Below are 57,671 nucleotides of genomic sequence, written 5' to 3'. Positions count from 1 at the left end.
CTGCTGACCCTGCAAGACAACCCCCTGCCCGCCTTGGAGCTCCCGGGAGTCGAGGTCGACGGTCGTTCCCCGGCCAGTACCACCTCGCGCTTCGACTTGACCTTCAACATCGGTGACGGCCCGACCGGTAGCTGGGAGGGCTACATCGAGTACGCCACCGACCTGTTCGACCGGTCCACGATCGAGGCCACCGCGGCGCGGTTGGTGCGGACACTCCGGCAGGTCGTGGCGGCTCCGGACAGCCTGGTGGGAGCAATCGATGTTCTCGGCGGTGACGAACGAGAACTGGTGCTGCACAGGTGGAATGACACCGCTGTGCCGGTCGACCGGCACAGCACGGTGGTCGAGCTGTTCCGAGAACGAGTCGTCGCGTCCCCGGACGCCGTGGCCGTCGTGGCCGCCGACGGCGAGTTGTCGTATCGGGAACTCGATGGTCGCGCCGATCGGCTCGCGCAGATATTGATCTCGCGCGGGGTGAGTTCCGATGTCATCGTCGCGGTCGCCCTGCCCCGATCAGTGGATCTGATCGTGGCGTTGCTCGCGGTACTGAAAGCTGGTGGCGGGTACCTGCCGATCGACCCGGCCTATCCCTCGGATCGGCTGGCGTTCATCCTCGGTGATGCCGCGCCTGCCGTCGTCCTGACCGACCACGACACGGCACGGGTATTGCCGCACGCCACTACGCCACACCTCTATCTCGATACCCTCGACTTCAGTGGCGCGGACATCGGCAACCGGGCCGTGCCGGTGCGGCCGGAGGCTTTGGCGTATCTGATCTACACCTCGGGTTCCACCGGTGTGCCCAAAGGTGTTGCTGTCAGCCACCGTAACGTGCTGAATCTGGCTTCCCAGACGTGGTCGACCGGCCCGGGGGAGCGGGTGCTGGTCCACTCCTCGGTTGCCTTCGATGCTTCTACCTATGAGATCTGGCCCGCGCTGATCAGTGGCGGCGCCGTGGTGCTGGCCGGTGCGCAGCGTTCGGACCCGGCCGAGATCACCGGGTTGATCGCAGACGGGTCGGTGACCAAGATGTTCGCGACCCCGGCGTTGCTGTCGGCGGTACTCGATCACGCGGAACCCTTGCCGGACAACCCCTTCCGCAGTCTGTCGCAGGTAATCGCCGGTGGCGCCGAGCTTCCTTCCGGATTGGTCGGTCGGTTGAAAGACCGCATCGGCGATGTTCAGGTCACCAATGGTTATGGGCCGACCGAGACCACGGTGTTCGCGACGGTGTTCGACACGGATGCGGTTTCGAACGACGTCTCGGTGCCGATCGGGTCCGCGTTGGCCAATGTGCGTGTGTACGTGCTGGATTCGTGCCTGTCACCGGCGCCTGTCGGTGTCGCGGGTGAGCTGTATGTGGCTGGTGCGCAGTTGGCGCGCGGCTACCACGGCAAGGCTGGTTTGACTGCCGCCCGGTTCGTCGCCGATCCGTTCGATGCGGCTGGTGGCCGGTTGTATCGCACCGGTGACGTCGTGCGCTGGACCTCGGCAGGGGTACTGGAGTTCGCGGGCCGCATCGATGACCAGGTGAAGATCCGGGGCTTCCGTGTCGAACCCGGCGAGGTCGAAACCGTTCTCGCGCAACATCCTGCGGTATCGCAAGCGGTGGTGGTAGCCCGCGATCTCGGCACCGGCGGCAAGCAATTGATCGGATACGTCGTCGCTGACCAAACCGGGGAGGACGTGCGCCGATTCGCCGCTGAGCGGTTGCCGGACTTCATGGTGCCCGCGGCGGTCATGGTCCTCGACGCGATGCCGATGACCGCGAACGGGAAACTGGATCGCGCGGCGTTGCCGGAACCGGAATTGGTGTCGTCGGCAGGGTACCGGGCGCCGGAGGGCGAGCAGGAGCGGGTCCTGACCGAGTTGTTCGCCGAGGTCCTCAAACGGGACCGAGTCGGCGCGGACGACAACTTCTTCGAGCTGGGCGGTCATTCGCTGCTGGCCACCCGCCTGGCCAGCCGGATCCGGTCGGTTCTGGGCGTCGAGGTGCCGATCCGGACGGTGTTCGACGCGCCGACCGTGGCGCAGCTGGCCGCCCGGCTCGACGCGGGTCTGCGGGTGCGCCCGAGCCTGTCGGCCGGGGAGCGTCCGGATATCGTGCCGTTGTCGTACGCGCAGCGGCGGCTGTGGTTCATCCACCGGCTCGAAGGCCCTTCCGCCACTTACAACATGGCGTTGGCGGTGCGGCTGCGCGGCGCGGATGTCTCGGCGTTGCGCGCCGCGATCGACGATGTGGTCGTCCGGCACGAGAGCCTGCGCACGATCTTCGTCGACGCGGAGGGCGTGCCGTCGCAGCGGGTGCTGGATGCCGGCAGCGTCGAGGTGCCGTTCACCGAGACCGCGGCCGACGCCCTGTCGACGGCCGAGCTGGACACGATGGTGACCGCGGCAGCGCAATACGGATTCGATCTGTCCTCGGAGATTCCGATCCGCGCCGACGTCTTCCGGTGCGACGTCGACGACGTGGTGCTGGTCTTGCTGATGCATCACATTGCCGGTGACGGCTGGTCGTTGACACCGTTGCTCCGGGATCTGTCGGCGGCATACTCCGCGCGCCTGGAGCATCGGGCGCCGGAGTGGCAGCCGTTGCCCGTGCAATACGTGGATTACACACTGTGGCAGCGCGAGTTGCTGGGTTCGGCGGCCGATCCGCACAGCGTGCTGGCGCAACAGTTCGAGTACTGGCGGGTTGAGCTCGACGGTCTGCCCGAGCAGCTGCGGTTGCCGATGGATCGCCCGCGCCCGCGCGTGGCGAGTTACCGCGGCGACATGGCGCTGTTCGACATCGATCCCGAGATTCGGGCCGCCGTCGAGCGCCTGGCGGCTCGTGAAGGCGCGACGGTGTCGATGGTGCTGCAGTCGGCGCTGGCCGTGCTGCTGTCCAAACTCGGTGCGGGGGAAGATATTCCGATCGGCGCCCCGATCGCCGGGCGTACCGATGACGCCCTCACCGATCTGGTCGGCTTCTTCGTCAACACCTGGGTGCTGCGCGCGACCGTGGATCCGGGAGCCTCCTTCACCGAGATCCTGAGCCAGGTACGGGTGAAAGCCCTGGCCGGATACGAGAACCAGGACATTCCGTTCGAGTTGCTCGTCGAACTGCTCAACCCGGCCCGCTCGGCCGCACATCATCCGCTGTTCCAGGTGACGCTGGCATTCCAGAACAACACGCTGCCGGACCTCCAGCTTTCGGGGGTGGGCATCGAGCGCCGCCCCGCGCCGACCGCGACCTCGCGCTTCGACCTGTTCTTCAACGTCTCCGATGCGCCCGCGGGCGCCGGGTGGGAAGGGTTCGTCGAGTACGCGACGGAATTGTTCGATCGGTCCACGGTCGAGACGATGGCGGCGCGCTGGGTGCGGTTGCTGCATCAGCTGGTCTCGGACCCGGGTGTCCCGGTCGGGTCGGTCGAGGTGCTGGCGGGCGCGGAACGCGCACTGGTGCTGGATCGCTGGAACGACACCGCTCTCACGGTCCCCGACACCACGCTGGTCGAGCTGTTCCAGGCGCAGGTCCGTCGAACGCCGGATGCCGTCGCGGTGGTCTGCGCGGACACCCAGCTGACCTATCGGGAACTGGATACCCGCGCCGGGCAGCTGGCGCGAGCGCTGGCTGCGCGGGGAGTAAGGCCCGACACCCTCGTCGCGGTGGCTTTGCCGCGCTCCGCCGATCTCATAGTGGCGATGCTGGGTGTGTTGCGGGCGGGCGGCGGGTACCTGCCGATCGATCCGGCCTACCCCTCGGATCGGCTGGCGTTCGTGCTGGCCGACGCCGATCCGGTTGTCGTCGTGACCGATCGGGGGACAGCGAAAGAGTTGCCGCCCAGCGCGATACCGCACCTGTGCCTGGACGACCTCGACACCGTCGACGTGGCCGACTGGACCCCGGATGTCGTGGTGTCCCCGCAGAATTTGGCGTACGTCATCTACACGTCCGGTTCCACGGGTGTGCCGAAGGGCGTGGGGATCACCCACCGCAACGTGGTGAACCTGGTTGCTCAGGCGTGGCCCGTGGTGTCCGAGGATCGGGTGCTGGTGCATTCGTCGATCGCGTTCGACGCCTCGACCTATGAGATCTGGCCTGCCCTGTGCGGTGGCGCCGCACTGGTGGTCGCGGGCGAGCAGCGTTCGGATCCGGGGGAGATCACACGCCTGGTCGAAACCTGGTCGGTAACGAAGATGTTCGCGACGCCGCCGTTGTTGTCGGCGCTGGTCGAACACGCGGAATCGTTGCCCGGCAACGTATTCCAGAGTTTGCGGCAGGTGCACACCGGAGCTGACACGCTCACCACGGCACTGGTGCACGCGATGGAATCCCGGTTCGGCGGTGTCCGGATCGAGAACCTGTACGGTCCGACCGAGGCCACCGTCGATGTGACGGCCTTCGCCGTGCCCGATGCGTCGCGCGACGTGCTGGGTGCGGTGGTGCCGATCGGCGCGCCGGTCGCCAATGCGCGTGTGTACGTGCTGGATTCGTGGTTGGCGCCGGTTCCTGTCGGCGTAGCGGGCGAACTGTATGTGGCCGGTGCGCAGTTGGCGCGCGGGTACCACGGTCGTGCGGGTTTGACTGCCGCGCGGTTCGTTGCCGACCCGTTCGACCCGACGGGCGGCCGGTTGTATCGGACCGGTGATGTGGTGCGCTGGAATGCCAGCGGGCAGCTGGAGTTCGCGGGCCGCAGCGATGATCAGGTAAAGATCCGCGGCTTCCGCGTCGAACCGGGCGAAGTTGAAACCGTTCTGGCGCAACATCCTTCGATCTCGCAGGCCGTGGTGGTCGCGCGCGGCGACTCCGAGGGTAAGCAGCTGGTCGGATATGTGGTGGCCGACCGGTCGGGCCCCGCCGTTGGTCAAGACGAACTGGTCGGTCAGTGGCGTCGGGTGTACGACGAGCTGTATTCGGCCGCCGACACCGGGAGCGACAGCGCCCAGCCCGATTTGGAGCCTGTGACCGAGCTCGGCGCCGGTTTCGGTGGCTGGAACAGCAGCTACACCGGCGAGCCGATTCCCTTGGAGCAGATGCGGGAATGGCGGTCGGCCACTGTCGACCGCATCCGGGAATTGCAGCCACAGCGGGTGCTCGAAATCGGCGTGGGTTCAGGTCTGTTGATGTCGCAGCTCGCACCCGACTGCGCCGAATACTGGGCGACAGATTTCTCGGCCGCGACGATCGGCACGCTGCAACGACAGGTGAACGAACTCGGCGCGGAATTCGCTGACCGTGTCGTACTGCGGGCGCAACCGGCCGACGATATCGACGGTCTGCCCGAAAGTTATTTCGACACTGTGGTGGTGAACTCCGTCATCCAGTATTTCCCCAGTCAGGCCTATCTGCGGACGGTGCTCGAGCGGGTTGCGGGGTTGCTGGCGCCCGGTGGTGCGGTGTTCGTGGGTGACGTGCGCAATTTCGCGTTGCTCGAGGAGTTCGCGACCGCGGTGCAGATCAGCCGCAATGGCGGTGACGACCCGGCGGCGGTGGTTGATCGGGTTCGCCGGGACATCGCGGCCGAGCAGGAGCTGTTGCTGGCGCCGGAGTACTTCTCGGTGTTGTGCGGTGCGACAGCCGGTTTCGATGCTGTCGATATCCGGCTCAAGCGCGGTTACTCGGTCGATGAGTTGACGCGGTACCGCTACGACGTCGTCCTGCACAAGGCCCCGGCGGCGCCATTCTCGGTCGCCCATACTCCGAAAGCCGTTTTCCGCGACCACGAGTGGTTGCGCTCGCTGTTGCAGACCCGGCATCCCGACGGCATCCGCGTGACCGGCATCCCGCACCTCGGACTGACCAGCGAGATCGAGGTGACGCAGCGAATCCGCGCCGGACTCCCCGGCACCGGCACTCGCGGCGTCGGTTTCGAAGGAACGCTCGACGCCATGGCTGACCGGGCGGGTGCGGGTCTCCTGCCCGAGGACCTCCATGTGCTGGGGCAAGAACTCGGATACACGACGGCGGTCACGTGGTCGGTGGAGCCGGGGCAGATGGAGGCGGTTTTCCTGGAACCCGCTGCGGTTCAGGGCCGTCCGCTGACCGATGTGTATCCCGCACCGGCTTCGGCGAGCGTTCTCAGCGCGTTCGCGAACAATCCGCAGGCCGGTTTGCTGGCCGCCGACGTGCGTCGCTGGGCGGCTGATCGGTTGCCGGACTTCATGGTTCCCGCGACGGTGCTGGTGCTCGACGCGATGCCGTTGACCGCCGGCGGCAAGCTCGATCGGAAGGCGCTGCCCGATCCGGAGTTCGCCGCCGCCCGGGAGTACCGGGCGCCGGGCAGCGAGCGGGAACGAATCCTGGCCGACTTGTTCGCCGAAATCCTCGGCCTCGACCGGGTCGGCATGGACGACGACTTCTTCGCTCTGGGCGGTCACTCCCTGCTGGCCACTCGCCTCACCAGCCGCATTCGCGTGGTGCTGGGTGTCGAGGTGTCGATCCGCACGGTGTTCGACGCTCCGACGGTGGCCCAGCTGGCGACCCGGCTCGACGCCGAAGTGCAACTGCGCCCGGCATTGTCGGCTCGGCCCCGCCCGGAGGTCGTCCCGTTGTCGTTCGCGCAGCGGCGGTTGTGGTTCATCCACCGCCTCGAAGGGCTCTCGGCCACCTACAACATGCCGTTGGCGGTCCGGTTGACGGGCGCGTTCGATGCGGCGGCGTTCAGCGCGGCGGTCGGTGACGTGATCGCCCGGCACGAGAGCTTGCGAACGGTATTCGCCGAAGCCGACGGTGTCCCGTCCCAGCGGGTCCTCGACGCGGCGGGTATCGAAGCGCCGGTCACGGTGATCGACACCCATGGCGTGCCGGTCGAGCACGCCGAGTTGACCACGGCCATGCGGTACGGGTTCGACCTGACCTCGGAAATTCCGATCCGCGCCACCGTGTTCCGATGCGGCGCCGACGAGTGTGTGCTCGTGCTGCTGATCCACCACATCGCCGGTGACGGCTGGTCGATGGCGCCGCTGCTGCGCGATCTGGCAACGGCATACGCGGCGCGACTGGAGCACAAGGCGCCGGAGTGGCGGCCGTTGCCGGTGCAGTACGTGGATTACACGCTGTGGCAGCAGGAGCTGCTGGGGTCGCCGAAAGATCCGCACAGTGTGCTGTCCCGCCAATTCGATTACTGGCGTAGTGAACTCGACGGTTTGCCCGACCAGTTGCGACTGCCTACCGACCGCCCGCGCCCGCGGGTGGCGAGCTACCGCGGTGACATGGTGCTGTTCGACATCGAGCCCGAGATCCGTACGGCGGTCGAGCGATTGGCCGCCGCCGAAGGCGCGACGGTGTCGATGGTGTTGCAGTCGGCGCTGGCGGTTCTGTTGTTCAAACTCGGTGCGGGAGAAGATATTCCGATCGGCGCCCCGATCGCCGGGCGTACCGATGACGCGTTGAGCGATCTCGTCGGGTTCTTCGTCAACACGTGGGTGCTGCGGGCGGCGGTGGCGCCGGGTGCATCGTTCGCCGAGGTCCTCGCCCAGGTCCGGGCGAAAGCCTTGGCCGGATACGAAAACCAAGACGTCCCGTTCGAGCTGCTGGTCGAACTGCTCAACCCCGTTCGCTCGGCAGCCCATCATCCGCTGTTCCAGGTGTCGCTGGCGTTCCAGAACAACGCGCTGCCCACCCTCGAACTGCCGGGACTGCGCTTCGAGTCCTACAACGCCTCCATCGCCGCCGCACGATTCGACTTGTTCTTCAACGTCGCCGACGCACCGGCGGGTGCCGGGTGGGGCGGGTTCGTCGAGTACGCGACGGAGTTGTTCGACGAGTCCACGGTGGAGACGATGGCCGCCCGGTTCGTGCAGATATTGCGCCAAGTGGTGGCCGAGCCGGGTACGCCGGTCGGGTCGATCGATGTGCTCGATGCCGGCGAACGCGACCGTGTGCTGTATCGCTGGAACGAGACCACCGTCGACGTCCGTGAATCCACTGTCGTCGGGTTGGTCCAGGCACAGGTCGAACGGACACCGGATGCGGTCGCGGTGGTCTGCGGTGACACCGAACTGACTTACCGGGAACTCGACAGTCAGGCCGATCGTCTCGCGCAGACCTTGGTCGCGCGCGGGGTGGGCGCCGACAGTATCGTCGCGGTCGCCTTGCCCCGGACCGCGGAGCTGATCGTGGCCCTGCTGGGCGTGCTGAAGGCCGGTGGCGGGTATCTGCCGATCGATCCGGCCTATCCCTCGGAACGGCTGGCGTTCGTGCTCACCGATGCTGATCCGGTCGTCGTGGTCACCGATTCGGCGACCGCGCACCTGTTGCCCTGCCCGCCGGAGCGACTCCTCTGCATCGATACCCGTCAGGTCGGCGCGGACGGCGTCGTGCCCGGTCTGCCGCAGCCGGCGCAGTTGGCGTATGTGATCTATACCTCCGGTTCCACCGGTGTGCCGAAAGGTGTTGCGGTGACGCACCGCAACGTGGTGAACCTGGTCGCACAGGCGTGGACGACCAGCGCCGCCGATCGGGTGCTCGTGCACACCTCGATCGCCTTCGACGCTTCCACCTATGAGATCTGGCCGGCGTTGGCCGGCGGCGCGACGGTGGTGCTGGCCACGGAGCAGCGCTCGGATCTGGTCGAGATCACCCGCCTGATCGAGACCCGGGGTGTGACGAAGATGTTCGCCACACCGCCGATGCTGTCCGCGTTGCTCGATCACGACGAATCCCTGCCGGGCGACCCCCTGCGGAGTTTGCGCGGGATCATCGCCGGTGGCGCCGAGCTGACAGCCGGCGTCGTGCACCGGTTGCATGCGAAGTACCCCGACGCGCGCGTGGTCAACGGTTACGGTCCCACCGAGACGACCGCGTGCGTGACCCATTACGACGCGGTGACCACGGACGACGGCCCGGTGCCGATCGGGGTGCCGCGAACGAATACCCGGGTGTTCGTGCTGGATTCGTGGTTGGCCCCCGTGCCGGTCGGCGTCGCGGGCGAACTGTATGTGGCCGGTGCGCAGTTGGCGCGCGGCTACCTCGGGCGCGCGGGACTGACCGCGGCCCGGTTCGTGGCCGACCCGTTCGACCCGGACGGCGCCGGCCGGTTGTATCGCACCGGTGACGTCGTGCGCTGGAACGCCGACGGGCAGTTGGAGTTCGCGGGCCGGGTCGACGACCAGGTCAAGATCCGCGGCTTCCGCGTCGAACCGGGTGAGGTGGAAAGCGTTCTGGCGCAACATCCCGCCGTGTCTCAAGCCGTGGTCGTGGCGCACGACGGCGATGTCGGCGGCACCCAGCTGGTCGGGTATGTGGTCGCCGACCGGACCGGGCCGGTCCTCGGGGAAGACGAGATGGTGGGGCAGTGGCGCCGGGTGTACGACGACCTGTACTCCGCGGCGGGCGGCAGTGCTGAGGACGCGAACAGTGTCAGCAACGCCCAGCAGGACTACGACCCGCAGCTGGCCGGCACGAACGGGTTCGGCACTGATTTCGGTGGCTGGAACAGCAGTTACACGGGGCAGCCGATCCCCTTGGCGCAGATGCGGGAGTGGCGGTCGGCCACGGTCGACAGCATTCGGGAACTGCGGCCCCAGCGGGTGCTCGAGATCGGTGTGGGTTCGGGCCTGGTGCTGTCCCAGGTGGCGCCGGAGTGTGCCGAATACTGGGCGACGGACTTTTCGGTCGCGACAATCAAGACGCTGCAGCGCCAGGTGAACGAACTCGACGCGGCATTCGCCGATCGTGTGGTCTTGCGCGCTCAGCCGGCCGACGACGTCACCGGACTGCCCGAAAACTATTTCGACACCGTGATTCTGAACTCCGTGGTCCAGTACTTCCCCGGCGAACGCTACCTCCGTCGCGTCATCGAGCAGATCCTCCGGCTGCTGGCTCCCGGCGGATCGATCTTCCTCGGCGACGTCCGCAATCTGGCCCTGCTGGAGCAGTTCGCCACCGCCGTGCAGGTCAGCCGTTACGGCGGCGACGACCCCGTGGTGGTCGAGGAACGCGTCCGCCGGGATATCGCGGCGGAAAAGGAACTGCTGCTGGCGCCGGAGTATTTCCTCGCGCTGGGTCGTGGCCTCGATATCGGCGCGATCGATATCGAACTCAAACGCGGCTGCTCGATCAACGAGCTGACCCGGTACCGATACGACGTGGTTTTGCGGAAGACCAGCACGCAAGCGCTGTCGGCCGCCGAGACCCCGGAAGTGGTGTTCTGCGACCATGAGTCGCTCGACGCGCTGCTGCGTGCCGAACATCCCGACGGTGTTCGCGTCACGGGTATCCCGCACGCCGGGCTGGCCGGTCAGATCGCGGTCACGGACCGGATCCGGGCGGGACTGCCGGTCGCGGCCGGTGATCGAACCGGCCTGCTCGCAGCGGATTTCGAAGGCACCCTCGACGCCATCACCGACCGGGCCGAAGCGGGTCTGCTGCCCGAGGACCTGCACGCGCTGGGCCGGAAACTCGGATACACGACGGCCGTGACCTGGTCTGCGGAACCGGGCCGGATGGACGCGGTCTTCTTCGAAGACGCGACGGCGCAGGGGCGGCCACTGACCGATGTGTACGCGCCTCCGGCCGAGCTGGGTGACCCATCCGCGTATGCCAACAACCCACAGGACACCCTGCTGCCCACCAGTGTTCGCGGGTTCGTGGCCGAGCGGTTGCCCGACTTCATGGTGCCGACGGTGGTGATGGTGATCGACGCGGTGCCGTTGACCGCCAACGGCAAGCTCGATCGCGCGGCGCTGCCGGCCCCGGAATGGGTGTCCGCGAGCAACTATCGCGCGCCGCGCACCGAGCGGGAACAGACCTTGGCGGAATTGTTCGCCGAAATCCTGGGCATCGGCCGCGTCGGTATCGACGACAGCTTCTTCGCGCTCGGCGGTCACTCCCTGCTGGCGACTCGTCTGACCAGCCGGATCCGGGCAGTGCTCGGCGTCGAAGTCCCGATCCGCGTGATGTTCGAGGCGGCCACCGTCGCCGAACTCGCCGCCAGGTGGCCGCAGCTCGCGCCATCACGCCGGCCGGCTCTGCGCAGGATGAATCGAGAGGTGAGCTAGATGATTCCACTGTCATTCGCCCAGCGCCGGTTGTGGTTCATCCACCAGCTCGAAGGACCGTCGGCGACCTACAACATGCCGGTGACGGTCCGGTTGGCCGGCGTATTCGACGCCTCGGCCTTCGCGGCCGCGGTCGGCGATGTCGTTGCCCGCCACGAGAGTCTGCGCACGATCTTCGTCGAATCCGACGGCGTTCCCGCCCAGCGCGTCCTCGACATCGGCGAGGTCGAGGTACCGGTGACGGTCACCGATGTCGCGCCCGCCGAGCTGGCCGGGGCGGTGACCGCGGCGACCCGCTACGCGTTCGACCTGTCCTCGGAAATTCCGATACGCACCAGCGTCTTCCGGTGTGCCGCCGACGAGTGTGTGCTCGTGCTGCTGATCCATCACATCGCCGGTGACGGCTGGTCGATGGCGCCGTTGTTGCGGGATCTCTCGGAGGCCTACGCGGCGCGGCGGCAGGGGCGGCAGCCCGAGTGGCAGCCCCTGCCTGTGCAGTATGCGGATTACACGCTGTGGCAGCAGGAGCTGCTGGGTTCGCCGGATGATCCGGACAGCGTGCGGTCCCGCCAATTCGATTACTGGCGTGCCGAACTCGACGGCCTGCCGGAGCAGTTGCGGCTGCCGGTGGATCGGCCGCGGCCGCGGGTGGCGAGTTACGCAGGCGATCTGATGGTGTTCGGTATCGACGGCCGGACCAGGGTCGGGCTGGAACGATTGGCGGGCCGGGACGGCGCGACCGCCTCGATGGTGTTGCAGTCGGCACTGGCGGTCCTGATGTTCAAACTCGGTGCCGGGGAAGACATTCCGCTCGGCTCGCCGATCGCGGGCCGCACCGACGACGCCCTGAACGACCTGGTCGGCTTCTTCATCAACACGTGGGTGCTGCGGACCCAGGTGTCGCCGGACGCTACGTTCACCGACATTCTCGGCCAGGTCAGAACGAAAGCCCTGGCCGCCTACGAGAATCAGGATCTCCCGTTCGAACTGCTGGTGGAGCTGCTCAACCCGGTCCGCTCGGCAGCACACCATCCCTTGTTCCAGGTGCTGCTGAGCATGCAGAACAACGCCGCGCCGACGCTGGAGCTGGCGGGGGTCGGGTTCGAACCGTATGCCCTGGACGCGAAGACCTCCCGCTTCGATCTGGCCTTCAACGTCGGCGAACCGGCTGACGGTGCCCGCGGCAATGGCGACGGACCCGGCTGGGACATGCACGTCGAATACTCGACGGACCTGTTCGACCGGTCCACGATCGAGGCGATCGCGGCGCGGTTCACCCGGATATTGCGCGCGATCGCGGCCAACCCGGACGTGCCGGTGGGGTCGATCGATGTACTCGACGCGGAGGAACGCGAGCGGGTGCTGGAGCGGTGGAACGAGACCACCGCCGACGTTCCCGAACTGAGCCTCATCGAGCTGTTCCAGACGCAGGTCGATCGGTCACCGGATGCGGTCGCGGTGCTCTGCGGTGACACCGAGCTGACCTACGGGGACCTGGACTCCCGGGCCGATCAGCTCGCGCATTTCCTGGTGACGCTCGGGGTGGGTCCCGACAGTATCGTCGCGGTCGCGTTGCCCCGCTCGGCGGAGTTGATCGTGGCGTTGCTGGCGGTGCTGAAGGCGGGTGGCGGGTATCTGCCGATCGATCCAGCCTATCCCTCGGATCGGCTGGCGTTCGTCCTCGCCGATGCCGCGCCGGTCGCGCTCGTCACCGATCACGCGACCGCGGAACTCTTGCCGCACACCGCGATACCGCAGCTGCATGTCGATGACCTCGATGCCGCCGAGCAACCGGTATCCGCCGTGGACGACGCCGTCGCCCGTCGACTGCCGGGCACACAGAACTTGGCGTATGTGATCTATACGTCCGGTTCTACGGGTGTGCCGAAAGGTGTTGCGATCACTCATCGCAACGTGGCGCACCTGGTGGCTCAGGCGTGGACGGCCGGGCCCGCGGATCGGGTGCTGGTGCATTCGTCGGTCGCGTTCGATGCCTCCACCTACGAGATCTGGCCTGCCCTGTGTGGTGGCGCGGCACTGGTGATCGCCAGTGAGCAGCGCTCGGATCCGGCGGAGATCGCGCGGCTGGCCGAAACCCGGTCGGTGACGAAGATGTTCGCGACACCGCCGCTGTTGACGGCGCTGGTCGAACACTCGGAATCGTTGCCGGGCAATCCGTTCGAGAGTTTGCGGCAGGTAAATACCGGTGCGGACACACTCACCGCGGCATTGGTGCGCGCGGTGCAGTCCGCGTTCGGTGGTGTCTGGATCGATAACCTGTACGGCCCGACGGAGGGGACGGTCGACGTGACCGCCTATCGGGTGCCCGACAGTGGATCGGACGCGGTGGTGCCGATCGGCGGTCCGGTGGCCAATATGCGGGCCTACGTGCTGGATTCGTGGTTGTCGCCGGTTCCTGTCGGGGTCGCTGGTGAGTTGTATGTGGCCGGTGCGCAGTTGGCGCGCGGATATCACGGTAAGGCCGGTCTGACGGCGGCGCGGTTTGTCGCAGACCCGTTCGATGCGAGCGGCGGTCGGCTCTACCGCACCGGTGATGTGGTGCGCTGGAACGCCGACGGGCAGTTGGAGTTCGCGGGGCGGGTCGACGATCAGGTCAAGATCCGCGGGTTTCGGGTCGAGCCGGCCGAGGTGGAAACCGTTCTGGCACAACATCCTTCGGTGTCGCAAGCCGTGGTGGTCGCGCGGGAAACCGACACCGGCGGCAAGCAGTTGGTCGGATACGTGGTCGCCGATCGAACCACGTCCGCCGAGAGCGGCATCCGTACCAACGGGAACGCGGACACCCCGGAACTCGATGGTGCCGAGGTGCGCCGATTCGCGGCCGAGCGGTTGCCGGACTTCATGGTGCCGACGGTGGTGCTGGTGATCGACTCGGTGCCGTTGACCGCGAGCGGCAAGGTGGATCGTGCGACACTGCCGATCCCGGATCTCCGGTCGGCGCTGCGATATCGGGCGCCGAGCACCGACGAGGAACACCGCTTGGCAGCGTTGTTCGCCGACATTCTCGGACTCGAACAGGTCGGCATCGATGACAACTTCTTCGCGCTGGGCGGCCATTCACTGCTGGCGACGCGCCTGGCCAGCCGGATTCGGGTAGCCCTGGGCGCCGAGGTCGCGATCCGGACGATATTCGACGCGCCGACGGTGGCGCAGTTGGCGACCCGGCTCGATACCGGGGTTCAGACCCGTCCGGCGGTGTCGGCAGTGCCTCGGCCGCAAGCGATCCCGTTGTCGTTCGGGCAGCGGCGACTATGGTTCATCCACCGGTTGGAGGGTCCCTCCGCCACCTTCAACATTCCCCTCGCAGTGCGGTTGCGCGGGCTGGATGTGCCGGCGTTGCGCGCCGCGATCGGCGATGTCGTCGCCCGCCACGAAAGTTTGCGCACCATCTTCGCCGACGCCGACGGGGTGCCCGTCCAGCAGGTGCTCGCGATCGGCGACATCGACATTCCGTTCACGGAGACCGAGCTCGATCCCACCGAGGTCGATGCGGCGGTGACCGCCGCGGCGCGGTACGCGTTCGATCTGACGTCGGAGATTCCGATCCGCGCCGGCGTGTTCCGGTACAGCGCCGACGAGTGTGTGCTCGTCGTGCTGATTCACCACATCGCTGGTGACGGCTGGTCGATGGGACCGCTGCTGCGGGACCTGTCCGTAGCCTATTCGGCTCGCCTGACGGACCGGCAGCCGCAGTGGGAGCCGTTGCCGGTCCAGTACGTGGACTACACGCTGTGGCAGCAGGAACTGCTGGGGTCGCCCGACGACACCGACAGCTGGGTGTCGCGGCAATTCGACTACTGGCGTGACGAACTCGGCGGATTGCCCGAACAGCTGCGGCTGCCCACCGATCGGCCGCGGCCCCGGGTGGCCAGCTATCGCGGCGACGTGGTGCCGTTCGAGATCGATCCCGAGATCCGCACCGCCGTCGAACGATTGGCCGGTCGTGAGGGCGCGACGGTGTCGATGGTGCTGCAGTCGGCGCTGGCAGTGCTACTGCTCAAACTCGGTGCTGGAGAGGATATTCCGCTCGGCACCCCGATCGCCGGACGTACCGACGACAACCTCGCCGACCTGGTCGGCTTCTTCGCCAACACCTGGGTACTGCGCGCGAACGTCGCGCCCGCCATGTCGTTCACCGAGGTTCTCGGTCAGGTCCGGGCGAAAGCCCTGTCCGCCTACGAGAACCAGGATGTGCCGTTCGAGTTGCTCGTCGAGTTGCTGAACCCGGCCCGGTCGGCGGCCCATCATCCGTTGTTCCAGGTGTCGCTGGCCTTCCAGAACAACGCCCTGCCCGCCCTGGAACTGCCGGGTGCGGGATTCGAGCCGTACAGCGTTTCCGTTGCGGCGTCGCGGTTCGACCTGTTCTTCAATATCGCCGACGCGGCCGCCGGTGCGCAGTGGAGCGGTCTGGTCGAATACGCGACCGAGCTGTTCGATCGGGCCACGGTCGAGGCGATGGTGTCGCGGCTGGTGCGATTGCTGCGACAGGTCGGGTCGGAGCCGGACGTCCCGGTGGGTTCGATCGACGTTCTCGATGCCGAGGAACGCGCTTCGGTGCTGCGAAAGTGGAACGGCAGCATCGGCGCACCCTGCGACACCACGCTGGTCGAGCTGTTCCGGGCGCAGGCCGCTCGGACTCCCGACGCGCTCGCGGTCGTCTGCGGTGACACGGAGCTGACGTACCGGGATCTGGATCTGCGGGCGGCGCGGCTGGCGCGGGTATTGGTCTCGCGCGGTGCCGGCCCGGATCGTCTTGTCGCGGTGGCGTTGCCGCGGTCCGCGGGCCTGATCGTGGCGCTGCTGGCGGTGCTGCAGGCCGGGGGTGGATATCTGCCGATCGATCCCAGCTATCCCACGGACCGGTTGTCGTTCATCCTGACCGACGCCGCTCCGGTCGCTGTGCTGACCGAGTCGGTCACCGCGCAGCTGCTGCCGCCCACGGCTGCGCCGCGCATCTGTCTCGACTCGCCTGATTTCCGCGAGGAACTCGACAGCGCCGATGCGGGGGACCAGTCTGTCTTGGAGCGCGTCGGCGCGGTGGACCCGCGGAATCTGGCGTATGTGATCTACACGTCCGGTTCCACCGGTGTGCCGAAAGGCGTTGGGATCACCCACCGCAACGTGGCGAATCTCGTCGCCCAGGCGTGGTCGGGCGGTGCCGGGGAGCGGGTGCTGGCGCATTCGTCGGTGGCTTTCGATGCCTCGACCTTCGAGATCTGGCCCGCGCTCTGTGGTGGCGCCGCGCTGGTGGTCGCGAGTGAGCAGCGTTCGGATCCGGCCGAGATCGCCGAGCTGGTCGAGGACCACGCGGTGACGAAGATGTTCGCGACACCGGCGCTGTTGTCGGCGTTGCTCGATCACGTCGAAGCCGTGCCGGGCAGCCCGTTGCGCAGCCTGCGCCGGGTCGTCGCCGGTGGCGCCCAGCTGACCACGGCCGTGGCTCGCCGGTTGGATGCACAGTGTGCCGATGTGCAGTTGCTGAATGGTTATGGGCCCACCGAGACGACAGCCTGCGTGACCGACTATGCCGCGGGCATCGAGTTGGGCGCTGCCGTCCCGATCGGGCGTCCCACGGGGAATGTGCGGGTGTTCGTGCTGGATTCGTGGTTGGCGCCCGTACCGGTAGGGGTGCCCGGCGAGTTGTATGTGGCGGGCGAGCAAGTGGCGCGCGGCTATCAGGGGCGGACGAGTACGACCGCGGCCCGCTTCGTGGCCGACCCGTTCGACCCGGCCGGTGGCCGGATGTATCGCACCGGCGACATCGTGCGCTGGACGGCGAGCGGGCAGTTGGAGTTCGAGGGGCGGGCCGACGATCAGGTCAAGATCCGCGGATACCGGGTGGAGCCCGGTGAGGTCGAAACCGTCCTGGCGCAGCACCCTTCGGTATCCCAAGCTGTGATTGTCGTCGGCGAACAGGCCACCGGTGGCAATCAGCTGATCGGTTACGTGGTGGCCGACGCGGCCGGGCTCGAGGGCGCACAGGTGCGCGCGTTCGCCGCCGAGCGGTTGCCCGAGTTCATGGTTCCGGCGGTGGTGATGGTGATCGAGTCGATCCCGTTGACCGTGAACGGAAAGCTCGACCGCGCCGCGTTGCCGGAGCCCGAATTCGCCGCTTCGGCGAGCTACCGCGCACCGCGCACCGACCAGGAGCGCGTGCTGGCCACCGTTTTCGCCGAGGTCCTGGGTCTGGACCGGGTGGGCGTCGACGACAGCTTCTTCGAGCTGGGCGGCGACAGCATCCGGTCGATTCAGGTGGTGTCGCGGGCTCGGACGCTCGGCGTGGAGATCAGTCCGCGGGAAATGTTCGAGCATCGGACAGCAGCGGGATTGGCGGCTGCCGCGCGCTGCGGCGGCGTCGCGGATCCGGTGTTGGCGGAGCTGGCCGGTGGCGGTACCGGATGGATGCCGTTGTTGCCGGTGGCGCGGTTCGTACGAGGGCTGGGCGCGGGATTCGATCGCTTCACGCAGTCGATGCTGCTGGATCTGCCGGTCGGTATCGATCGGGCGGGGCTGGTGGCGACGTTGTCGGCGGTGCTCGATCGCCACGATGTGCTGCGGGCGCGGTTGATCGACGACGAGCGAGGTCCGGGGCTCGATGTGGCTCCCGCCGGCGCGATCGACGTGGAGCAACTTCTGTACCGCGTCGAGACAGCATCTTCCGATGACCCGAACGCGGAGGTGGCGGCTGCTGCGGGCCGGTTGGCTCCCGCGGCGGGTGTGATGGTGCAGTTCGTGTGGTTCGATGCCGGGCCGACGCGTGCGGGCCGGTTGTCGATCGTGGCGCATCATCTGGTGATCGACGGGGTGTCGTGGCGGATCCTGTTGCCGGACTTGGCGTTGGCGTGGCAGGCCGTCTCGGCTGGATCGGCTCCGGTGTTGGCGGAGTCGGGGACTTCGGTGCGGCGGTGGGCGCACGGGCTGGTCGAGCGAGCGTCCGCGCCGCCGGTAGTGGAGCAGTTGCCCTGGTGGCGTGCGGTTCTCGATGCCCCCGACCCGATCGTGGGTGCTCGGCCGCTGGATCCGGCCGTCGATCTGATGGGAACCGTGCATCGCGTCGGCGTCCAGATCCCGGCAGGGGAGACCGAGGCCTTGCTGACCATGCTGCCCGGGCTGTTCCACGGTGGTGTCGAGGACGGCCTGCTCGCGGCTCTGACTGCGGCCGTTGCCCGCTGGCGTGACGGACAGGGCGTGCACGAGGACTCGGTGCTGGTTCGGCTCGAGGGTCACGGGCGTGAGGAAAGCGCTGTAGCCGGTGCTGATCTGTCGAGCACTCTCGGGTGGTTCACCAGTGTGTACCCGGTCCGTCTGAGTGCGGAGGGAACGGAGTGGGATCAGCTCTGTGCCGGTGGTCCGGCTGCGGGTGTGTTGTTCAAGTCGGTGAAGGAGCAGTTGCGTGCGGTGCCGGACAAGGGCTTCGGCTTCGGCTTGTTGCGGTATCTGAATCCGGACACTGCTGGTGAGCTGCAACCGTTTTCGACGGGGCAGATCGGGTTCAACTACCTGGGCCGGTTCACCTCCACAGACCTCTTGCCGCAACGGCTCCAAGGAGCGGGCTGGACCCCGGCCGAGGGTGTGGGAGCCAACGCCGCCCCGGATCCGGACATGCCGGTGATGTCGGCATTGGATGTCACCGCGATAGTCGTGGACACTGGCGAAGGCCCGGTGCTGCAGGCGTCGTTCACCGCACCTTCGGGTGTTCTCGAAAAGGCCGAGACGGAGAAACTGGCCGAGCTGTGGCGCAGCGCGGTCCTGGGCTTGGCCGCCTACGCCACCGCGTCGGACGCGGGCGGTTTGACGCCGTCGGATGTGCCCCTGGTGCGGTTGGACCAAGGCGAGATCGAGGTGCTGGAGCGGCGGTACCCGCGGTTGGTGGACGTGTGGCCGCTGACCTCGATGCAGTCGGGCTTGATGTTCCATCAGGTGCTGGCGGATTCGGGCCTCGACGCCTATCACATGCAGGTCGTTTTCGGATTGTCCGGCCGGGTGGATCCGGACCGGTTGCGCGCGGCCGGTCAGGTCCTGCTGGACCGATATCCGAATCTGCGAGCGGGTTTTGTCGCAGGCCCCCGCGGCGAACTTATCCAAGTTGTCCTCGACGGTGTCGAATTGCCCTGGCGCGTCGCGGATCTGCGCGAGCTGAACGAGGCCGAACGCGGTGCGGCGCTGGAGCGGCTGCTGATCGAGGACCGGAACGCGCATTTCGATATGGCGGTTCCGCCGTTGCTGCGCTTGACGCTGGTGCTGACGGCCGCGGACCGTTCGGAGCTGGTGCTGACTTCTCACCACGTGCTGCTGGACGGATGGTCGCTGCCGCTGATCGTCCGGGACCTGTTGCAGCTCTACGGTTCGGGCGATGCCGCCGTGCTTCCGCAAGCACCGGATTACAAGACGTTCCTGAAGTGGTTGCGTGCGCAGGATTCACGGGCCGGTGTCCAGGCCTGGGTCGAAGAACTCGACGGGATTCACGAGCCCACCCTGCTCGCGGGCGAAACCGGTAGTGCCGAGGGCGCCGGGATCGAGCGCATCGAGGTACCGCTGGACGCGGACGCCGCGGTACTGGTGAGCAAGCGGGCCGGTGAACTCGGGATCACCGCGAATACCGTCGTGCAGGGTGCGTGGGGAATTCTGCTGTGCGCGTTGACCGGTCGTCGTGACGTGGTCGTCGGCGCCACGGTGTCGGGTCGTCCGCCCGCGATCGCGGATATCGATTCGATGGTCGGGTTGTTCATCAACACGGTCCCGGTGCGTGTGCGTTTCGGCCCCCAGGACACCCTCGCGGAAGTCCTGACCGGTTTGCAGGCGCGGCAGGTCGCGCTGCTGGATCACCACCATGTGGGTCTGAGCGATGTTCATCGCGCGATGGGACTGAATGCCCTGTTCGACACCCTGATCGGGTTCGAGTCCTATCCTGTCGACCAGGCCGGAATCGGCGCCGCGGCCACCACCAGCGGGATCTCCATCGCCGACCTGCGCTCCGACGCGCCCACCCACTACCCGCTGACCATCTTCGCCGCGGCGAATCCCACACTGCAACTGCGCTTCGAATATCGCACCGACGCGTTCGACCGGCCCACGGCCGAGGCGATGGCGGAGCGGCTGGCTCGCGTCCTGCGGCAGGTGGTGGCGGACCCCGACATTCCGGTGGGGTCGATCGACCTGCTCGGTGCCGAGGAACGCGAGTCGGTACTGCATCGGTGGAACGACACCGCGGTCGACGTCGCGGACCACACCCTGAACGGGTTGTTCCAGGCCCAGGTCGCCCGGACACCGGACGCGGTCGCTGTGGTGTGCGCGGACACCGAGCTCACCTACCAGGAACTCGATCGGCGGGCCGAGCGGCTCGCACACCGTTTGACGGCGCAGGGGGTGGGCCCCGATGCCATCGTGGCGGTCGCGCTGCCCCGCTCCGCGGACCTGATCGTCGCGTTGTCGGCGGTGCTGAAAGCCGGTGGTGCGTATCTGCCGATCGATCCGGCCTACCCCTCGGATCGTTTGGCGTACGTCCTCGCCGACGCCGCTCCGGTCGTCGTGGTGACCGACGCCGCGACCGCGCGGCTGCTGCCGGATACCGCGCCTCGCCTCTACCTCGACGACGTCGAAGCGACCGCGGTATCGGGCCCGGGGCGGGTCGCCGTGGCGACGCCGCAGGATTTGGCGTATTTGATCTACACATCCGGTTCCACGGGTGTGCCGAAAGGTGTTGGGATCACCCATCGTAACGTGGTGAACCTGGTCGCTCAGGCCTGGTCGGTGCAGCCCGGGGACCGGGTGCTGGTGCATTCGTCGGTCGCGTTCGACGCCTCCACCTATGAGATCTGGCCTGCCCTGTGCGGTGGCGCCACCCTGGTGGTCGCCGCCGAGCAGCGTTCGGATCCGGCGGAGATCACGCGATTGGCCGAAACTCAGTCGGTGACAAAGATGTTCGCGACACCACCACTGCTGTCGGCGTTGGTCGAGCACCTCGCCTCGGTCCCGGGTGACCCGTTCCGGAGTTTGCGGCAGGTGAACACCGGAGCCGATTCGCTGACCCGCGGATTGGTCGAGGCGATGTTGGCCAGGCTCGGTGCGGTCCGGATCGACAACCTCTATGGTCCGACCGAGGCGACGGTCAATGTGACGGCGCTCGTCGTGCCCGATGAGGCTGACGGCGCGGTGGTATCGATCGGCGCGCCAGTGGCGAATACGCGTGTGTACGTGCTGGATTCGTGGTTGTCGCCGGTGCCTGTCGGGGTCGCTGGTGAGTTGTATGTGGCCGGTGCGCAGTTGGCGCGCGGGTATCACGGTAAGGCTGGTCTGACGGCGGCGCGGTTTGTCGCTGATCCGTTCGATGCGAGCGGCGGTCGGCTCTACCGCACCGGTGATGTGGTGCGCTGGAATACCGTCGGGCAGTTGGAGTTCGCGGGCCGGGTCGACGATCAGGTCAAGATCCGTGGGTTCCGGGTCGAGCCGGGCGAGGTGGAAACCGTTCTGGTGCAGCATCCTTCGGTGTCGCAGGCGGTAGTGGTCGCGCGCAACATCGGCGGCGGTGGCAAGCAGCTGGTCGGCTATGTGGTCGCCGATCGAACCAGCTCAGCCGAGCAGGGGCTCGACGGGGGAGAGGTGCGCGCCTTCGCGGCCGAGCGGTTGCCGGACTACATGGTGCCGGTCGTAGTGCTGGTGCTGGATTCGGTGCCACTGACACCGACCGGGAAACTCGATCGCGCCGCGCTGCCGGAGCCGGAGTTGAGCTCGTCGGCGCGATATCGCGCACCGCGCACGGACCGGGAACAGGTGCTGGCCGGCGTGTTCGCCGAAGTGCTGGGCCTGGATCGGGTCGGTGTGGACGACAGCTTCTTCGAGCTGGGCGGCGACAGTATCCGGTCGATCCAGCTGGTGTCACGGGCTCGGGAGCTGGGCGTCGAGATCAGTCCGCGTGAGGTGTTCGAACACCGGACGGCAGCGGCGCTGGCCGCAATATCGATCGATCGTGGTGCGGCGGTCCCCGTTTTGGCGGAGTTGCCCGGCGGCGGAGTGGGATGGATGCCATTGCTGCCGGTGGCCCGATGGGTCCGGGGCGTGGGCGGATCAGGGTTCGACGGCTTCAGTCAGTCGTTGCTGCTGGATCTGCCGGTGGGTATCGATCGGGCGGGCTTGGTGGCGACGTTGTCGGCGGTGCTCGATCGTCACGACATGCTGCGGTCGCGGTTGGTCGATGACGAGCGTGGCGCAGGGCTCGACGTAGCCCCGGCGGGCGCGGTCGATGTCGACCAGTTGCTGCACCACGTCGAGATCTCCGCCGCGGACCAGGAGAGCGGCGACAGTGCGAGCGTGGTCGGTGCGCAGCTCGCGGCGGCCGCGGGCCGGTTGGCTCCCGCGGCGGGTGTGATGGTGCAGTTCGTATGGTTCGACGCCGGACCCACGCGTGCGGGCCGGTTGTCGATCGTCGCGCATCATCTGGTGATCGATGGCGTTTCGTGGCGAATCCTGTTGCCGGACTTGGCGTTGGCGTGGCAGGCGGTCTCCGCCGGATCGAGGCCGGTGCTGGCGGAGTCGGGGACTTCGGTGCGGCGGTGGGCGCACGGACTGGTCGAACAGGCGAGCCGACCGGAACGAATGGCGGAGTTGCCTTGGTGGACTTCGGTATTGGACGGCCCCGATCCGATGCTGGGCAGCAGGCCGTTGGATCCGATGATCGACGTCAAGGCCACCGCCCGGAATGTGCAGGTGCAGATTCCCCAGGCCGAGACCGAGACTCTACTGACGATGTTGCCCGCGTTGTTCCACGGAGGCGTCGACGACGGTCTGCTCGCGGCTTTGGCTGCGGCGGTTACCCGCTGGCGTGACGAAAAGGGTGTGCGCGCGGACTCGGTGCTGGTCCGGTTGGAGGGCCACGGTCGCGAGGAAAGCGCCGTTCCCGGTGCCGATCTGTCGAACACCGTCGGATGGTTCACCAGTGTGTACCCGGTGCGTTTGAGTGCAGGGGGTACGGAGTGGGATCAGCTCTGTGCTGGTGGTCCTGCTGCCGGTGTGTTGTTGAAGTCGGTGAAGGAGCAACTGCGTGCGGTGCCGGACAAGGGCATCGGCTTCGGTCTGCTGCGGTACCTGAATCCGGACACTGCTGTTGAGCTGGAACGGTTCTCCGCCGGTCAGATCGGGTTCAACTATCTGGGTCGCTTCACCTCCACGGACCTCTTGCCGCAACGACTCCAAGGAGCGGGCTGGACACCCGCGGTGGACGCCGGACAGATGATCACTCCGCTGGACCCGGCCACCTCGGCGATGCCCGCACTCGCGGTGCTGGACGTGAACGCGATGGTGGTCGACACCGGCGCCGGACCGGTATTGCAGGCGATGTTCGCCGCGCCCGCAGAAGTGCTGGCGGAGAACGAGATACAGGAATTGGCCGAGCTGTGGCGGAGCGCCGTGCTCGGGTTGGCGCGCCATGCCACGGCTGCGGAGGCAGGCGGCTTGACGCCGTCGGATGTGTCGCTGGTGCGGTTGGGTCAGGGCGAGATCGAGGCCCTGGAGAACCGCTACCCGGGTTTGGTGGATGTCTGGCCGCTGACCTCGATGCAGTCGGGCCTGCTGTTCCATCAGGAAATGGCGGGTTCGGGCTTCGACGCCTATCACATGCAGGTCGTCTTCGGATTGGCCGGCGCGGTCGACGCCGCGCGCTTGCGAGCGGCCGGGCAGGCTCTGCTGGACCGGTATCCGAACCTGCGCGTGGCCTTCGCCGCTGACGCCGCGGGCAACTCGATCCAAGTTGTCGTCGACGGAGTCGAATTGCCCTGGCGGATCGCCGATTTGCGTGAGCTCGCACCAGACGCCCAGGCTGCGGCGCTGGAGCGATTGCTGATCGAGGATCGGGACACGCATTTCGATACCGCGGTTCCGCCCTTGCTGCGGCTGACGCTCGTGCTTTTGACCGCGCAACGCTCGGATCTGGTGATCACCGCCCATCACGTGCTGCTGGACGGCTGGTCGTTGCCGCTGCTCATCCAGGACCTGTTGCGTCTCTACGCCTCCGGCGCCGACACCACGGCAATGCCGCAGGCACCCGACTACACCGACTTCCTGAAGTGGTTGAGCCGGCAGGAATCCCAGGCGGGCATGCGAGCCTGGGCGCAGGAACTCCAGGGTGTACAAGAACCCACATTGCTGGCGGGCGGCAAGGCGTCCGCCGCGGCCGGGGTCGTGCGGGTCGAAGCGCCGCTCGCACCGGCGACAGCCGAGGCGTTGAGCCTGCAAGCCACGGCGCTCGGCATCACCGTGAATACCATCGTGCAGGGCGCGTGGGGGATTCTGCTGGCCGGCTCGACCGGCCGCAGCGATGTGATCGCGGGCGCGACCGTTTCGGGTCGCCCGCCCTCGATCCCGGGTATCGATTCGATGGTCGGGTTGTTCATCAACACGGTCCCGGTGCGTGTGCGTTTCGGCGCCGGTGACACCGTGGCGGATCTGCTGACCGATTTGCAGGCACGCCAGGTCGCACTGCTCGACTACCACCATGTGGGTTTGAGCGATATCCATCAGGCAGTCGGGCTGAATGTCCTGTTCGACACCCTGATCGCGTTCGAGTCCTATCCGATCGACCAGGCCGGAATCGGCGAAGCGACCAGCACCAGCGGCCTCGTCATCACCGACCCGCGTCCCAACACGCCGTCCCACTACCCCCTGACCCTCATCGCCAATGCCACCCCCACGCTGACACTGCACCTGGAATACCGCACCGATGCGTTCGACAGGTCCACGGTCGAGGCGATGGCGGCACGGCTGGCGCGAATAATGCGTCAGCTCGTGACGAACCCGGATATCCCGGTGCCCGGCATCGATGTTCTCGGCGCCGACGAACGTGAGCTGGTGTTGCGCCGCTGGAACGACCACACCGCCGATTTCCCCGACATCACCGTCGTCGACGTGATCGGAGCACAGGTCGCCGCGACACCGGACGCGATCGCCGTCATCAGCGCGGACACCGAGCTGACCTACCGGGAACTCGACTTGCGAGCCGAACAGGTTGCCCGCGAGCTGATTTCGCAGGGCGTCGGCCCCGACATGGTCGTAGCAGTGGCACTGCCCAAATCGGCGGACCTGATCGTGGCGTTGCTCGCGGTATTGCGCGCGGGCGGTGGCTATCTGCCGATCGACCCGGCCTATCCCTCGGATCGGCTGGCGTTCATCCTCGCCGACGCCGCCCCGGTCGTCGTCGTGACCGACCATGCCACCGCCGGCACCCTTCCCGACACCGGAACACCTCGGCTCTTTCTGGACACGTTCGAAGAAGGCACGCACGTCCGGGCGGGCCTCGATCGTCTCCCCGCCGCGCGGCCGGAGAATTTGGCGTATCTGATTTACACGTCGGGTTCGACCGGTGTGCCCAAAGGTGTTGCTGTCACGCACCGCAACGTGCTGAATGTGTCTGCTCAGGAGTGGTCGACCGGTCCCGGGGAGCGGGTGCTGGTGCATTCCTCGGTCGCCTTCGATATCTCCACCTATGAGATCTGGTCCGCGCTGATCCGTGGTGGGGCGCTGGTACTGGCTGGTGCGCAGCGTTCGGATCCCGCCGAGATCACCGAGCTGATCGCGGATCGGGCAGTGACCAAGATGTTCGCTACTCCGGCGCTGTGGTCGGCACTGCTCGACCATGCGGAACCATTGCCGGGCAACCCGTTCCGGAGTTTGTCTCAGGTGATCGCGGGTGGCGCCGAGCTCTCCTCCGGATTGGTGAGCCGACTGATAACCCGTATCGGTGATGTGCGTGTCACCAATGGTTATGGGCCGACCGAGACCACCGTGTTCGCGACGCTGTTCGACACCGATACGGTTCCGGGCGCGGACGTCTCGGTGCCGATCGGGTCCGGGCTGGCCAATGTGCGTGTGTACGTGCTGGATTCGTGGTTGTCGCCGGTTCCTGTAGGCGTATCGGGTGAGCTGTATGTCGCTGGTGCGCAGTTGGCGCGCGGCTATCACGGCAAGTCCGGTCTGACCGCGGCGCGGTTTGTCGCCGATCCGTTCGATCCGGCCGGCGGCCGCTTGTATCGCACCGGTGACGTCGTACGCTGGAATGCCCTCGGGCAGTTGGTGTTCGCGGGTCGCTTCGACGATCAGGTGAAGATCCGCGGCTTCCGCGTAGAACCCGGCGAGGTCGAATCCGCACTCGCTCAGCATCCTTCGGTGTCACATGCCGTGGTGGTAGCCCGGGACACCGACACCGGCGGCAAGCAATTGATCGGATACGTCGTCGCCGATCAGACCAGCCCGGCCGGAAACGAGCTCGACGGCGGACAGGTCCGAGCGTTCGCGGCCGAGCGCTTGCCGGACTTCATGGTGCCCGCGGTCGTGATGGTGCTCGAGTCGCTGCCGCTGACCGCGAACGGGAAACTGGATCGCGCGGCGTTGCCGGAACCGGAGATGGTGTCCTCGGCCCGATATCGTGCGCCGAGCACCGCCGGGGAAAGGACGCTGGCCGAGTTGTTCGGCGAGATCCTGGGCGTGCGGCGGGTGGGAGCCGACGACAGCTTCTTCGAGCTGGGCGGGCATTCGCTGCTGGCCACCCGCCTGGTCAGCCGGATCCGGGCGGTGCTCGGGGTGGAGGTCCCGATCCGGACGGTCTTCGACGCTCCGACAGTGGCGCTGCTGGCCACCCGGCTCGATGCCGGGCACCAGGTCCGGACGTCGCTGGCGCCTCGCCCGCGGCCGGAGATCGTTCCGTTGTCGTTCGCGCAGCGGCGATTGTGGTTCATCCATCGCCTGGAAGGGCCGTCCGCCACCTACAACATCCCGTTCGCGGTGCGGTTGCGCGGCGCGGATGTGTCGGTGTTGCGCGCCGCGATCGACGATGTCGTCGCCCGGCACGAGAGCCTGCGGACCACCTTCGTCGAAGCCGACGGTGTGCCGTCACAGCGGGTAATCGATGTCGACAGCGCCGAGGTGTCGTTCACGGTGACCGACGTCGATCCGGCCGGCGTGGACGCGGCGGTGACAGCGGCGGTGCGGTACGGATTCGACCTGTCGTCCGAGATTCCGGTCCGCGCCAGCGTCTTCCGATGCGGCGCCGACGAATTCGTGCTCGTGCTGTTGATCCATCACATCGCCGGTGACGGCTGGTCGATGGGCCCGTTGCTGCAGGACCTGGCGACGGCGTACGCGGCGCGCTTGCAGCAGCGCGCGCCGGGGTGGCGGCCGCTGCCGGTGCAGTACGTGGATTACGCCTTGTGGCAGCAGGAATTGCTGGGGTCGCCGGAGGACCCGGACAGCGTGCTGTCGCAGCAGTTCGACTACTGGCGCCGGGAGCTCGAAGGTCTGCCGGAGCAGTTGCGTTTGCCGATGGATCGGCCGCGCCCGCGGACCGCGAGCTATCGCGGTGACATGGTGCTGTTCGCAATCGACGCCGAGGTGCGCGCCGGAGTGGAGCGGCTGGCCGCTGATGCGGGCGCGACGGTGTCGATGGTGTTGCAGTCGGCGCTGGCGGTGCTGTTGTTCAAACTCGGTGCGGGGGAGGACATTCCGATCGGCGCCCCGATCGCCGGTCGTACCGATGACGCGTTGACCGATCTCGTCGGGTTCTTCGTCAATACCTGGGTGCTGCGCGCCGCAGTCGATCCGGGCACTTCGTTCACCGAGATCCTCGACCAGATCCGGGCGAAATCGCTGGCTGCCTACGAGAATCAGGACGCACCGTTCGAGTTGCTGGTGGAGATGCTGAACCCGGCCCGGTCGGCCGCGCATCATCCGTTGTTCCAGGTGTCACTGGCATTCCAGAACAACGCCCTGCCTTCGATGGAGTTCTCGGGGGTCGAGTTCGAGCCCTACAACGCCTCTCTCGCGGCCTCGCGGTTCGACCTGTTCTTCAACATCGCGAACACCCCCGCGGGCCAGCAGTGGGCCGGATTCGTCGAGTACGCGACCGATTTGTTCGATCGGTCCACCGTCGAGGCGATAGCAGCACGGCTGGTGCGAATACTGCGGCAGGTGGTGTCGGGTGCGGGCGGTCCGGTCGGATCGATCGACGTCCTCGACAGCAGCGAACAAGAACTGGTCTTGCGTCGCTGGAACGACACCGCCGTCGCCCTCGACTCGGACCGCACCCTGGTCGGACTGGTCCAGGCACAGGTGGCCAAGGCTCCGGATGCCGTCGCTGTGGTGTGCGGTGACATCGAGATCTCGTATCGGGAACTCGCCGCTCGCGCTGACGAATTGGCGCACACCCTGGTTTCGCGCGGAGCTGGCCCCGAGAACATCGTCGCGGTCGCGTTGCCCAGGTCGGTGGACCTGATCGTGGCATTGCTGGGTGTGCTGAAGGCCGGTGGCGGGTATCTGCCGATCGACCCGGGCTATCCGTCGGATCGGCTGGCGTTCATCCTGTCCGACGCCGCGCCGCTCGCCGTCGTGACCGACTCCGCTACCGCGCACTTGTTGCCCGGCCACGCGGCGATTCCGCACGTCTACCTCGATGGCGCCGCCGAGTCGCCCCAGATGATGCTGGACATGACCGGTATCGCTGATGCTCGGCCCGGGGTGCTGCGGTCGCAAGACTTGGCCTATGTGATCTACACGTCCGGATCCACCGGAGTGCCGAAAGGTGTTGGGATCACCCACCATAACGTGGTCAACCTGGTCACGCAGGCGTGGCCGGTGGAGCCTGCGGACCGGGTGCTGGTGCATTCGTCGATTGCGTTCGACGCCTCGACCTATGAGATCTGGCCCGCGCTGTGCGGTGGTGCCACGTTGGTGGTCGCGGCCGAGCAGCGTTCGGACCCGGGGGAGATCGCCCGGTTGGTCGAGACCCGGTCGGTGACGAAGATGTTCGCGACACCGCCGTTGCTGTCGGCGCTGGCTGATCACTCGGACTCGTTGCCGGGCAATCCGTTCCAGAGTCTGCGGCAGGTGAATACCGGAGCCGATTCGCTGACTCGCGGTCTGGTCGAGACGCTGCGGGCCCGGTGGGGTGACATTCGGATCGACAACCTCTACGGCCCGACCGAGGCGACGGTCGATGTGACGGCGCTCAGCGTGCCCGGCGAGATCGCGGGTGCGGTAGTCCCGATCGGTGCGCCCGTCGCCAATACGCGGGTGTACGTGCTGGATTCGTGGTTGGCTCCGGTGCCCATCGGGGTGGCCGGTGAGTTGTATGTGGCCGGTGAGCAGTTGGCGCGGGGCTATCTCGGGAAGACCGGGCTGACCGCGGCGCGGTTCGTCGCCGATCCGTTCGACCCGGCCGGCGGCCGCTTGTACCGCACCGGTGACGTCGTGCGCTGGAATGCTCTGGGCCAGTTGGAGTTCGCGGGCCGCAGCGATGATCAGGTGAAGATCCGTGGCTTCCGGGTCGAACCGGGCGAGGTCGAAACCATTCTGGCGCAGCATCCTTCGGTGTCTCGAGCCGTGGTGGTGGCGCGTGAGATCGACGCCGGCGGCAAACAGTTGATCGGATACGTGGTCGCCGATCGGTCCGGGCCGGCCGTCGGTGAAGACGAGCTGGTCGGTCAGTGGCGGCGGGTCTACGACGACCTGTACGCCGATGCCGACATCGATCAGCCCGAACTGGAGCCCATGGCCGAATTCGGCGCGGGTTTCGAAGGCTGGAACAGCAGCTACACCGGGAAGCCGATTCCGTTGGAGCAGATGCGGGAATGGCGGGCCGCGACCGTCGAACGGATCCGTGGGCTGGGTCTGGGGCGTGTGCTCGAGATCGGCGTCGGTTCGGGTCTGCTGCTGTCGCAGGTCGCGCCGGACTGCGCGGAATACTGGGCGACCGATCTCGCGCCCGCGACGATCACCGCACTGCGCAGGCAGTTGGGTGATCTCGACGCGGGCTGGGCTGATCGGGTCGAGCTGCGTGCCCAGGCCGCCGATGACGTCACTGGTTTGCCGGAGGGCTATTTCGACACTGTGGTCTTGAACTCCGTCATCCAGTACTTCCCCAGTCAGGCGTATCTGCGGACGGTGCTCGAGCGGGTCGCGGGACTGCTGGCGCCCGGTGGCGCGGTGTTCGTGGGTGACGTACGCAATTTCGCGTTGCTGGAGGAGTTCGCGACCGCGGTGCAGATCAGCCGCAATGGTGGCGAGGATCCGGTGGCGGTGGACGATCGCGTCCGCCGCGACATTGCCGCTGAGCAAGAGCTGCTGCTGGCGCCGGAGTATTTCTCGGAGTTGTGCCGTGACGCAGCCGGATTCGGCGCCGTCGCGATCGAGCTCAAGCGCGGATACTCGGTGAACGAGTTGACGCGGTACCGGTACGACGTCGTCCTGCACAAGAACCCGGTGACACCGATATCTGTCGCGGGCGTACCGGAATTCGAGTTCCGCGACATCGCTGGACTTCGGAAACTCTTGCGTGCCCAGCACGGCGAGGGCATCCGGGTCACGGGTATCCCGCACGCCGGACTGCTCGGTCAGATCGACGCCGCGCGCCGAATCCGAGCAGGTCATCCTGTGCCGGAAGACGACCGAACCAGCGTGCGCACAGCCGCTTTCGAAGGAACGCTCGACGCCGCGGCCGATCGGGCGGGTGTCGGGCTGCTGCCCGAGGACCTGCATGTGCTCGGGCAGGAACTCGGCTACACGACGGCGGTCACCTGGTCGGCGGAACCCGGACGGATGGAGGCGATTTTCCTCGAATCCGGCACGATGGCGGGCAATGCACTGACCGATGTGTACCGCACGCCCACTGCCGCAGGCGCTCTCGGTGGACACGCGAACAATCCGCAGGCGGGCCTGCTCGCCGCTGAGGTGCGGCGCTGGGTGGCTGAGCGATTGCCGGAGTTCATGGTGCCGGCGACGGTGCTGGTGCTCGATGCGTTGCCGTTGACCGCGAGCGGCAAGCTGGATCGCAAAGCGCTGCCCGACCCGGAGTTGTTGTCGGCCAAGGAATACCGCGCGCCGCGCACGGATCGGGAACACGTCTTGGCGGGGCTTTTCAGCGAGATACTGGGTGTCAGCCGAGTCGGCATCGACGACGACTTCTTCGCACTGGGCGGTCACTCGTTACTGGCGACCCGCCTCACCAGCCAAATCCGCGCGACCCTGGGAGTGGAAGTCCCGGTACGGGTGATTTTCGACGCCCCCACCGTCGCCGAACTGGCGACGCGTCTCGACGACGATGCCGCCGCGGGCATGGATTTCGATCAGGTGCTGATCCTGAAGAGCTCGGGATCGCGGGAGCCGCTGTGGTGCCTGCATCCCGGCGGCGGTCTCGGCTGGTTCTACCAGCGGCTCGGACGCGACCTCTCCGACCGTCCGGTGATCGCCATCCAGTCCCGTGGGCTGGGCGGCGGGCCGCTGGCCGGCTCCTACCAGGAAATGATCGAGGATTACATCGACCAGATCACCCGGGTCCAGCCCGAGGGGCCGTATTACCTGCTGGGTTGGTCCTACGGCGGGATCGTCGCGCACTCGGTCGCGAGTGAACTCGAGCGGCGGGGGATGTCGGTCGGAATGCTGGGCATCATGGACAGCAAACCGCCGGTGACCTCGGATCCGGAACCCGAACTCTCGGAAGACGATGCCCTGGACAGTATCCGGGATTGGGTGGCGGAAAGGTTCGGCGAGCAGCTCGAGTCGTCCGAGATCCAAAGCCTGGCGGAGCGGGCGACGAAGGTGCTGATCAACAACAGCAAACTGCTCGCCGGGTTCAGCACCCCGTGCTTCGACGGCGACGCGACCATCTTCGCGGCCACCGTGGACGCCGAAGGTAATCGACCGGACGACCCGAAGGGCGAGCTCGAGGAGGCCTGGCGTCCATACATCCGGGGACACATGGACATCTTCGACGTGGAATGCGCGCACGGAGATTTCGATCAACCCGAGAACATGGCCCAGGTGGGCCGAATATTGGGCACCTTCATGGGATGAGCCGAGCGGCCCGTGCACCCCTCCGACGTGTCGGAGGGGTGCACGGTGTCGGCCGGTCGGTACGCTCTCGCCTGACCTTCGGGAAGGAGCGTTCATGGATACCGCCACGACCGTCGACCGGTTGGCAGACATCGTATTTCCGTTGCCCGCGTGCCTGGACGAGAGCCGGGCATTCCACGAGGAATGGCCGGTGCGACTGGGCGACACCGATGGCCGGCAGCGGCTACGGCTGGACGCGGTGGCGCGGTACCTCCAGGACATCGGCTACGACCACCTCAAAGCGGTCGAGGAGGGCGACCTGCATCAGGGGTGGATCGTGCGCCGCACCGTAATCGATGTGCTGCGCCCGATCGAGTTCGGCGATCATGTGCACCTGCGGCGTTGGCCCGCGGCGCTGTCGAATCGCTGGTGCAACATGCGCATCAAGGTGGAAAGCGAGAACGGCGGCCTGATCGAGACGGAGATGTTCCTCATCCACGTCGACATCAAGGCCGGCCGGCCCGCTCGCATGAGCGATCGGTTCATGGCGCCGATGCTCGCGGCCACCACCGACCACCGGCTGCGCTGGCGGGCCGCCCTCGCCGAAAGCGCCGCCGCCGACACCGAACTCTGGCCGTTCCCGTTGCGGGTCACCGATGTCGACCACTACGGCCACGTCAACAACGCGGTGCACTGGGAGGCGGTCGAGGAAGCGCTGGCGCGCTTCCCGGATCTGAGTGCCCGGCCGCATCGCGTGATTCTCGAGCACGCCGGTCCGGTGCTGGCCGGTGACGACGTGGGCATCCGTGCCTGGCGCTCCGACACCGCACTGCATGTGCAGCTCGAAGTCGACGGGAGCGCCCGGACCTTGGCTCGTGTCACCGCGCTCTAGCTGCGGCTCGCTGTCGAAGGACGTTGCAGGACTCTGGTTCTGAGGTTTGGCGCGGTCTCTCAGTGGTAGGCCGAAGACGTGTCCACCAACGGTGGATGCCCGTCATGGTGCACCGTCGCGCCGAACCTTTCCTCGATAGCGAAGGAATTTTTTCATGAGCCACCAGACTTTGCTGGCACAGTTGCGCGCCGTCCGAGATCTGACCAACACCGAAATCCAGATCGCGGAAACCCGGATCGCGCAAGCTCGGACCGAAGCTGTGCAACGTGAATTGTCCGAGAACGCCGACAACGCCCGTGCCCGTGTTGCCGCCATCGAGGCCGCCATCCGCGACCTCGGTGGCGTTCCGGCGGTGATCGGCCCGTTCCTCGGACGCCTCGCCGCCGCGGTCAAGGCGATGGCCGAACAGGCTCAACCGTTCGATGAGGCCCTGCTCGGCGACCTCGCACTCGAGCACCAGCTGCTCGACCGGGCGCGCTACCTGAAGGCGCTCGCCAGCAGCACCGAGCAACCCGAGGTCGCGGTTTTGGCGGACCGGTTGATCGACGCGCACTCGGCGACGGTGGACTGGCTGAGCACCGTGCTGGCCGAGGACGCCCTCGGCGGTCCGGCCGCGCTGCGCCGCACGCCTTTGCAAGCTGCCACGGGGACCGCGGTCAAGCTGGTCAACGTCCCGGTGTCCTGGTCCGCGCGCGGTCTCGACCGGGCGCTGGACACCTTCCGTTCGGCCCCGCCCGCGCTCGGCGAACTGCTCGAACGTGGCTCGCGGGCAGGCGATGTCGCGGTCAAAACCCTCACCGCCTCGCGTGACGCCGCGCTCGAGACCGCCGAGCGGGTGACCCGTCGAGAAGGTGCGAAAGGCACGGCCGACGCGTTGCATTCGGCCCGGACCGCCACCGGCATTCTCGACGCCCGGGAGCTGCCGATCAGCGACTACGACGAATTGAATGTCAACCAATCCGTCTCCGCGATCAAGGAATTGACCGAATCCTCCGATGTCCGAGCGATCCTCGCCTACGAGGAAGCGAACAAGAATCGGCAGAATGTCGTTTCGGCGGCCCAGGCGCGGCTGGCGACGATCGCCCGGGAAGTAACCCGCCGCAACTAGAACCCCGCAGCCCGGTCCGCCGCGACTAAGCAGAACCGATAACCGGTTGTCGCGGCGGACCGGGCTGTAGTTCGATCGCCACCAGCAGGTCGATCAGATCGTCGATGCTGCGCATACTGCGGCCGGTCAGGTCCTGGATGCGGCGCAGCCGGTATTTGGCGGTGTTGTGGTGGATGCGGAGTTTGTCCGCGGCTTCGCGAATGTTCATGTCGGCGGCGGCGAAAGCGCGGATCGTGTCGGCGAGCATGCCGCCCCGAATCTTGTCGTCGGACAGCACCGCCGCGATCCGGGGGTCGATGAGATCGCGGGCGGTCTCGTCGGCGCGCACCATGAGGTATCGGAACGGTGTGAGGTGCGGCAGCGCCAGCACGCCACCCGCCTCGGGCAGCAGGTCGAGGGCACTGCGGCTCTGCTGGTACGCCTTCGGCAGCTGAACGATACCGGTGACAACGGTGCTGACGCCGACGGCGAGCGTGATGCCGGCCGCGTTCAGTTTCACCTGCATCGCCTGTAGCCGCTCAACGAGTTCACCGGTACTCGCGCGGCGACCCAGTGCGGGCACCGCGATGATCTCGGCGCCGCGCACGACCGCGAGGGTGCGCAAGCCGTTGACTCCGACGCCCGCCAGCGCCGCGGCGGCGAGCTGCCGTGCCTCGCTGTCGGTTCCGTCCTGCTCGGCGCGCCGCGGGGTGCCGAGCACGGTCGCGGTGACGACCACCATCGCGGCGGTGCTTTCCGCGCCGATGCCGTGCGCGCTGGCCCGGGCCAATTGCGGCCCGCGCTCGGGCAGTGCGCCGGCGAGCAGACTTTCCAGCAGTTCCTGACTTTCGCGCCCGGAATCGGCCGTGCACGACTGCTGGAATTCGAGGTAGGCATTGGCGGCTTCGGCACTGATCAGATCGTTGTAGCGGGCCAGCGGGACCACCATCGACAACGCGGCCTGCCGCCCGGCCTCGGATTCGCCCGCGAAGGACAGCAGCGTCTTCCAGGTCGCCTGCTGCCCCAGCCGGAACGCCGCGATGTAATCCATCAGCGTGAGCCCGGCCCGGGCGCGGCGGGCCGCGGCCTGGCGGGCGTAGGCGACGTCGTCGACGGTGACCTTGCGGTGATCCAGGAACGCGCCGAGCCCGGAGCGGGTCAGCCTGGCCAGCTGGTCGTGCACATCGGCGTGGAAGGTCTGATCGCGAGCCGCGTAACTGGGGATCTGCGCGAGGATCGCCGCCATCCCGGCGTCGGCGATCTGCTCGGCATGGTCATAGGCGTTGCCGATGATGCGTTTGCGCTCGGCCTGCACTTCGTCCGGATACCAGGGACTGTCCACATGTGACCCAGCTGACATAAGCGGATACAACATCGCCGCGGCGGGCGTGTCAACACGACCGGAGGCCGCTCGGGCCATGTCCCACGGGGCCAATATCGCGGGCCGACTTTGGGCCGCCGGGACCGATGCGCGCGCTGACCAGCGAATTTACGCTGACCTCCTGACCAAGCCGGGCAGCGGATGTCGCTGTCCCGCAAGGATTCTTTTCCCCGCGTCTCAAACGTGGGGCAGGAGGCCGAATGCTCGAAATATCCCATCTCCGGAAAACGATGCGCACCAGGGCGATCCGAGCCGCGGGAGCGGCGGTGGCCGTCCTGCTGACGGTCACCGCCTGCGGTGGCCGGGACGGCGACGGCGGCACCGTTGGAAAGGGCGACTGCCAGGGGCAGCAGACCACCGGCATCACCGATACGAGCATCAAGCTCGGCGGTGTCTACCCGCTGTCGGGGCCCGCCTCCGCGTACGGCGAACTCCCCAAGGGGGTGCGCGCGTATTTCGACTACCTCAATGCCGAGCAGGGCGGGGTCGATGGCCGGAAGATCGAATACCTGATCCGGGACGACGGCTACCAGCCACCCAAAACGGTGGAGGAAACCCGCAGGCTGGTCGAACAGGATCAGGTATTCGCGGTCTTCTCCACCCTCGGCACGGCGACCTCGTCCGCGGTGTGGGATTACCTGAATCAGCGCAAGGTGCCGCAGGCGTTCGTCGCGGGCGGTGCCACCAAATGGGGGACCGACACAGAACATCCGTGGACCATCGGCTGGCAGCCCAGCTACCGCGCCGAAGGTCAGGCGTTCGCACGCTACGTCCGTGAACAGCGCCCGAACGCGACCGTCGCGGTGCTCTACCAGAACGACGACTTCGGCAAGGATCTGCTGACCAGCTTCACCGAAGCCATCGCCGGTAGCGGCGTCAAGGTGGTGGGGGAGCAGAGCTACGAAGTCACCGACCCCACCGTGGAACCACAAGTGCGCAATCTGGCGAACACGAAAGCCGATGTGCTGCTCAACTTCTCGACGCCGAAGTTCGCCTCCCAGGCCTTGGCCGCCGACGCTCGCAACACCGACTGGAACCCGCTGCATGTGCTCGCGCAGGTCGCGAACACCGTCAGCATGCTCAAACCGGTCGGCTTCCAGAACGTGCAAGGCGTGGTGTCGGTCGCGTTCATGAAGGACCCCGCCGACGCACAGTGGGCCGCCGACAGCGGAATGCGCACCTATCGGGAGAAAGTGGCGCAATACGCCCCGGGCGCCGACCCCTCCAATCAGTACACCGCGGTCGGCTGGGCGATGGCCCAGAGCTTCCACAAAACCATGGCGGCGGCGAAATGCCCCACCCGCGAAGGGCTTCGGGACGCCATGCGCGCACTAGACAACGTCGGTGTTGATCTGCTGCTGCCCGGTATCACGGTGAAAACCGGCCCCGGCGACGCCTTTCCGATCGAAGCCATGCGGATTCAGCGGTTCGAAGGCGACCACTGGACGCTCACCGGTGACGTGATCAACACCAGCAAATAGGCAAAACCCCAACCGCCGCGGCGCAGTCCGGCGCCGCGGCAAGCTCTGATATCCATTGATGAGGTTCACCATGAAATTGCACAGATCAGTGGTCACTGCCGCGCTCGCGGCCGTGGCTCTCGGCGTCAGCTCCGGTGTCACCAATGCCGAGCCCGCACCCGCTCAGCACGAGGTGCACTACGAAGTGAGCCGCCAGGGTGATTCCGCGGTGCTGTCCACCAGCAACGGCAAACTCCTGACAGTCGGTGATCAGCTCGTGGTGACCGACGCGCAGGACACTCCTGTCGCCGCCATCCCGCTCACCTATCGCATCGACGCCACGGCGTACCCGATCGCCGCGCAAATCGACGGCAGCACAGCGGTTCTCACCCCGTCCAGGGAGGGCGGCACACCGGTCGCCGCGGTCGCGCCGAGCGAAGTCGTCAGCACCGACCAAGCCCTGCAAACCGTCGCCGAATCCTTCACTCCGCGGGACCAGGGCGCGCTCGGTGTCCTCGCCCAGCGTCTCACCATCGGCAGCGCGATCAGCGCGATCATCGGCGCGGTACTCGGCGGCGGCGTCGGCTGCCTGGTCGGCGGCGCGGCGGGCGCGACCATCGCCAGCCCCGTCATCGCCCTGCTGCTGCCGTGGGTCGGCGCGACCATCGCGGGCTGTGTCCTCGGTGCGGCCACCCTCGGCGCGGTCGGCGCGATGGTGGGTCTGCTCACCGTCGGCGGGCCGCTCGCCCTGTTCTCGGCATACCAGTACTTCTCCACCATCCTGGCTCCCTGCCCGCCGGAGCTCCCGGCCTGCAAGGACCCGATGGTTCCCGCACCCCCGAAGTAGCCCGTCGAGTCGATGCGCCGGATCGTTGCGAAACGGTCCGGCGCGTTGTCGTGGACACGTGAGGTGTCAAACGTCCAAGCCAAGGCCGCGACGACCGGTCAGGATTGGACCATGCATATCGAGAAGATCACGCCGAAGCTGGTCGTCGAGGGCGCCGAAGAGGCGATTCGCTACTACTGCAAGGTTTTCGACGCCGTACTGGGGGAGCGGCACGACGCGGACGGGCGAGTGGTGTTCGCGGAGCTCGAATTGCCTGGTGGCGAGGTGTTCCAGCTCAAAGACGCCGACGCGGTCGACAGCGATAAGGGGCGAGGGGTGTTGCTGAGCGTGGTGGTCGATGAACCCGACCAGCTCGCCGAGCGGATGGCCGACGCGGGTGGCGAGATCATGTTCGAGGTGGCCGATCAGCCCTATGGGATCCGGCAGGGACGGGTGCGAGATCCGTTCGGGCACCAGTGGATTGTGGGTGGACCACTGAAAGCCGGTGCATAACACCGGTGGCTTCAGTCCGAATCCGGTGCCGGTCGCGGTGTGCCGCAACGTCGGAATGACTGCTCGGCGGGTAATACTGACCGTCGTGACGGACCGTGTCGATGACGTGCCCGCCTGGCGGAAGCGGACCGCCGGGGAATCGCGGGTTGCGGCAACGGCGGCCGTGGTCGGGATGGTGGTGTTGCAGCTGTGGCTGCCGGCGCAGTTCCGTCCGCAGCCGGCGTGGGCCTGGCCCGCGGTCGAGGCCATGCTGCTGGTCGTCCTGCTCGTCGCGAACCCGGTGCGACTCAACCGGGAGGAGAAGTGGTTGCGCGTCGTGAGCCTCGGGCTCACCGGACTGCTGAGCCTGGCGACGGTGTGGTCGGTGGTCCTGCTGGTTTCCGGGCTGATCGACGGCACGCTCAGCGACGACCCGATGAAACTGCTCGGCTCGGGCGTCGCGGTCTGGCTGAACAACGTGGTGGTATTCGCCCTGGCCTACTGGGAATTCGACCGCGGCGGCCCCGCCGCCAGGGCCCACGCCCGGGAACCACTGCCGGACTTCCTGTTCGTCCAGATGCAGAGCCCCCACCTGACGAACCGCGACTGGGCACCGGAATTCATGGACTACCTCTACCTCGCGTTCACCAACGCCGCCGCCTTCAGCCCCACCGACGTGATGCCGATGTCGCGCTGGGCAAAAGCCGCGATGATGCTCCAGTCGGCCATCTCCCTGGTGCTCGCCGCCCTGGTCGTCGCCCGCGCGATCAACGTCCTGAAGTAGACCTGCTCATCCGGGTGGGATCGTGAGGCAGAACGGATGCCCCGACGGATCGATGAGCACTCGCCAGCGATCGGGCGCGGGCTGAAAATCAGGCTTGACCGCACCACAATCGATCGCCGCACGCTCGGCGACATCGAGGTCGGTGACGAACAGATCGAGATGCATCTGCTTGGGAACCTCGTTGCTCGGCCAGTCCGGCGGCCTGTGGTCCGCCACCCGCTCGATCGCCAACATCACCCCCGCACCCTGCAGCACCACCAATTCGTCGGTCTCATACCGGATCTCGAAATCCAGCAACTCCCGGTAAAACTTCCCGAGGTGCTGCGGATCTCGGCTGTCGAGCGAGATCGCACCGAACTTGGCTATCGCGGTCATAATTCCCCCCGAACTCTCGGCCGGCCTCGGATCGCGGGCCGATCTATTGCCATGACTACCACAGCCCGCGCTCCCGGTCATCCACGTACAGGCTCGATGGCGATACCTTGCGGCTGCCTGTCAGAGGAACTTTCCGGGATTCGCCGCCACCGCCCGGCGCAGGGTAGGGCGGTCGGCTCGGTAGGCCGCCACCACCGACGCCAGTTCGTGCGGGCTCGCGCCATGCATGATCACCGAGTGACAGCCGAGATCGAGCTCGCGGGAAATCTTCCGTACGCACTGTTCCGGTGTGCCGTACGCGGCGGAGCTCAGCCATTCGTCTGGAATGAGGTCCTGGAATTGCTCCAGGACTTCGACGGAGGCGGAGGCGTCGATGGGTCCGGCCGCGGCGGCGTCGAGGAACAGCTGGGTGCCGCGGATTCGTTCCCAGAACTGTGGGTCCCAGCCGTTGGCGCTGATCAGGATGTCGGCGTAGGCCTGTAGGTAGGTGACCAGGCGGCCGGTGCGCCGGCGCAACCGATCCTCTTCGGAGAGCGCGTCGCTCGCGGTCGCCAGGCAGGACCAGATCCGGACGCTGTCCGGATCCTTGCCCGCGCGTTCGGCCCCACGGCGGACCGCCGCAACGGAATTCGTGGTCGCCTCGTCGGAGAAGAAGGTGTGCAGGATGACGAAGTCGCCGATCTCGCCGGCGAGTTCGAGGGTTTTCGGGCCGACCGCGACGAAGCCGATCGGCGGCGCGTCCTCGAGGCCGTTCTGGTGGTACAGGACAGGCCAGGAACCGGCCGGTCCCTCGTGATTGATGATGGTCTCGCCCGTCCAGAGGCGGCGCAGAATGCCGACGAAATCACGCAGCTGGGCTTCGGTGACAGCGGGCAGGCCGATCGCCTTCCAATTGGCCGCCATGCCGCGCCCGAACGCCATCGCGTACCGGCCCTCGGTCAGGGCCTGCATCGTCGACCCCATGGTGGCCGTGACCATCGGATGCCGGGTGTGGTGATTCGTGGCGGCCGCCGCGATGCCCAGATCCGTTGTGCACCCGGCGACTCCACCGGAGAGCACCGCGGAGTCCTTGACGGTCATGCGCTCGCCGATCATGCACGAGCCCAGGCCGATCTCCTCGGCGGTTCGGGCTTCGGGGAACAGGACCCGGGCATCGGCGGGGTGCCGGGTGACGCAGTAGTAGGCCAGTTCGTTCAGTTGCTCGTTCACGAGAGTGGTGCTCCCCAAGTAGTTTTCGGGCCGAGGGCAGGAAGGGCTACGCGCCGAGCTCGGCGAGCAGCTCTTCGACGAGCGGTTTGTGATGGAAGAGGATCTCGATGTCGTCGGGGCGTGCCATCTCCCCGAAATGGACTTGGCGTCCGCCCGAGCGCATGAAGACGACGCAGTAGTTGAGGGCGGCGAACATCGTGTACCAGGTCAGGTCGCCGACCTCCACGCCCGAGTATTCGGCGTAGGCCGCTTTCGCGTCCGCCTCGCGCAGGAAGTCCGGCATCCCGGGCATGCCGTAGGTGCTGGCGATGGTCTGGAAGACGCGGTGCGCGAACACCAGCCAGGCCAGGTCGAGTTCGCGCGGGCCGATCGTCGCCAGTTCCCAGTCGAGCACCGCGACGGGGGTGAAGTCCCGGTACATGCAGTTGCCGATGCGGGCGTCACCCCACGACAGCACGGTCTCGGCCTTCGATGTGTGGGGGAGATTCGCCGTGAGCCACACCAGGATTCGCTCCACTAGCGGTGACGGACCGCTGTCCCGAGCGGCGAACTCGTACCAGGACCGAGCGCGGTTCAGCGTGCGCGCGAGTGGGCTCGAACCTGGCTGTTCGGGGTCGAGGAAGGCGAAGGTGGCCGGCGCGTCCGGGATGGCGTGCAGTTTGGCGAGCGCCTCGATCGTGCTGTCCTGCAGTCGTCGCTGCTGTGCGGGGGAGGCATCGAAAAGCCAGTTGTCGCCGAAGGTGTAGGGCATGACATCGGGCGGCACCGAGCCGTCGATACGGTCCATCAGGAGGAACGGTGTGCCGAGCACGGCACCGGTCGGCTCGAGGAATCGCACCCGGGGGACCGGGACGTCGCTGGCTTCGGCCACGATGCGCATCGCATCGAATTGCGCACGCAGGGCATAGGTTTCGAGGATGGGGAAGTCGCCCGGCGCGGGCACCATCCGGCCGATCAAGCCGACCACCCGCTCGACTCCGGCTTCGGTCCATGTCATATCGAGAACCAGGGTCTCCGCGGACATGCCGTTGCTGTCGATGCCGGACCGCAAGATGACGCTCGGTTCGGCGGCTTCCGGCAGCTGGGTGCCCAGCCATTCGGTGAGGCGCGGAATCAGCATGCTGGTGTCGCGGCTGCTGCGCTGTAGTCGCATGCCTGCGTCGGGCTGAGTCATCGGTCACTCCTGACAAGTGCGTGAAAGCTGCGGGTAACCATCAGTTTCCGCGCCGCAATTGTCAACAAGGGTTCTCGATGAATGGGCAGCGTCGACGCCCCACAGCGCGAGTGCGGACAGGGCGTAGGCCGCGCCGACCCAGCAGGAGGCCGCCCATCCCCAGGTGCCGTAGGCCCAAGTCGTCGTGAGCGCGCCGACGGCAGAGCCGAGTGAATAGAAGGCCATGTAGGCGCCGATCACGGTGCCGGCGCGTTGCTGATGCGCCTCGGTCAGCAGGTGCTGACTACTGACATGCACTGCCTGCACAGCGAAGTCGAGCAGCACGATGCCGGCGAGGAGCAGCCACAGGGTCGACTCGGTCCGGGCGATGAGCAACCAGGAGCCGACGAGCAACGCCAGCGCGAAACCGGTAATCGCTTGCGCGCGACCGGCATCGGCCCATCGTCCGGCCCGCGCCGCGCCGAGCGCACCGGCCAGGCCCGCCAATCCGAACAGGCCGATTTGTGTGGCGCCGAAGTTCCACGGTTCGGCGCCGAGGGGCAGGGCGAGCCCGCTCCAGAGTGTTCCGAAGGACGCGAAGACGAAGAAGGCGATCAGCCCACGGTTCAGGAACAGGCGATCCGTGCGCGCCAACCGCCCCATCGACGCCAGCACTTGCGTATACCGCGGGCCACGAATTCTGTTGTCCAGGGGAAGGATTCGATGCACGGTGAGGGCTAGGGCCAAGCAGAGCGCGGCGAGTACCGCGTACACGGCACGCCAGCCGACGGTGTCGCCGAGGACGCCCGCGACAATGCGTACGCCGAGGATGCCGAGCACCACACCGGAGGTGACCGCGCCGATATTGCGGCCGCGCTCCTCCGGCGTGGAGTGCGCGGCGACATAGGCGACGGTCACCTGGACCACGACCGCGAACAAGCCCGCGACCGCCAGTCCGATCACCGCGACAGCACCGTTCGGAGCCACGGCCGCGACCGCGGCTCCCGTCGCGGTGAGGACCAGATGCACGGTGATGAGCCGACGGCGATTCATCATGTCCGCAAGCGGGACCAGCAGCACGAGACCGGCGAAATAACCGATCTGTCCGGCCGCGACCAGCCCGCCCAGCGACTCCGGCGGCCACCCCAGGCTGGTGCCCGCCGCCTCCAGCACCGGCTGGATCGCATAGATCGTCGACACCGCCACCGCGCACACCAGCGCCAGCACCCATCGCTGCGACCTCGTAATCCCTATCACCACAACACCCTCCGAAATCAGTAGCAAAACGAAACCAATTCAACCGTAGGGCATAATGGTTTCAAATCGCAACCGATTGGAGAGCTCGATGACCACGCCAGGCCCCCAGTGGACAGACCCCGCCTGCCCCGTCGCGCGAACCGTCGACCTCGTAGGCGACCGCTGGAGCCTGCTGATCGTGCGCGACGCGATGGAAGGCCCCGCCGCCTTCACCGAATTCCAGCGCCGCCTCGGCATCGCCAAGAACATCCTCACCGACCGCCTCCGCAAACTGGTCGACCACGGCATCCTCACCACCAGCACAGTCCCCGGCGGCAAACGGCACCTCTACGAACTCACCGACGCGGGCCAGGACCTCTTCACCCTCGTCGTGAGTCTGCGCCAATGGGGCGAACGCCACGCCTTCGCCGACAACGAACCACACTCGACCCTCGTCGACCACGACGGCAACCCCGTCGCCCTGCTGCGCCCCACCAACCGCAAGGGCAAGTCCGTCACCGCGGCCACCACCCGAGTGCGCAGAGTCGACGCACCTGACGGCACCCCGCGGAAGATGGATGCCTAAGCCGCTCGCCACCGACAACCGAATCAGGCCGGGTAACGGGTCTGGCCGAAGACCCATCCCTCGACAATCGAATTCAGCGTTGAAGCCGGCAAGAGCATGCGGGTCGCGGCAGTGCTCTCACCAATTCTCGGCCTGCACGCATGCCGAACTTGTCGGTGGCTGGTCGTAGGGTTCGCGGAATGAACTGGAGACCGTGGTCGGAGTTGTGGAGCGAGGCATGGATCTCCCGCAGAGATCTCGAGGAGTTGGTCGTCGTATGACTCGCACTACCCCGCCCCGTCCGGCCGATCTCGAGGCCGTCTTTCCTGAGCTGGCGCCACTGGCCCGCACCGCGACTCGACTGCACCCACGCCGGGGAAGCCCATCGCCCCAGGACAGTTCGATCGGCGGCCCACTGTTGTGGCCGGCGAACGAGCCATGGCCGCACTGTTCCGAGGATGGCCACGACTCGGGACCGCTCCCGCCGATGTCGTTGGCGGAGGCCCGGCTGCGACGGCGCATCGATTTGGCCGACGAAAGCAGGGCGGAATGGGGAAACACGACCGAGGAGCGGGCACTCCTCGAGCGGATCGAGAAGGTGGACGTTCCCGAGGGGCCCATCGCGATGCTGCCGGTCGCCCAGTTGTACGTGCGTGACGTGCCCGGTCTGCGTCCACCCGAGGGTGCGGATCTGCTGCAGGTGTTGTGGTGCCCCTTCGAATTTCACAGCGACGGAATGCCCACGACCGCCGTGTTCTGGCGGTCCGCGGCGGCGGTCACCGACATCCTGCTCGCCCCACCGGAACCGGCGGCAGTGGACAACGTGACCTACGTACCCGAGCCGTGCTTCATCCATCCGGAAGAGGTGATCGAATATCCGAGCTCGCTCGAGTTCGGGCGGGAGATGCGGGAACGACTGGACCGGTGGGCCATCGACGAGCTCGGCATCGAGTACCAGAACTTGTGTATCGCGCCCGGCTTCAAGGTCGGCGGCTATATCAATTGGGGCATGACAGATCCTTATCCGAACCCCTGCCCCACCTGCGGCGCCCCGACCGAGCCGCTGCTGACGATCGACAGCACGGAGTGGTATTCCAACATCCACCACTGGATCCCGTACGAGGACCAGGCCGCCGACCTCGCCTGGGGTCCTGTACAGGGCGGCCCGAGCAGTCCGACCCGGATCTGTGTCTCCGACGCCAACGCTGAAATCATCCGAGTCTGCCCGGCATCACCTGAGCACCCACACATCCAGATGATGCAATAGGCCACGCGCTCGGCCACCCCACGGCGCGGCCACGCAATGGACCGGATCGGTAGTCGGTCGGCACCCTCTCGCTCATGCGCCCCCTGCCTATCGGAACGACGGTCCCATACGAATCGTATTGGCCCAAAACGGAATCCAACACGATCGCCCGTACGGAAGGTGGTGATGATCTGGTCGAGGAACTCTCGCGGGTAGCCCGGCCGGTAGGCGGGGCCAGGACTTAGACCGGGAACACGCCGATCGGCGCCGTCGCGGGATCGTGGACGGCGATCAGGCCGTGCCCTTCGACTCGGGTGTGCGGTCCGACTGCCGTCGGATCTACCGATCCATATGCTGCGACTGCCGCGGGACCACAACGTGGCCGATCATCATCACCATCGTCGTCCTCGACGTCCGCGTACCAGGTCAATGTCGCGTCGACTTCAGCCCGATGTGGCTCACCGACGAACATATCCTGCTCCAGCGCGTCGCCGAACATACACAGCCGCAACAACTTACCGTGCTCGGCCATTGCCCACCCGTCACAACCGTAGTCAGAGCCGTACCAGTGGGCGGCGCCGAATCGCAGACTCAACCGTTCCAACTCCGAGGGCGTGGCGTCAGTGGAATCTATCGAAACCGCATGGCCGCAGATGAGTGTCCAACCATCCCATTGGGGAGTCAGATACACCCCACCGGAACCCCACACGCCCAGGCCGAGCTCCTGAGTCGCAGGGACAGCAGCACAGGTGAGGCCGAGCTCATCGAGCAACGCCGCGTGATCCCCAGTCGGCACTGCCACCCAGGTGAAGAGAACATCTCCGTTCTCCTCGCCGAGCGGACGCGGCGTTTGCTCAGCGCTCATGTCCCGCAACAGGTTTCGGAGGGTCGCCTGCTCCTCGACATCGAGGGCACGCCAGCCGCCGACCTCGGCCACCGCGCTCATGTCCCCGGCGGCGAATCGACGCGCGACGGAGGTCAAGGTCTCCTTCTCGAGCATCACCAATCAATACACCCCTGAAGCATGGGAGACCATGCCTGCACCTGATCTATCGCCGGTCACCTTCGGGCGGCGCCCAGTTGACCTTCTCGGCGCTCGAACGAACGGCATGACCTCAGCCCTGCCATTTTCCGATACCGTTCCAGCTCACTTCCAGTTCGCGCGCCACACCTGGGATGTGGCGGACTCGACTTGCGACTGCGGCATGGACGGCTCGCATCGATTCGAGGCCGCCCTGCTCGTTCAACAAGCGGCCGATCTCCACCGTGCGCTCGTCGGCTGCGATCGAGCGCTCGCGCGCGCCGAATCCGAGAAAGCGCCGTGTTTCTATAGTTCGGAGAAAGCGCCGCGTCGTTCCAATCGTGACCAGTTCCCGCACGATCGCGCTGTCGGCCGGATCGGCGGCGGCCCTGGGCACCGCTGTGGATACGGTGCCGTCGGCGTAGCGCACCACGATGGCAGCATCGCCGGCCACGGTGGAGACTTCTTCGCGCGGCGCATCGGAGACGTCGTCACGCATCGAGGGCGGAGCGCTCCTGGCCATAGATCGGTTGTGTTCGAGACTTTTGCGGACTTGCTGGGTTGTGTCGTGGTCGGGGCCCAATGTTCGCTGGTAGCTGGGAAGGAGCTTTTCATACAAGGCAACAGCAGCGTCGAATTGGCATGCCCGCGAGAGGATCCATCCGAGATCCTTTTGGGCGCTGAGGTTCTCGAGGTCGTCCAGGGTAAGGGTGGCGTCCAAGCTACGAAGGTTTGCCGCGCACAGGCGTCCTGCTTCTTCGTAACACTTCACCGCCGTGTATACCTCGGCCAAACTCTTGCGTGCGCGAAGGGTTTTGGCGTCGTCGGCACCCCGGAGATGCTCACAATCGCGCAACAATGCCTCGAACAGAACGATCGCCTCGCCATACCGCTCCGCCCACCTGTACACCGAGGCAAGGTATTGGCGGGTGTTGAGGGTTCTGTCGTCGTCCGCACCGCGGATCCGCGTACAGTCGCGCACCAGCGCCTCGTACTGCGCGATCGCCTCGTCGTAGTGGTCGGCCATACTATGCACCGCGGCAAGGTCTTCCCGAGCGAGTAGCGTCTCGTCGTGGTCTGGGCCGTAGAGCCGCTCGACGTCGCGAACATTGGCCTCATACAATCTGGCGGCCTCATCGTAGCGATCGTCATCTGTATAGGATTCGGCAAGCTCGCGACGTTCTTCCAGAACTGCGAGATCATCGACGGGACCGAGCTCAGGCAGATTGCCGCTGGACTCGCCGGTGCTGTCTTGTTCCACGATCCGTTCTCCCGCCAGGCTCTCGAGTCAGAGTAGTGCCGCAGCAGCCCACAGATCTCCGTTTCTGTGCCTTGTCCAGCAAAGCGCCTGTGGAGTCCACCTCGTTACGCGTAGAAGTACTGGCAATCCGCCTAGGGTGGGCCGCGTGACCTACGAGTTCGCCACTACGCGGCCGCCGGGCTGACGTTCGCGCAGGCCGACGCCGCGCTCACACCGATCATGCCGCGGGTCCGGCGGTTCGTCTCGACGGCATCGGCAGGCTTCGGCGAGGGCGCACAGGACCCGATGGGCAGCTACGACGACGACGCCTACTGCTATGGCGTCGACGCGTCCTGCTTCGTCAAACGGACGGCGATGAACCGCTGGTTCAGCAGATCTGGTTCGGGGCCGACACCGACGACCCCGCGCGCCTCGACCGGCTCCGGCAGGCGATCATCGCCGTCGACCACCTCGTCCCGTCAGTCATCGCCGACTACTGGCTCGACTGCGCCGGCTCCATCGCCGACGGCGAGTTCCTCGACCGCTACATGCGGATGCTCGTCCAGGAAGACGAGGACTAAGCGCCAACGGCTACCAGGTGGTTCAGCCCAGCGCCGTACCGGCAGACTGCGCAGGTGATCGACGAGACCTCAGTAGACGAACTCATCCTAGCCGAGAAAATTCTCCTGGCGCTCCAAGTGCGTTGCCGATGACGAGATGACTTCAGCCCGTGCGGTTCTCCCTGATAGCGGAGAGGCTAGCTCGGTGACGTACCCGACGGGGCGGGCCTTGTGAATCGGATGCCATTGAACGTATGGGTGCAGCACGCACACTGAGGGTCCAGACTCGATGCATTGATATCCGGATTCACAATTTGCAGCGTTCCATCGGAGGCGACGTACAACCCGCTGTAATAGGTCGACTCACCGATCCGCACGTAATCTCGCCGGTCGGGTTCCTGCACCGCTACGAGCCAGAAAATCGGTTCACTCTGATCGAGCCTGGACTTGGCCTCGGCGAATGTCGCCTCCCAGTCTGAGCCGACACGCGAGAGCAGGAAACGGAAAAGTGGCGTGTAGTCACGCCCCCGACCTTTCGCCCGCCCCATACCCTCCTGCGTCACATCGGATTTCACAGTCCGCTTGGTGTTGCGCCGATGCCGGTACTCCCCACCGCGCGGACGAACGCCCCACGTGGTGGTGTTGTCCTTCCGGTACAGCGGCGGCTTATCCACATGCCGAGCCTATGCCACCTGCGAAAGCCGACAGGGCAGCCGTGCGGCACGAGAAGGAGCAGGACTGCATCGACGAATACGTCATCCCCTGGATCGAGTACAACCTGGACGCGGAGTGACCTCGTACCCCCATGACAACGCACTCAACTCGGAGCTGGGTGTCGCGGCGTAAGTCACTGTGCCGCCCCCGCTTTCGGGGGCAAGCCTTTCGAGGTCTGTCGGGCAGAGCGGCTATCTCGGTAGCTTCGCTGCGATGGCCGACCCCCGGCCGCCCGAAAGGAACTGTGATGCGCAACAAGGTTCGTGTCGGCCTACTCGCCGGTGTACTTCTGATGGCGCCCTTGGCGACCGCGATCCCGGCCTCCGCCGCCGGACTGCCGCTGCAGTCCACCGAACAGGCCGGGCAGGCGGATCCGGCGGATCAGGTGGCCTCCCCGGGCTGCCCCGGTGGCGCGCCGCAGTGGAGCTGCCTGCTGGAATCGCTGTCCGCCAGCGGCTCCAAGGGCAAGTAGCATCCGTCCTCAGAATGGGCCGTTGTGGTGGACGAAGGAGACGGGAATTTCGTTGATCACGTCCCAGTGCTCGACGATCTTGTCGTCAGGGATTCGGAACAGGTCGTAGAAGGCAGTCGGTTTGCCTGCGAGGCTGCCCTCGGACTGGGTCAGCACGAACTCACCATCGGCCACTACCCGGTGCAGGGTGTCGTAGGTCATCACGATGCCCTTTTCGGCCCACTGGGCCAGCAGTGCAGCGAAACCGTCGGGCCCGTCGCCGGCTAGCGGGTTGTGCTGGTAGTACTGCTCGGTGCTGATGTAGTCGGTGATCGCCTCGGTGTGCCCGCCGATGAGTACCGTCTCGACGAAACCGGCCGCGATCTGACGGCTGCGCTCGCTCAGCTCGGGGTGGGTGACCTCGGTGGGGCCGTCTACCTGACTGCGCCCGCTGACAGTGTGCTCGACGACCGGAGTCAGCACATCCCAGTGCTCGGCGAGCTTGCCCTCGTGCACCCGGAAGATATCGAAGGCGACCAGCGATACCCCTGGCCGGAAACCGTGGTAGACGCCATGTAAAGCCACCAGGTCACCGTCGACCAGCACACGGACGACGTCGTAGTGCGTTTCCGCGGAAAGCCCGGCGATGAAGCCGCGCAGGCTTTCGGCACCGTCGGCGGCCCGGAAGTTGTGTTGGATGTAGTCGGGGGCAATCCAGCGATCAACGGCGGATGCGTCCCGGTCCCCGAACAGTTCGGTCATGGCGAGCAGAACCGTTGCCTTGTTACCCATACCGCCGCTCACACGGATCTCCTCAGGCTGCCGGGCGGGCCGGATGCCCGCCACGCGAGTTTCACGATGGCACCGGATCAGGGCTTCGACGCGATACAGCCGGGCGTGTTCCTCATTAAAAATCACCCCGCGCAGCAGCATTCGCGAATGTGCGCTGAGGCGAGATACGGGCAGCCGGAGCTCGAACCCGTTCGCTCATCCCGGGTCGTTCCCGGTCGCCGGCATCCGGATTCCCCCGGGGCCGTACTCGGCTGTGTATGGAATCGCCGACCGTTTCGACGGGCAGCAGATGGCAGCGTTCCGGTTTGCGATGCCACAGCCGGGCAAGCACGTCTCGTGCCGGGACGAGACTGTTGTCAGTTGACGACCTGGGCGCCGGGGATGGCGTTGGTGATTTCCGCGACGTACTTCTCGGTGCTGGGGAGTGCGGGCAGCGTCTTGCTGTGCTCGCTGCCCTTCGTGGTCCGGGTGGCACGCGGGCACTCGAAGGTGTTGGGCACGAATTCTAGTTCGGCGTATTGCTTGCCGGTCTTCAGCTCGAACACCAGCACCGTGATCGTCGAACGGACGACCGGTAGGTCGATGGAGGATGGCTCGTCGAAGTGACAGATGCCGATTGTCTGGCCGCCGTCGGAGACATCATGATGGGCGCACGCGATGAGCTGCAGGGTTTGCAGGTTCGCAGTTTGGCGGGTGCCGGTTGAAAAGTATGGCTGGTAGGAGTAGTCGAGGTAGTCGTTTCCGCGTCCGTTGGTCAGGTGATCGGTGACGAACAAAGCGATCGGGTGCGTCGATCCTGCTACGGCGGCGGCGTCGGGATAATACGCGCGTTGTGCACCGGAATACGAACCTTCGATACAGGCATGGCGCAGTTCACGCGGTGTATTGGGGAGCCCACGCGATTCGGTTCGACTGCAGCCACTGACCACAAGAAGAACAGATCCGGTCACCACGACCGCGGTGGTCGTGCGAAGAAGTCGCTTCTGCATGACCCAGTATCTCGTCGGCAATGGCCTTGAGATTGCAAAACCGCTGCGGCGGCCGAACATTCGGATTGGTCGGCCGGATGCCGACCACTACAAGCAGTCTCATGCCAGAAGGTTGCCGAGACACCAAATCGGTTGCGCCCCAAGGATAAACGATCGCCCGCGCAGCGGCAATTGCGGATGTTTACCGGACACAAAGCTTCCACACGACAACCGCAGGGCCGCCATAGTGGATGGTTATGGTCTGACACCATGACCAAGAACCGGCCGTTGTTGCCTGCAGTGATCTACATCGTCGGCTCGGTCTTCATTGGACCGGCGATCGCCATGGCCGGATATGTGATCACCCCGGCCAACGGCGACTACTGCGATGTGAGCCCGCACGGCAGCTCCGGGCAGCGAGACCGGGATTACGAGCTACTCGAGGGCATCCAGGTCACGGGTTCGATAATCATGCTCGCGGTCGGATTGTTCCTGCTGATGTATCTGTGGGCGAATCACCGCCGCATCAACTCGTTATCACTCGTGCTGACCAGCACGGGGATCCTCGTCATGGTGGCCGGGTATCTCCTCGTTCTCATCGCAGGCACGGCCGCGAACACAAGCTGCTGACGACCAGCGCGAGGGCCCCGGCCCATGCCCGGACATCGGATCAGCCCATACCCGCTCATCGGCGTGAGGGTGTGTTCGGCCAGAGCCAAATCCACTGGCCGCGTTGATCTTTCGAGATACCCCACTGGCCCTTTCTGTCAGCACGAGAAGCGCCGGCGCGGGACGTCTACTGTTGGCTGCATCAGCGCAGGGCCAGGGTTGCGCTGCCGATGAGTACGGAGCGGGCCGATCGAAAGGGGGAACAATGCGAGTTGTGACAGCTTTGAGCGTTGTCGCGATTGCGATGGTCAGTGGCTGTTCGAAAAGTCCCGGGCAATCGCCGGGCAGCCCGGAGCGGGCTGTGCGCGACCACATCGAGGCCGCCGCCGCGGGCGACGTCGCGACACTGCGCCGCCTCGCTTGCGGCAGCCTGGCAGAGCAAATGGCTGTCCGGAGCGACGAGCAGGTCCGGACAGCCTTCGACCGGTTCTATGAACCAAAGCCCGACAAGTTCACCGCGTCGGCTGCCGCCGGGGATTCGGTCAGCGTGCTCGGGTTCTACACCGGTATCACGGATCTGGAGATTGCCTTCGTAACCGAGCAGCACGGCGGATGGCAGGTGTGTGAAGTCCGCAGGGGCAATGGGGTCTTCGGCCCACTGCCCGGCCCCTTCGAGTGACGATTCGACCACCTCGAACTGCGCGCTCATGGTGCGTTCGCCGGGCGCGCCCAGCGGCATGAGCGGATGTTCTCGCTAGGACCAGCGAATTCCGGTTTGCGGCAGCGGTCCAACCTTCGTAACAACGGCTAGTCGGCAGTTCGATCCGAATTCCACGGTGGTAGTCGGGTGAAGTTCGGACCGTACTTCAGGTTCATCGGCGGGTACCAGACACCTGGCCATACCGGAACTCCGAGTGCCCGAAGATTCACCGGCAGGTTTTCGTCAACCACGATGTCCGGGGTGATGCGGCGCACCGGGGGTAACTCGGCGCCGTCGGTGATCAGGTCCGCCACCATTTCCAGACAGTGCTGCTCGTCGTATCCGGTGACGCCGGCATACGGCGCGAGCCACCAGAGGGTCCGCTGGTAGCCCCGCTCGAACTCGATCCAGAATCGCCGCATCGCCGGCATGTACGGCCCTTCGTCGTCGCCAAACCCATGAACGGTATCAACGCTCGTTCGACGCCCACCACTCGATAATTGGCATGTGCGTGCGGTGGGAAGCCGTGCCAGCCAACCAATCCGTGCCCCGAAGACTTGGGGCGATCTCGAGTCCATGCGCTGCGGTATCTTCCATGCGATCGCCGCACCTTGGTCGGCGCGCAGAGGAAGCACGCCACATGTTCAACAAATTCTTTGCGGCCGCCGCGCTCTCGGTGACCGCCGCTGCTGTTCTTGCGGCACCGCCCGCCGACGCCGACCCGGTCAACTGGGGCGCCGGTTCCCTCAGCGTGTGGGGCAACGTCTACGCGTTTTCGGTCAACCACCCGACGGAAGCCGACGCCATTCGAGCCGCCGACCGAGCGTGCAAGGGGCAAGGCATCATCGACTGCCGGATGATGGTGACGTTCGCGAACGGCTGCGGTGCAGTCGTGACGAGTCCGCTCGCGATCGTCGCAGGGTTCCCGATCGTGGGCTTCGGTAAGGGGGCGACCCCGGGGGAGGCATACGCAGACGCCACCCGCAACCTCCCCACCGGCACCGGAAGCGTCGGCTCGTTCAATCGCGAACATGCCTGCACCCAGCCTTGATCTAGTTCCAGCACGGTTCTCGGCAAGAGCGGATACTCGTGCGCTGAGGTGCTGTCGCGGTGTGATCCACTCCTGGCCGGTTCGAACAGCGCGGCACGCGGCATGAGGGTGCGTTTCTCAGCACCACGCCCCGGCGGAACATCGAATCTAGGCTCGACAGGTGAACGTCGTGCTCGAAACCGCGCCCTACACCACCGAATGCATCACATGCCGGTCGCTGATCGAAGTCACGGTCACCGAGGTGCTCACGGCCGGCACCCATGAATGGGACATCGCAGGCGACTGCCCAGAGTGCGGAGCCTGCTGGCACGAATGCAGCTACCCGACACCGCTGCCCGGGATGCGCGCAGCGATCTTGGCTGCTAACGGCCCGACCGATCTTCATCTCGCCGCGGGTAGCGCCACGCCGGCGACAGAGATGCGGGCTCTTCGAAAGGTCAAAGCGCTGTCGCTCACCGAAGCCCGCGCGATGGCAGAGGAGCTCCGCAGCAGAGGGCTCAGTGGAACTCGGGTCGAAATGGAGGTTCTAGCCATTGCGCTTCGCGCAGCGGGTGTGCTCGTCACGACCCAGTCCTCCGGCGCGGTTTGAGCAGTCGCATATCGGCATGAGCGCGCACTGCCTGCGGGTCGGGAGTCACTCAGCCCGTTGATCTTCCACGCGCCCGCTCTGGCCGGCTCGAAACGCGCGGGTCGCGGCAGATCAGTGCGTTCAAGAGGCTTAAGGGAGTCCGCAACCTTCTGCGGACTCCCTCCGGACTCGGCCCGACTCGAACGGGCAGCTACCCTCTCCACACGGCGGGCGCGATCAACCAAAGCCAGCGCGCCTTAGGCGAGACAGCGACGACAGTAATACTCGTCGACGTCGAGCTCGGTACCTGTCGAGGCCAGAAATTCGAGGACCGGCCGAGGCAGATGCCATCCCAGCGGGCGAGGCCACTCTCTGACCCTGTCGAAAGGTGTGCCAGCGGGGGCGTAATGGACTCCGTCGGGATCGTGAAAGTAGCGCACGATCTGCAGCACTGAATCGATGTCAGGGTCCGCGGCCAACGCCAGTAACTGGGTGCGCGCCGGCGCGAGCCTGTCAATCAAGCATTGAATCTGATCATCGACCGCCTCGTTGGTCTCCTCGATGATCTTCCAGATATGCCAGCCCCTCAGCCGGCCTCGTCGACCGAGGCTTCCCTTGACCTCGAACTCATCAGGCTCGACAAGCAGACGTGCAGTCAACTCGACCGGGGACAGTGTGGTGCTTTGCAGTTTGAAATAAGAGTACTGACGGACCTTCATCACTGCGGAATTTCACCACGGCACACCCTACACATCAGCATCTGCTGACAGTTGCCCGCGCGGGTGGCGCTTTTCGAGTTCGGTGAGCCGATCCAGCGTCGCAGCGCAGTCGATGTCGAGTTCGGTCAGGAGTTGGTTCACCGGGTCCGGTGGCTGTAGTGACAGCAGTGCACGCAGTAAATGGTTCGGTGCTTGATGTCTGGTCTTGATTCCGGTGGCGTCGACAGCAACGCCTAGCGCGGCCCATGCGTTCGAGCTGAAACTGTTGCGGCCCAGGTGTATCCGCCGCGACCGAAGGTTGGAGGCTTCGATTCCGTGGAGATCGAGTCCGAGACCGAGGGCGGCCAACGCGGTGTGGTCGAGGACATCGAGGGCCGTTCGGGCCTGCTCTCGACTCACCGCGAGCGCGTGAGCGGGTACGGACTCGGGCTCACTCAGCAACCCCAGCAGCAAGTGGTCGGTACCCACCCGCGTCGAGCCCTGCTCGGCCGCCTCGCGCAGGGCGGCGTCGAGCACCGCGCCCAGGCGAGTGGACTTGGCAATCCGATCCCACATGTGCCTCTCACTTCCCGTGCTTAGTGTGTACCGACTGGCGCGTCACTCCGAGTGCGTCGCCGATCTGTTCCCAGGTCCAGCCCTGGGCGCGGGCCTGCGCGACAGCACCCGCCTCGACTCGTTCGGCCAGCCGATGCAGCGCCCCGACCGCGCGCAGGCTCACCGACGGGTCGGTCGAGCTCAGTCGCTTCGTGAGTTCGTCCGTCTCCACGCTGTCAGTTTCGTTTGACAGACTGCAATTGTCAAACAAAACTGACAGCGTGGGCGCCGCCGCCCACGCTGGATCACCCTGGGGAAGAAGTGATACCGATGGACACCGACGTGCTTGTGGTGGGCGCTGGCCCAACCGGCCTGATGCTCGCGGCCGAACTGTGCCTGGCCGGAGTGCGACCCCTGGTCGTAGAACGGCAACCGCAACCCCGCGACACCCCCAAAGCCAACGGGCTCGCCGGGCAGATCGTGCCCTTACTGCACTACCGCGGCCTCCTCGAACGATTCGCCGAGCACGCCTCCTACAGTGGCCCCGCGCCCGGATTCCCCTTCGGCGGAGTCGGTCTGGACTTCGCGCCGCTGACCGAATCGCCACTGCAGGTGCTGCTGATCCCGCAACCACGACTGGAGGAACTGCTCGCCGCCCGCGCCACCGAACTCGGCGCCGAGATCCGCCGCGGCCACGAGGTGCTCGAGTTCAGCCAAGACGACGCCGCCGTGACCGTCGACATCGACGGGCCCTACGGGCGGTATCGGGTGACCGCCGGATACCTGGTGGGCTGCGACGGCGGCAACAGCGAGATCCGCGACAAGGCCGGAATCCCGTTCCCCGGCAACACCTATCCGGAGGTGACCCGGCTCGGCCACGTCACGATGCCCGACACGGTCACCCTGCTCGACAGCGGCGACCTCGACGTCCCCGGCATCGGCATAATCCGTTCCGGATTCACTCGCACCGACCGCGGAGTCTTGGCCCTCGCCTCGTTCACCCCCGAGGTCCTGCTCGTCTCGGCCACCGAAGACGATCCCACGTCATCCGACTCCGACTCGCCCATAACCCTCACCGAACTGCGCGACAGCATCAGCCGGGTGCTCGGCACGGAAATCCCCTTGGGAGAACCGATCTGGCTCTCGCGCTTCCACGCCCAGGCCCGCCAAGCCGAAAGATACCGTGACCGAAGGGTATTCCTGGCCGGTGACGCGGCCCACCTGTTCCCAGCCGGCGGGGCCGCACTCAACATCGGCCTGCTCGACACCGCAAACCTGGCCTGGAAACTCGCCGCCGCCGTCCACGGCTGGGCACCCGACGGTCTACTGGACACCTACCATCGAGAACGCCATCTCGCGGGCGCGCGTGCTCTACTCCAGACCCGCGCCCAAGCAGCGCTGGCCCGCGGACACGACCCCGACGCCATCGCCTTGCGCGAACTGTTCCAGGATCTGCTCAACGACGAACAACCGCTGAAGCGTATCGGAGCACTACTTGCAAGCAGCGACCTCCACGCCCCGCTGCCCGGACCCGCCGATCACGCGCTCACCGGCGCCTTCACTCCCAACCTGCCCCTGCGCACCGAGTCCGGCACCACCAACATCGCCGAACTCATGCGCAACGGACGACCGCTGCTGCTGGACCTGAGCGACCGCGCAGATCTCCGTGCGACCGCCCGCGAATGGCGCCAACGCATCGACATCCACACCGCCACAACCGATCAACGCCCCGCCGACGCCCTGCTGATCCGCCCCGACGCCCACATCGCCTGGGCAGCAGATATCGACCAACCCACAGACACCACCATCGCCTCACTACATGCGACACTGACGCACTGGTTCGGCGACCCGACGGAACCGACAACAGGAATCGTCACTCAACCTGCATGAGCCGACCTGTCATCGGCATAGCGTTCGTTCGCGAGATCAACTAAGGGCCAGTCGAATCGCGCGCCCAGCGGCAGCAGAGGATGTCTGCGGTTACGGTCTTCCGAGCTCGATCCACCGCTCCTCCAGCAGATCCATACATTCGTGGATCCCAGGACATGGGTCGGACAAGTTCTCGCGTACGACGGGGTTCACGCGCTCGCCCCGACGACACGCCGGGATTCGCTCTCAGCGGCAGATGCGGACGTTCTGAGCGGGGCCGACTCCCATCCGTCGGCTGCCGCAGCGTGGTTGCTTCACTCAGCGGTGCGGACATTCCGGACAGTGCTCGCCCTACCCTCACCTAGGCTTCGGCAGTGCGAAACCTCTTCGACCCCAGCGTTCTCGGATGGCCACAACTGCGCGATTCACTGCACGTCTACGTCATTCCCGACCAAGACTTCGCGAGTACCGCGCAGCCGGCGATGGACGTGATCGCCCGATTCGACATCTGCGCGACGGTAGCCTCGCAGTGGCGCCACGCCACCATCACACGAATCCCATGGTGGCGCAACGAGGTCGACGAGCAAAGGCTTCTGCGATTCAGTCGCACTCTCGACGCGCTCGCCGCAGAAACTTCTGCCTTCACCCTCACTATGACCGGCCCAGTCGTCCATGAAAACAGTGTCGGCATGGACGCGCCCTCGGACGGGCAGTGGCAACGTTTGCTCGATGGCACCCGCTCTGCGGCGGAGCAGGTCTTCGGAGCCGAACGACCGCCGGCCGCTGCGCCGGATCGGCCGCACGTCTCGCTTGGCTACGGGATCATCGATGCCGACTCCGCAGCGCTCCAACTGGCCCTCGAGCCCATCGATATCGACGCAGAACTCACAGTCGATGCAATGCACTTCGTTGCAGTGCACCAAGATCCAACTGCCGGAACCTTCACTTGGGATCCCATCTCCATACATCGACTGCAATCTCCGCGCTGAAGCTTCCCCACGACTCGGGAAGGAAGGGACTGCGGCGGAAGAGATGGATTGACTACATCTTTCGTCCGAGACGCACATGCGTTGCCTTTCACTCCAACGACTGCGGCACCGAGCGCTCAGCGGCATGAGCGTGCGTTCCGAACTCGCCTCGCCACGAGGATGATCTTGACCGCTCGACATGCGAAACAGGCTGCACATCCGGCTCTACATGTCCGCGCGGGCGAGGGCCTCGGCTTCTATCGCGGCGATAAAGTCGGTGACGTCGGATCCGTAGATGCCCCAGCTGTTCACACCGCCGAGCTCGACGAGGCGAAGCACGCCGTCGGGGCCGACGCCGACATCGACGGTGACCATGGTGCAGCCGT

32 protein-coding genes (1 of these 32 running past the window's edge) are annotated in these 57,671 nt (G+C 66.4%); 17 read left to right on the top strand and 15 right to left on the bottom strand.

Annotated features, from left to right (window positions below; genetic code table 11):
• The 4 genes from IBX22_RS00160 to IBX22_RS00145 all read left to right on the top strand — a co-directional run.
• Positions 1–10,986, top strand: the 3' portion of a protein-coding gene (locus IBX22_RS00160; protein WP_194813356.1) for a non-ribosomal peptide synthetase. 4,221 nt of this gene lie to the left of the window's left edge; 10,986 of the gene's 15,207 nt are visible here — the last part of the coding sequence; its start codon lies off the left edge, out of view; the stop codon is at positions 10,984–10,986.
• A complete protein-coding gene (locus IBX22_RS00155) occupies positions 10,987–31,836 on the top strand; it encodes a non-ribosomal peptide synthase/polyketide synthase (RefSeq protein ID WP_194813355.1) in 20,850 nt (6,949 codons plus the stop codon).
• A gap of 94 nt (positions 31,837–31,930) precedes the next feature.
• Positions 31,931–32,707 (top strand): acyl-[acyl-carrier-protein] thioesterase, encoded by a 777-nt coding sequence (locus tag IBX22_RS00150; RefSeq protein WP_194813354.1) that lies wholly within the window; start codon positions 31,931–31,933, stop codon positions 32,705–32,707.
• 154 nt (positions 32,708–32,861) lie between these two features.
• Entirely contained in the window at positions 32,862–33,815 is a 954-nt protein-coding gene (locus IBX22_RS00145) for a ferritin-like domain-containing protein (RefSeq protein ID WP_194813353.1), read from the top strand.
• A 25-nt stretch (positions 33,816–33,840) separates the two neighbouring features.
• Here IBX22_RS00145 and IBX22_RS00140 read toward each other — a convergent pair whose 3' ends face one another.
• A complete protein-coding gene (locus IBX22_RS00140) occupies positions 33,841–35,154 on the bottom strand; it encodes a CdaR family transcriptional regulator (protein ID WP_194813352.1) in 1,314 nt (437 codons plus the stop codon).
• 221 nt (positions 35,155–35,375) lie between these two features.
• On the opposite strand from IBX22_RS00140, the gene IBX22_RS00135 reads away from it, so the two are divergent.
• The 4 genes from IBX22_RS00135 (at position 35,376) to IBX22_RS00120 (ending at position 38,737) form a co-directional block, all read left to right on the top strand.
• Positions 35,376–36,656 (top strand): ABC transporter substrate-binding protein, encoded by a 1,281-nt coding sequence (locus IBX22_RS00135; RefSeq protein ID WP_228538106.1) that lies wholly within the window; start codon positions 35,376–35,378, stop codon positions 36,654–36,656.
• Positions 36,657–36,726: 70 nt separating this feature from the next.
• Positions 36,727–37,482: a hypothetical protein gene (locus tag IBX22_RS00130; protein ID WP_194813351.1), complete on the top strand. Its 756-nt coding sequence runs from the start codon at positions 36,727–36,729 to the stop codon at positions 37,480–37,482.
• A gap of 63 nt (positions 37,483–37,545) precedes the next feature.
• Entirely contained in the window at positions 37,546–37,974 is a 429-nt protein-coding gene (locus IBX22_RS00125) for a glyoxalase/bleomycin resistance/extradiol dioxygenase family protein (RefSeq protein WP_194813350.1), read from the top strand.
• A gap of 85 nt (positions 37,975–38,059) precedes the next feature.
• Positions 38,060–38,737 carry a DUF1345 domain-containing protein gene (locus IBX22_RS00120; protein WP_194813349.1) on the top strand — a complete coding sequence of 226 codons (678 nt, stop codon included), beginning with the start codon at positions 38,060–38,062 and terminating at the stop codon, positions 38,735–38,737.
• A gap of 6 nt (positions 38,738–38,743) precedes the next feature.
• On the opposite strand, the gene IBX22_RS00115 is transcribed toward IBX22_RS00120, so the two are convergent.
• The 4 genes from IBX22_RS00115 to IBX22_RS00100 all read right to left on the bottom strand — a co-directional run bounded on the left by IBX22_RS00115 (position 38,744) and on the right by IBX22_RS00100 (position 42,734).
• Positions 38,744–39,112: a VOC family protein gene (locus tag IBX22_RS00115; protein WP_194813348.1), complete on the bottom strand. Its 369-nt coding sequence runs from the start codon at positions 39,110–39,112 to the stop codon at positions 38,744–38,746.
• A 120-nt stretch (positions 39,113–39,232) separates the two neighbouring features.
• A complete protein-coding gene (locus tag IBX22_RS00110) occupies positions 39,233–40,321 on the bottom strand; it encodes a TIGR03857 family LLM class F420-dependent oxidoreductase (RefSeq protein ID WP_309234355.1) in 1,089 nt (362 codons plus the stop codon).
• Positions 40,322–40,367: 46 nt separating this feature from the next.
• Entirely contained in the window at positions 40,368–41,495 is a 1,128-nt protein-coding gene (locus tag IBX22_RS00105) for a phosphotransferase family protein (protein WP_228538105.1), read from the bottom strand.
• Positions 41,496–41,498: 3 nt separating this feature from the next.
• Complete coding sequence (locus IBX22_RS00100) at positions 41,499–42,734, bottom strand: MFS transporter (protein ID WP_194813347.1); 1,236 nt, start codon at positions 42,732–42,734, stop codon at positions 41,499–41,501.
• 85 nt (positions 42,735–42,819) lie between these two features.
• On the opposite strand from IBX22_RS00100, the gene IBX22_RS00095 reads away from it, so the two are divergent.
• Together IBX22_RS00095 and IBX22_RS00090 are read left to right on the top strand one after the other, a co-directional pair.
• Positions 42,820–43,296, top strand: coding sequence for a helix-turn-helix domain-containing protein (locus tag IBX22_RS00095; RefSeq protein ID WP_194813346.1), 477 nt, complete (start codon positions 42,820–42,822; stop codon positions 43,294–43,296).
• A 466-nt stretch (positions 43,297–43,762) separates the two neighbouring features.
• Positions 43,763–44,542 carry a hypothetical protein gene (locus IBX22_RS00090; RefSeq protein WP_228538104.1) on the top strand — a complete coding sequence of 260 codons (780 nt, stop codon included), beginning with the start codon at positions 43,763–43,765 and terminating at the stop codon, positions 44,540–44,542.
• Between the two features lie 220 nt (positions 44,543–44,762).
• On the opposite strand, the gene IBX22_RS00085 is transcribed toward IBX22_RS00090, so the two are convergent.
• From IBX22_RS00085 to IBX22_RS00075, 4 genes are all read right to left on the bottom strand, one after another.
• Complete coding sequence (locus IBX22_RS00085) at positions 44,763–45,521, bottom strand: hypothetical protein (protein ID WP_194813344.1); 759 nt, start codon at positions 45,519–45,521, stop codon at positions 44,763–44,765.
• A gap of 115 nt (positions 45,522–45,636) precedes the next feature.
• Entirely contained in the window at positions 45,637–46,803 is a 1,167-nt protein-coding gene (locus IBX22_RS00080; RefSeq protein WP_194813343.1) for a tetratricopeptide repeat protein, read from the bottom strand.
• A 314-nt stretch (positions 46,804–47,117) separates the two neighbouring features.
• Positions 47,118–47,252: a hypothetical protein gene (locus tag IBX22_RS37855; protein WP_255526405.1), complete on the bottom strand. Its 135-nt coding sequence runs from the start codon at positions 47,250–47,252 to the stop codon at positions 47,118–47,120.
• A 287-nt stretch (positions 47,253–47,539) separates the two neighbouring features.
• On the bottom strand, positions 47,540–48,016 hold the full coding sequence (locus IBX22_RS00075) for a hypothetical protein (RefSeq protein WP_194813342.1): 477 nt from the start codon (positions 48,014–48,016) through the stop codon (positions 47,540–47,542).
• Between the two features lie 287 nt (positions 48,017–48,303).
• On the opposite strand from IBX22_RS00075, the gene IBX22_RS00070 reads away from it, so the two are divergent.
• Positions 48,304–48,528: a hypothetical protein gene (locus IBX22_RS00070; protein WP_194813341.1), complete on the top strand. Its 225-nt coding sequence runs from the start codon at positions 48,304–48,306 to the stop codon at positions 48,526–48,528.
• A gap of 9 nt (positions 48,529–48,537) precedes the next feature.
• Here IBX22_RS00070 and IBX22_RS00065 read toward each other — a convergent pair whose 3' ends face one another.
• A complete protein-coding gene (locus IBX22_RS00065; RefSeq protein WP_309234353.1) occupies positions 48,538–49,311 on the bottom strand; it encodes a nuclear transport factor 2 family protein in 774 nt (257 codons plus the stop codon).
• 344 nt (positions 49,312–49,655) lie between these two features.
• On the bottom strand, positions 49,656–50,348 hold the full coding sequence (locus IBX22_RS00060) for a hypothetical protein (RefSeq protein ID WP_194813340.1): 693 nt from the start codon (positions 50,346–50,348) through the stop codon (positions 49,656–49,658).
• 189 nt (positions 50,349–50,537) lie between these two features.
• On the opposite strand from IBX22_RS00060, the gene IBX22_RS00055 reads away from it, so the two are divergent.
• Together IBX22_RS00055 and IBX22_RS00050 are read left to right on the top strand one after the other, a co-directional pair.
• A complete protein-coding gene (locus IBX22_RS00055; protein WP_194813339.1) occupies positions 50,538–50,897 on the top strand; it encodes a hypothetical protein in 360 nt (119 codons plus the stop codon).
• Between the two features lie 340 nt (positions 50,898–51,237).
• Positions 51,238–51,555, top strand: a complete 318-nt coding sequence (locus IBX22_RS00050) for a hypothetical protein (protein ID WP_309234352.1) — start codon at positions 51,238–51,240, stop codon at positions 51,553–51,555.
• Between the two features lie 128 nt (positions 51,556–51,683).
• Here IBX22_RS00050 and IBX22_RS00045 read toward each other — a convergent pair whose 3' ends face one another.
• On the bottom strand, positions 51,684–52,007 hold the full coding sequence (locus IBX22_RS00045) for a hypothetical protein (protein WP_194813337.1): 324 nt from the start codon (positions 52,005–52,007) through the stop codon (positions 51,684–51,686).
• A gap of 209 nt (positions 52,008–52,216) precedes the next feature.
• Between IBX22_RS00045 and IBX22_RS00040 the strand changes: the two genes are divergently transcribed.
• Both IBX22_RS00040 and IBX22_RS00035 read left to right on the top strand, forming a co-directional pair.
• Positions 52,217–52,627, top strand: coding sequence for a DUF4189 domain-containing protein (locus IBX22_RS00040; protein WP_194813336.1), 411 nt, complete (start codon positions 52,217–52,219; stop codon positions 52,625–52,627).
• A 160-nt stretch (positions 52,628–52,787) separates the two neighbouring features.
• Entirely contained in the window at positions 52,788–53,216 is a 429-nt protein-coding gene (locus IBX22_RS00035) for a hypothetical protein (protein ID WP_194813335.1), read from the top strand.
• Between the two features lie 236 nt (positions 53,217–53,452).
• Here IBX22_RS00035 and IBX22_RS00030 read toward each other — a convergent pair whose 3' ends face one another.
• The 3 genes from IBX22_RS00030 to IBX22_RS00020 are packed head-to-tail and all read right to left on the bottom strand — an operon-like array spanning position 53,453 to position 54,680.
• Positions 53,453–53,914, bottom strand: a complete 462-nt coding sequence (locus tag IBX22_RS00030) for a DUF4279 domain-containing protein (RefSeq protein ID WP_194815471.1) — start codon at positions 53,912–53,914, stop codon at positions 53,453–53,455.
• 27 nt (positions 53,915–53,941) lie between these two features.
• Positions 53,942–54,469, bottom strand: coding sequence for a Clp protease N-terminal domain-containing protein (locus IBX22_RS00025; RefSeq protein ID WP_194813334.1), 528 nt, complete (start codon positions 54,467–54,469; stop codon positions 53,942–53,944).
• A 7-nt stretch (positions 54,470–54,476) separates the two neighbouring features.
• Complete coding sequence (locus tag IBX22_RS00020) at positions 54,477–54,680, bottom strand: helix-turn-helix domain-containing protein (RefSeq protein WP_194813333.1); 204 nt, start codon at positions 54,678–54,680, stop codon at positions 54,477–54,479.
• Positions 54,681–54,778: 98 nt separating this feature from the next.
• Here IBX22_RS00020 and IBX22_RS00015 point away from each other — a divergent pair, with 98 nt between their 5' ends.
• Positions 54,779–56,338 carry an FAD-dependent monooxygenase gene (locus tag IBX22_RS00015; RefSeq protein WP_194813332.1) on the top strand — a complete coding sequence of 520 codons (1,560 nt, stop codon included), beginning with the start codon at positions 54,779–54,781 and terminating at the stop codon, positions 56,336–56,338.
• Positions 56,339–56,691: 353 nt separating this feature from the next.
• Positions 56,692–57,306: a 2'-5' RNA ligase family protein gene (locus IBX22_RS00010; RefSeq protein ID WP_194813331.1), complete on the top strand. Its 615-nt coding sequence runs from the start codon at positions 56,692–56,694 to the stop codon at positions 57,304–57,306.
• The last annotated feature ends 365 nt before the right edge of the window (positions 57,307–57,671 follow it).

The sequence above is a fragment of the Nocardia sp. XZ_19_385 genome, assembly GCF_015355755.1.
GTDB lineage: Bacteria > Actinomycetota > Actinomycetes > Mycobacteriales > Mycobacteriaceae > Nocardia.
Note: the sequence above shows the minus strand (reverse complement) of the source record. Positions and strands in the feature narration are given on the sequence as shown.

Excerpts from the sequence above, each read along its gene's own strand:
- IBX22_RS00155 (WP_194813355.1), top strand. The coding sequence starts at position 10,987 with ATGATTCCACTGTCATTCGCCCAGCGCCGGTTGTGGTTCATCCACCAG.
- IBX22_RS00150 (WP_194813354.1), top strand. The coding sequence starts at position 31,931 with ATGGATACCGCCACGACCGTCGACCGGTTGGCAGACATCGTATTTCCG.
- IBX22_RS00145 (WP_194813353.1), top strand. The coding sequence starts at position 32,862 with ATGAGCCACCAGACTTTGCTGGCACAGTTGCGCGCCGTCCGAGATCTG.
- IBX22_RS00140 (WP_194813352.1), bottom strand. The coding sequence starts at position 35,154 with ATGTCAGCTGGGTCACATGTGGACAGTCCCTGGTATCCGGACGAAGTG.
- IBX22_RS00135 (WP_228538106.1), top strand. The coding sequence starts at position 35,376 with ATGCTCGAAATATCCCATCTCCGGAAAACGATGCGCACCAGGGCGATC.
- IBX22_RS00130 (WP_194813351.1), top strand. The coding sequence starts at position 36,727 with ATGAAATTGCACAGATCAGTGGTCACTGCCGCGCTCGCGGCCGTGGCT.
- IBX22_RS00115 (WP_194813348.1), bottom strand. The coding sequence starts at position 39,112 with ATGACCGCGATAGCCAAGTTCGGTGCGATCTCGCTCGACAGCCGAGAT.
- IBX22_RS00105 (WP_228538105.1), bottom strand. The coding sequence starts at position 41,495 with ATGACTCAGCCCGACGCAGGCATGCGACTACAGCGCAGCAGCCGCGAC.
- IBX22_RS00095 (WP_194813346.1), top strand. The coding sequence starts at position 42,820 with ATGACCACGCCAGGCCCCCAGTGGACAGACCCCGCCTGCCCCGTCGCG.
- IBX22_RS00090 (WP_228538104.1), top strand. The coding sequence starts at position 43,763 with ATGTCGTTGGCGGAGGCCCGGCTGCGACGGCGCATCGATTTGGCCGAC.
- IBX22_RS00085 (WP_194813344.1), bottom strand. The coding sequence starts at position 45,521 with ATGCTCGAGAAGGAGACCTTGACCTCCGTCGCGCGTCGATTCGCCGCC.
- IBX22_RS00070 (WP_194813341.1), top strand. The coding sequence starts at position 48,304 with ATGCGCAACAAGGTTCGTGTCGGCCTACTCGCCGGTGTACTTCTGATG.
- IBX22_RS00060 (WP_194813340.1), bottom strand. The coding sequence starts at position 50,348 with ATGTTCGGCCGCCGCAGCGGTTTTGCAATCTCAAGGCCATTGCCGACG.
- IBX22_RS00055 (WP_194813339.1), top strand. The coding sequence starts at position 50,538 with ATGACCAAGAACCGGCCGTTGTTGCCTGCAGTGATCTACATCGTCGGC.
- IBX22_RS00045 (WP_194813337.1), bottom strand. The coding sequence starts at position 52,007 with ATGCCGGCGATGCGGCGATTCTGGATCGAGTTCGAGCGGGGCTACCAG.
- IBX22_RS00040 (WP_194813336.1), top strand. The coding sequence starts at position 52,217 with ATGTTCAACAAATTCTTTGCGGCCGCCGCGCTCTCGGTGACCGCCGCT.
- IBX22_RS00030 (WP_194815471.1), bottom strand. The coding sequence starts at position 53,914 with ATGAAGGTCCGTCAGTACTCTTATTTCAAACTGCAAAGCACCACACTG.
- IBX22_RS00025 (WP_194813334.1), bottom strand. The coding sequence starts at position 54,469 with ATGTGGGATCGGATTGCCAAGTCCACTCGCCTGGGCGCGGTGCTCGAC.
- IBX22_RS00015 (WP_194813332.1), top strand. The coding sequence starts at position 54,779 with ATGGACACCGACGTGCTTGTGGTGGGCGCTGGCCCAACCGGCCTGATG.